A 41,558-nucleotide genomic window follows, 5' to 3' on the forward strand; every position below is an offset into this window, starting at 1 on the left:
AACCGCTTCAAGAACATGGAAACTTCTATCATCAGTCATAGGCGCAGACATAGAAACTGACACCGTAAGCTCCTCCGCTCCTTCAGTGTCACAACCTCTCGCCCATAACCTCATGCCGCGCTAGATGGGGTCGGCTTCGCGCTTACCGTGAAACTGATCGTCTGTTACTCCTTTTCCGGATGATAGTCAGATCCCGGGAGGAGCGACCGGTCCGGAGCCGAAGGCGACGGCCGGAGCGATCTCCCTGGTGTCTCTGTTTCATCACATCAAGCACCATTGGAGATGCCGGATGTGATTGACAGAAATCGCTCTTGTCTTCTTTCTTTCTTCCGGAACGATGTTTGATATCCCGGAGAGCTGAGGACCGTCGCGAAGCGACGGCCGCAGGCTCTCGGCGTGCCAAAGGCACGCCCCCTTGATAATCGTTATGATGTCTATGTCTTATTAGTGTCTAATGGCTTTCGCTTAGTCGAGAAACCGCGGAAATCTGCGCTGGCTAGCCATTTCAACTGTGTTCTCTACCATGTTCCGACCGTGTCCGGCGCTATGTTTCAACTGTGGACGCTTAACTTGTCCGGTCCAGGCTTCAAGCGACCGGATTACGCTCGCTGCCATATGCTTCCGGCGCCAACGAAGTTTTTCGACTGTGGCTTTCACTGTGGTTAGCGAGGAGCTCCGAGATACTTGCAGGCCTGATTGTAGTCTCGCTTCAACGAGTCGTTGCGTGGCAACTCCTGATGACCGAAGAGCAAAGACGAGGCTACCTTGAGCAATGGCCCGGATATTTTGGCGTTCAGGGCTATCAGAACCTTGCCTGCAGCATAGCGGTCAGCCCAGGCTGCATGGTTTGCGTTGTTGCTTGTCTTCGATGAGTTGAGCTGCGTGACAGTTCCCGGAATACCCTTGGTGATGCGTTCGAAGACCTTCTTGTCATTATCCGTCCGAAGCATCTGCGCTCCAAAGCGGCAGAAGCCTGGGCCCGCGTGTTCAAGGAGCCCCAGGGCATCAAGCTTGTCCTCCCTCGAACCACCGTATCGGGAGAATCTGAAGGCAGCATTGAAGTCGAAGCTTGTTCCAGCGAGTGCGTTCCAACCATCTTCGTGACTGCATGTGCGGTGACCACAGCACCAGAAGAAATGCAGATCGATTAACTGACGATCATTGAGAAAGTCAGATACCAGGCCGCTTATCTCGTTCCCGCGCGGAACGGTTGGCTGTGGGCGTAACATTGGCGCGACTGCGCCGATTTCGCCGGCAGCGTATTTCTCGTTCAGAAGGACATTGAGGGCGAGATGACGCCTGCGGAGTCCGTCCGAATATGTGGCTCCCAATCCCTTGTTTTTGTTCAGCTCGTCCTTGATGAAATCCAGGGCTTCCAGCAGCCGGGCGATTGAGCGTTTGCGTAGTTTGCCGAGCGCGCTTTCATTCCAGGCGTGCTCAAAATCAGGCTGCTGGATGTTTTCCTGATGCTCGATTTCGGGGGGTGTCATTTCCGGCTCTTCAAGCACTGCGTTTCGGTCCTCCGTCGCCTTCGTGTGTTTTCCTGGAGAGGGCACTGGGAAGCCATCTCACCGAGTTCATGCTGTGGTTATAGCGGCCGAGGCAGCGGCCTTACCGACTTTTTTCAGAAAAATTCGGCGCGGTAGAGCATTCTATGAAAATACGTGGCCTTGAGCTTTGAGCCATTCTTCAAGTTCTCTGATGAGATCGTCGTTCCGGATAGCGGTATCCCGGTAGATCGCGTAGGCAATTGACTGGTCGTAAGGGCTGAAACCCATTTCTTTCATCATGACGCCAGCCTTGATCTTGCGACTTGCCAGGACGGTTTCAATCGCCGTTTTCACATCTGCCAGCAGACGTCCATCGGGGTGGACAATGGAACCGGTCGCGCCCTTCGAAGCGGTCGTGACAGTGGACGGTCTGGCAGGAACCAAGGCCGGACTGGAGCCTGGCGCCGTCGTGCTAGCCACGCAGGTGACGGAATATTCCGAAGCTAGCCATTTGAGGAATTCGTCTCGCTCGGCCGCGGTCGCTTTCTTCCAATGCTGCTTCAGCCCGTTGATCGCTTTCGGCCGTGGCTTGAGGCCGGTTTGGTGTGCCGCTTCCCAGAGTGTCAACTTGCCGGCTGCCACATCCCTTGCGAGTGCCGGATGTTCTGCCTCCAGCCGTCGCTCATAGTAGGTCTTATTGCGCTTGATGCTCATGGCTGCCTTGTAGAGCATTCTACAAATTGCGTCCATCGAAAAATAGAAGATTCTACGCGCTGGCTTCTATCATTAAAGAAGCCGACCAATCATCAATTGCGTTGTGGCCAGGCACGATTGAGATCTTCCGGCATGAACAAAGGGGGCTTACCGGCGAATGGAAGCTGAATCGACAAGAAGCCCACCCAGGGCGCTGGATGGGCTTCTCACTGCCAGCCTGGCTGGTCATAGGCAAGCAGTTAGGCGCAGCATTCTCAAATTAGGAGTGTGATGCTGATCTGGTGAATATTACATGTGAGAATGAAGTCTTCAAGATTATTTTTGAGTCATAGATAAGTAAATATTGACTTATTACATGAAAATATTAGACTCAGAGAATAAAATCGCATCAATTAAATTTTCATTATTGCGATGAAGGAGGTGATGGAATGGGTTGATTTGAGCTTCAAAGTAGAGCGTGAATATAGGAAAGAAATTCGTCAATTGGCGGCAAGCCTTGATGTTACGCAGGTTGACGTAATAAAAGAAGCCATTGGCCTGTTAGCGAATGCCAATGTGCCGATGAAGATGTATCCGAACCTGAACCAGGAGGCTATGGAGAGCGCCGAGAAGCGCCGCAAAGCTGATGATCGAGGCCTATGCGCATCCGAGCTCAAGGTCGAAAGCCTGCCGCGAGATGATGATCCCGATCCGATGGAGCGCGAGCCCGGAAAACGGGGAAAGAAGAAGCGCAACCGGAAGAAAAAGAGCTAACCTCCCTCCGGAAGACATAATCGGCTAGGTTGCCAGACATGGAGACTTGATCTAGTCTCTATCGCGGAGTGGCCGGCCAGGGTTGCAGCCCTGACTGATCGTTTTGTTACGTGATGACGAAGACCCGGAGAGTGATTGACCAGCTGCTCCGGGTCTTTTCGCTTTCAAGTCCGTGGTTTTTACGGTTTGCAGCATAGTCGGATCAGGTAATCTCTCTTCAATTCAGTGTTGCTATATGCTTCCTGAACGCGACATTCATATTATGAAAAGCAAGTGATCTTTGCATTTCGTTGTTGATGCCATCGACTGAAGGAGCAGAAAAACCTCATAAATCCGGCAGCCCCTCGATTTATTTCTTTGTCGTAGCAATAAAAAGCAAACGGCGGGCCGCAGCCCGCCGCGCTTCTCAATGAAGAGAATTTTGTGCACTCTAAGGTGCTTGTTAACGGGCGGCCCACGATCTCCAAGCGGCTAAGCTTTTGGCTGCCCAATTACGATCTTACACATTCAATTTGGCATGGCAAGTTGAAGCTGTTTCTTGTCCGTTTAAAGGTTAGGCGCCTTTCGTCAACTTGCGGAGGAATATTTTTATCTCGACAACTGAGTTTTGGGAATTGCAGACTACCCAATGGGAGGTAGTCATGAACGCGCAAGATCATTCAGCACCTTACACATTAGGCCTCGATCTCGGTACGAATTCCATCGGCTGGTGCGCAGTCAGATTGGATTCAACGGGCCGGCCCAGCGGAGTTCTGGATTCCGGCGTACGCATCCTGACACCGAATGATGAGGCCGGGCGCGATCCGCAATCAAAGAACTCGCTTGCCGCCAACCGTCGCGCCGCACGATCCATGCGCCGACGTCGCGACCGCTTCCAGCGCCGCCAGAAGACGCTGATGAAGGCCCTTGTGGCGGCCGGGCTGATGCCCGGAGATGAAGCCGCGCGCAAGGACCTGGAAAGGCTCGACCCTTACTGGCTTCGTGCCAGGGCATTGGAGAACCCTCTGGGACTGCATGAGATCGGCCGGGCGATCTTTCACCTCAACCAGCGCCGGGGCTTTTCTTCCAACCGGATTACCGATGCGGAAGATGCGGAAGGAAGTGCCATGAAACAAGGCATGGCCAATCTCCGCCAGGCGCTGCAGGTGGCCGATGCCCGGACATTGGGCGAATTCCTGGCTCGCCGTCATGCACGCGATAAACACGGCAACCGCGTCGACGGCATGGGGCGGAGGATTGGCAAAACCAATGCCAACAGCGGGGCAAAGCCGAATGCGGATGGTGTGCGCTTCCGGCCGACCGCGGACGGGGCCAAGGTGCTTTATGATCTCTATCCGACGCGTGATATGGTCGAGCATGAGCTTGAGGAAATCTGGAAGGCGCAAAGCCGACATCATTCGGAATTGACGGATGGGCTGCTCGGGAAACTCAAGCGGATCGTCATCGCCCAGAGACCCTTGAAAAAACCCCTGGTCGGTCGCTGCACATTCCGGCCCGAGGAAGAGCGTGCTCCGCGTGCATTGCCGCTGTTTCAGCGCTTCCGCATTCTCTCGGAAACATCCGCGCTGGAAGTGGAGCGGCCCGGGCGTCCGGCCCGCAAGTTGTCGATGCAGGAACGCGACAGTCTTGCCAGCCTGTTGATGACGCAGGCCTCCACGGTGAAATTCGACAAGATGCACCGGGCGTTGAAACTGCCGGACGATGCCACCTTCAACCTGGAGCGTGGCGGGCGCAAAGGTCTCGATCCGGACAAGACTTCGGCCGTTCTGGCGAAAGGTTCCATCTTCGGCAAGTCCTGGCGCGGCCTCTCCCGTGTGCGTCAAACGGAGATCGTCGAGAAGCTGCTGACTGAGGCAGACGAGGATAAGCTTGTCGAATGGCTGGAGGGAGATTGCGGACTGGAGGAAGGTGCCGCAGCAGCCGCGAGCAAGGCGCGCCTGCCTCAGGGGCATGGCCATATCGGCCGGTCCATGCTGTCCGATCTGATCGATGTCATGGAGACCGAGAGCGAGGAGGCGACCGATCCGGAAACGGGCGAGATCTATCCGAGGCCGCTTACCTATGACGAGGCGGTCGGGCGTTTGGGGTTGCATCATTCGAGTTTTGAGTCCAACCGGCATGCGCGTCTGCCCTATTACGGTTCGGCGATGGCCCGTCATGTCATTTCCAATCCCGCTGCGCCCGAAGGCAGCCAGGAGCGTATCGGCCGGGTGCCGAACCCAACCGTTCATATCGCGCTCAACCAGATGCGTGCGGTCGTCAATGCGCTGATCGATGCCTACGGCATGCCCGCCGAAATCCACATCGAACTGGCGCGCGAGTTGAAGCAGAACCGCAAGCAGAAGGACGACGCAACGCGCCGGAATCGGGAAAATGAATCGGCGAACGAGCGGCGGCGGGACGAACTCGCCAAACTCAATCTCGCCGACACCCATGGCAATCGCCTGCTTCTGCGCCTTTACGAGGAATTGCCGGCGGACGAGCGTGTATGCGTCTATTCGGGCACGCCGATTTCCCGGGAAATGCTGTTTTCAGGAGCTGTCGACATCGACCATATCCTTCCGCGCTCGAAGACTCTGGACGACGGCTTCGCCAACAAGGTGCTGTGCACGCGCGACATGAACCGGTTTAAGGGCAACCGCCCGCCCGCGGAGGTCTGGTCTGGGGAAGAACTGCAGGAGATCGCCGAGCGCGCTCGGCGGCTTTTCCGGAACAAGGCCTGGCGGTTTGCGCCGGATGCGATGGAGAAATTCGCCCTCGGCAACGACTTTATCGCGCGCCATCTGACCGACAGCCAGCACATGGCCCGGCTCGCCAAGGACTACCTCGGCCATTTGTATGGCGACGACCGCAATCGCCGTGTCTTCGCCACTCCTGGCCGGCTGACCGCCATGCTGCGCGGCATGTGGGGGCTGAACGGGCTGATGAGCGATCACAATCGGGCGGAGGAGGGCGAGCCGGTCAAGAGCCGCGATGACCACCGACATCATGCCATCGATGCCTTCGTCATTGCCTGCACCGACCGCGGTTTGCTGCAAAGGGTGGCCACTGCTGCAGGGCGCGCCGAGACCCGGGAACTCGACCGCTGGTCGGTAAAGGGAGAGTTTCCGGAGCCATTCGACGGATATCGTGACGCCCTGCGTGCTCGGCTGGAGACCCTGGTTATCTCCCATAAGCCCGATCATGGACTATCCTCCGGTGCAAAGGGTAGTGCGCATGTCACGTCGGGCCAGTTGCATGAAGAAACCGCATACGGTGCGGTAAACGAGACAATCGGCGGCAAGGCTTTCAATCTGGTGACCCGAAAGCCGATTGCCGCTCTCAGCGAAAAGGAAATCGGTCAGGTGCGCGATGCGCGGTTGCGCGAAGCCCTGGAGGAAGTCGCCTATGAGGCGAAACGAGGTGAGGTGAAGCTGGCGGACGCGCTGGAAACATATGGCAAGGCGAATGGCATCGGTCGTGTACGTATCCTCAAGACCGAAAAATATACGACCACGGTTCGACACGGCAACGGCCGTTATAACAAGACTTACGTGCCTGGCTCCAATCATCGTATCGAAATCTACGCGACGCCGGATGGCAGGTGGCATGGCGAAGGCGTCTCGGTATTCGACGCCAACCAGCAGGATCACACCCCCGCCTGGCGCAAGGAGACGCCCGATGCGCGCCTGGTGATGCGATTGCACAAGGGCGATATGTTTGAAGCTGATCTCGGCGATGGACCTCAGTATTACGTGGTGCGTAAGCTGTCGCCGGCGAACAGTCGCATTGAATTCGTGCCGCACCGCTATGCCGGCAAGGCGGAGGTAAGTGCCTATATCCGTGCCGCCTATTCGAAACTGCAGAAGGCCGGCGCCCGCCCTGTTCGTGTTGATCCGATCGGGCGTGTCACACCTGTTGGAGGACCGGTTTCATGATCGGGCGTGTGGTCGAGATCGCCGAGGATGGGCGTCATCTCGCCCGCCTCCGCGGTTTTCTGACCGTTAACGCCGGTGGAACGGAAATCGGACGAATTCCGCTCGACGATATCGCCGCCGTCATCGCCTCCGCGCACGGCATCACCTATTCCAACAATCTGCTGGTGGCGCTTGCCGAGCGCGGTACGCCACTGGTCGTCTGCGGTTCCAACCACCGGCCCGCTGCATTTTTGTGGGCGGCGGACAGTCATCACGAACAATCCGGGCGGATGGCCGACCAGGCGGCGGCGTCCCTGCCGTTGAAAAAACGGCTGTGGGCGCAGCTGGTGGTTGCCAAGATCGAAGGCCAGAAGGCGACACTCGAAGCCGTTGGCGCGGTCCACGAAGGATTTGCGTTGTTGGCGCGTAAAGTCAGATCGGGAGACCCCGACAATGTGGAGGCGCAGGCGGCGCGCCGCTATTGGCCGCTTCTGTTCGGCAAGGATTTCAGGCGGGACCGGGCTGCCGGCGAAACGAATGCCATGCTCAACTATTGTTACACTGTGCTGCGGGCCGGTACAGCCCGGGCAATCATGGCCGCCGGCTTGCATCCCAGCCTGGGTCTTGCGCACCGCCAGCGCGGCAATGCATTCGCCCTGGCGGACGATTTCATGGAGCCTTTCCGTCCGATCGCCGATCTTTTGGTCCATGAACTGGTTGGGGACGGTGAAAGCGAACTGAACGGCGATACCAAGTCCCGGCTTGCGCGTATTCTCATCACCGACATGAGTACGGCGGAAGGAACCAGTCCGGTCGGCCTCTGCCTGGAGCGTTTAGCACTGTCGGCGGCGCGTTGTTTTGCCGGGGAGGCGCAAAAGCTGGACCTGCCGCGACGGACACTGCCTCTGGAGGCGTGACATGGGCACGCAGCTCCCGGCACTCAGCGGATATCGGATGATGTGGCTTTACGTGATGTTCGATCTTCCAGTGGTGACAAAGGCCGAACGCAAGTCCGCCTCGAAATTCCGTTTGTTCCTGCTTGATGAAGGTTTTGAGATGGCTCAGTTTTCGGTCTATCTTCGCTTTGCGGAAAGCAAGGAAGCCGCCGAGGTTTATATCGGCAAGGTGCGGGCCGCGTTACCGGGCAAGGGCAAAGTGCACATCGTCACAATCACCGACCGGCAATACGGAAATGCACAAATCTTCACGGGACGAAAACATGAACACAAGCCGAAAAATCCGGACCAACTTGTTCTTTTCTAATTCTGCGACGGCTGTTTTCACTGAGTTCCAGAAAAAAAAGCCCCGGAAAATCCGGGGCTTGGCAGAATATCGAGCTTAGCCGCTTGGAGATCGTGGGCCAACCGCAACTGTAAAAGAGGAGATGGACTAACCACCCATAGCTTAGCCGCTTGGAGATCGTGGGCCAACCGCAACAAGTCAATGTGTAGGTCGATGTCGTCTGCCAGCTTAGCCGCTTGGAGATCGTGGGCCAACCGCAACAAGTCGGGGTCGTGATCGCATTTTGAAAACAGCTTAGCCGCTTGGAGATCGTGGGCCAACCGCAACCAGGGCTTTGAACGCCGGAATTCGCCCCAAAAGCTTAGCCGCTTGGAGATCGTGGGCCAACCGCAACGACAGCTCTTGGTGCGGCATTGCAACAGCTAGCTTAGCCGCTTGGAGATCGTGGGCCAACCGCAACGCCAGGATGCCTTGGGCAATGACAGTGCCGAGCTTAGCCGCTTGGAGATCGTGGGCCAACCGCAACTCTTTGCATAGGATGGAAGTCTTTCTCTTTAGCTTAGCCGCTTGGAGATCGTGGGCCAACCGCAACAGGTCATGGTCATGCCCTGATCGTGTCTGAAGCTTAGCCGCTTGGAGATCGTGGGCCAACCGCAACCTCGTCGATATGGATTCGTATTGGGAAAAGAGCTTAGCCGCTTGGAGATCGTGGGCCAACCGCAACCGGGAAGCCGCGGACACGCATCCTGATTTGAGCTTAGCCGCTTGGAGATCGTGGGCCAACCGCAACGGCGCGCGGTCGGACACTTCGCCTCGCCTAAGCTTAGCCGCTTGGAGATCGTGGGCCAACCGCAACAGGATCTTTCCATCGGCGATCAGATTGCCGAGCTTAGCCGCTTGGAGATCGTGGGCCAACCGCAACGCAGGCGTCACACTTCCAGAACGGCAGGTCAGCTTAGCCGCTTGGAGATCGTGGGCCAACCGCAACCGACAGCATCGTCGCTTGACCTGAGCGTCAAGCTTAGCCGCTTGGAGATCGTGGGCCAACCGCAACCATGCGCCGCGACATGCTCATCCAGATGGGAGCTTAGCCGCTTGGAGATCGTGGGCCAACCGCAACGGGCGCCGGCGCCGTACCTGTCGCGTGCGCAGCTTAGCCGCTTGGAGATCGTGGGCCAACCGCAACCAGGGCTCTGAACGCCTGTATTTCCGCCGAAAGCTTAGCCGCTTGGAGATCGTGGGCCAACCGCAACTCACGGTTAGTGTGTATCCGATCGTGTTCAAGCTTAGCCGCTTGGAGATCGTGGGCCAACCGCAACTCCTCCGGCTTCGATTCCATTTCAGGCTCGAGCTTAGCCGCTTGGAGATCGTGGGCAACTACAATGGTGCGAGGTTACCCATCGGTACAAAGGCAAGAGAAACCAGTTTGAGATCGTCGAAAACCTCGAAGCGGCCCTGGAGCAGTTCAGGAGCGTGACGGCGGAGCTGGAGAGCTAGGCTTTACGCAATCGAGACATCAGGCAGTTTGTCGATCTCGCGTTTCCTGACGGCGATTGTAACATCGCCGTAGTCGTCGCCGGCCGTTCGTCCGGCGTGGCCTTGGATGGCGTCTGCGATGCGATCTGACAACCCATGAATCCTCGCGTTCGTCTTGAACGCGTGTCGGAAACCGTGGAGCGGCGCGACTTCCGCCGGAACCAGGCCGGCACCCTTGATCCACTTGGCGACGCGGTTCGAGATTGTTTCTGCGGATTTGACCGGGTCCTGCTTGCCTTCCCGCTTTGGGTAGAACAGGGGGCCTTGCTCGGTATCCTCCACGAATTTGAGGAAGCCTTGATCGATCAGCTGACGATGCAGCGGCACGTCCCGATAATGGCCGGTCTTGGTCGTGCCGGCATCCGGCGTGATGCGCAGATAAGGGATGCCGTCTTTCTGCAGGATATCCTGTTTGCGAAGCTGCGTGATCTCTCCGATCCGTGCGCCGGTGAAGTGCGCCAGCCAAGGCGCCCAGCGCTTTGCGGCAGACAGCTGTATGCTCTCACGCGTCTCTTTCGGCCGTTGATAATTAAATGCGAACTGCAGAACTTTCGCGGCTTCGTCGGCATTGTAGCCTTTTTCTCGATTGAGCCGCTTTTTCGGCACCGTCACCGAAGCGGTTATCGCGATCGGGTCGATATATCCATGATTGCCAGCCCATTTCAGGGTGGATTTCACGGCGCTGAGATAGCGGCTGTTGATCGTCTTCGGCGCCAGGCCTTGCTCGAATTGAAGATGCGACAGCCATTTGCTGATTTTTCTGTTCGTGATCGCTGTAACGTTGTCGCTCCCCAGGAACTCGATCAGGCTCTCGATCGGACGCGTGTAGGCTTCCGTTGTTCGACCATCGCCATCGCTCCCTGTCTTGGCTTTCCTGCAAAGCTTGAACAAGGCGCGAATCGATGTCTCTTCGGGCTGTTTTTCGGAGGTCGTCTGCTCTTGAAACTGCTTTGTCGGGTTGGGCAAATGGTCCAGTGCCCATTGTGGATGAGTGATCTCCAACTTCGCCTCATCACGTTCACAAGTCCGATGCAGCGCTTCGAGTTCAGCATGGGCAATGAATCGAGCTAATCGACGCCAACTCGGACTGCCGGCTGGGAAATCATGAAAGCCGTGGGTGCGATATCGCTCAATTGCGTTTCCCAATAGATTGGATATCAGATCATTATTAGCCTTTGCGGATGCTATCTCTTTAATTTTATTGATGTGCTGGTCATCAATGAGCGAGTTCGAATATTCGGACGACAGATCGCGAAATTCTTCGTCCAGCTCCAGTTGCTCTCGATAATGCCGTGCAGCGATTTCCTCGATGGTGAGAGGGCAGAATGCGGGCGGTTGCCGTGCGGGGGAACCGGTCTGAAGGCGTTCTCGTGCATCGTCAATCTGCCGGTTGAAGCCGGCGATCACCTCGGGCAAGGCACGAAGGGCGACCTGGCGGTCGCCGCCCAGCGCCTTGATCAATTCACGTTTGCCGATAAGATCGCGCAGCTCCTTGGGAACGCCCATGCGAGCATGAAAGCGACCGCGTCTGTCTTCGTGTAGATGTCTGACCTTGCCTGCCATTTCGAACCGATTTTGTATGCGTCTTTGTAGACGCAGTTTGTATAAAACCGGTTATAATGCAAGAGCTTATAAGGATATCAAGTGGTTAGCTGGTGCTGCCGGAGAGATTTGAACTCTCGACCTCTCCCTTACCAAGGGAGTGCTCTACCCCTGAGCTACGGCAGCATCTGGCGGGAAGGCGTTAAGGGGCTGGGCCCCGGTCCCGCGGGTTTCTCGTGGGGTCCTGACAGGTCCGGCGGTGGGCCGGGTTTTTTTCAGGATTTTGAGAAACCGATGCTTGTTCCGGTGGGCGAGCGCCTGCCGGAATGCGAGGGCTTTTGCCACAGTTGGCGTGTGGGCGCAAGCGCTATCGGAACGTTTTTTTGCAAAGCCTGTCAAAGATCTTCGGCCGAAGTCCCGCTGCCCCTTGGCGGGCGCGGTCCGACAGGATAAATCGGGGAGTGAGACCGCCTTGCAAGAAGGCTCAAGCCTGTGGAAAGACGGGCCGGAGAGGCGGCGGACCATGTCAAAGGACGGGATCACTTCGGCGATGACTAGCGGCAAGGACAACGAGGCCCCAGTCGGCAAAGCACAAGGCGGCAAGGCAGCGGACAACGCCGGCTCTTCCGCAAAGAAGGCTGCATCGGCGAGCGGGTCAAAGACCCAGTCCCGCGAGGAGCGGCTTGCCGAAGCCCTTCGCGCCAATCTGCGGCGCCGGAAATCGGCGGCCAAGGGCCGGAAGGCGGAGGACTGACCGGACGGCCGTGCCGGCGCGGAATTCACCGCTCGTCCGGTTGGCTTATCCGTTAAAATGGCGCGATTTGCCGCTGGACGGGCAAAAAATGGGCCCCTTGCCGCCTTGCATGGGCCACATGTAGCGTATAGACGACGGCATCACTTTTGAGATTGGTCAAGGATAGTCCGGCGGATTTCGGGGAAGCTCTCAGGATCAGCACGCTTTATTGTCGGGGTGGGAAGATGGACAGCATCAAGGTAGTCGGGGGCCGGGAGCTCAAGGGTGTGATCCCGATTTCGGGGGCGAAGAATGCCGCCCTGCCGCTGATGATCGCCTCCCTTTTGACCGAAGACACGCTGACGCTGTCCAATGTGCCGCGCCTGCGCGACGTCGCCCAGCTGACCCAGATCCTGATGAATCACGGCGTCGACTATTCGGTCAACGGCAAGCGCTCCGGCCAGGACGATCTGGACGGCCAGACGGTTCACCTGACCGCCCGCGAGATCGTCGACACCACCGCGCCCTATGAACTCGTCTCCAAGATGCGCGCAAGCTTCTGGGTCATCGGCCCTCTGGTGGCGCGCATGCACGAGGCCCGCGTCTCGCTGCCCGGCGGCTGCGCCATCGGCACCCGCCCGGTCGACTTCTTCATCGAGGGGCTGGAAAAACTCGGCGCCGACATCGACATCGACGCCGGCTATGTGGTCGTCAAGGCCCCCGGCGGACTCGTCGGCGACCGGGTGGAGTTTCCGAAAGTTTCGGTCGGCGCGACCCACACCATCATGATGGCCGCGACCCTTGCCAAGGGCGAGACGGAAATCGTCAATGCCGCCTGCGAACCGGAAGTGGCCGATCTCGCAGCCTGCCTGACCGCCATGGGCGCGAAGATCGAAGGCGCCGGTACCCCGGTGATCCGCATCCAGGGCGTCGACCGCCTGCATGGTGCCCATCACGCGGTGGTGCCCGACCGGATCGAAACCGGAACCTATGCCATGGCGGTCGCCATGACCGGCGGCGAGGTGCTCTTGCGTGGTACCCGGGCGAATCTCCTGGATACTGCGCTCGACACCCTGCGCGAGGCCGGAACCGAGATCACCGAGGTTCCGGAAGGCCTCAAGGTCTATCGCAACGGCAACGGCATCCAGCCGGTCGATGTCACCACCGAACCGTTCCCTGGCTTCCCGACCGACCTGCAGGCCCAGTTCATGGCGCTGATGACCATGGCCGGCGGCCAGAGCCGGATCACCGAGACCATCTTCGAAAACCGCTTCATGCACGTCCAGGAACTGGCCCGCCTCGGCGCCCAGATCCACATCGACGGCAACACGGCAATCGTCGACGGCGTCTCCACCCTGCGCGGCGCACCGGTGATGGCGACCGACCTGCGGGCCTCCGTGTCCCTGGTCATCGCCGGCCTTGCGGCCGAAGGCGAAACCACCGTCAATCGCGTCTATCACCTGGACCGCGGTTTCGAACGGCTGGAAGACAAGCTCACCCGCTGCGGCGCGCAGATCGAGCGAATCTCCGGATAACTCCGGCCAGAACGCCGGAGGATGCCATGTCCGCAATGACCATACGGTTTCTGGTTCAGGCGGGCTTCGGCACCGTCGGCGTGCTCGTCATTGTCTTCGGCGGCTGGCCCTGGGGCGCGGGTGTCGGCACGGCTCTGATCATCTTCGGCCTCTGGCTGGGTGGCCGTATTTTCAGGCGCATCGCGACGCTGGACGAGATCAAGGCGGATCTGCGTCAGCGGGTCGACGAGGGGCCTTGAGAACTGCATACCGTTTGCCGGATTGCCAAATTGTCCATTCCCGTTTAGGTCAACGGCTAAGAAGACCGGTCTGCAGGGCAAGGCCGGCTCCCATCGGATGAGACGGACGCGGGTGTGATTTGACAGCCATGGATCAGCTGAAACTTGCAGCACTGGACGCGGAAGACCTTGAGGTTCTTTCCGCCCATCTTCAGGACGCGGTTCTGACCGTCGGCGACATCCGCTATCTGCCGAAGGAGCGCAAGGCGATCTTCGTGGTGAACCGGTTCGTCTGGGACAAGGCCGCCGACAGGCGCTCCGGTGCGCACGAGCGACGCCGCGCCGCATTGGCAGTGACCCAGGTGTCCTCCATGAAGTCCAGCCGGATCCGCCAGGATGCCAAGGGCGCCGTTCTGGAACTTCTGGCGGTGACCTTCGAGGAAGGCGATGCACCGGCGGGCCGGATCAAGCTGGAGTTTGCCGGCGGCGGGACGGTGCTTCTGGACGTCGACTGCATCGAGGCCCAGCTTGCCGACCTGGGGGCTGCCTGGTCGACGCCGAACAGGCCTGCTCACGATCTGGACTGAATGGAAATTTTAAAGGGCGCAGGCAATTGCGCCCGCCTGGAAGGAGCTTGACGGGTGGCGATACGTCTGTCGAACAAGGACGCCGATTTTGAAACCCGCTTCGCCGAATTGCTTGCCGGCAAGCGCGAGGCATCGGAGGATGTCGACCAGATCGTGCGCGACATTCTGGAGGATGTGCGCAAGCGCGGCGATGCGGCGGTCGTGGACTACACGAAGCGTTTCGACCGTCTGGAGGCTTCAAGCCTTGCCGAACTCAAGGTAACGGAAGCCGAAATCGAGGAAGCGCTCTCGCAAGTGCCCGAGGCGACGATCGAGGCGCTGAAGCTGGCGCGCGAGCGGATCCACTCCCATCACGCCCGCCAGATGCCGAAGGACGACCGCTATACCGACCCGATCGGCGTTGAACTCGGCTCAAGATGGACCGCGGTTGAGGCGGCCGGGATCTATGTGCCCGGCGGCACCGCGTCTTACCCCAGTTCCGTCCTGATGAATGCCGTGCCCGCGCTGGTTGCCGGCGTGGAGCGCATCGCCATGGTGGTGCCGAGCCCGGACGGCATCCTCAATCCCCAGGTTCTGGCGGCCGCAAAGATCGCCGGTGTCACCGAGATCTACAAGATCGGCGGAGCCCAGGCCGTAGCGGCCCTTGCCTATGGCACGGAGACGATCGCCCCGGTCAGCAAGATCGTCGGTCCGGGCAATGCCTTTGTCGCCGCCGCCAAGCGGCGGGTGTTCGGCACGGTCGGCATCGATATGATCGCCGGTCCCTCCGAGGTGCTGGTGGTGGCCGATGCCGAGAACGATCCGGACTGGCTTGCCGCCGATCTCCTGGCCCAGGCCGAACACGATGCGGTCGCCCAGTCGATCCTGATCACCGACAGCGAGGACCTGGCCGCGGGCGTGGAGCAGGCGGTGGAACGCCAGCTCGCCACCCTGCCGCGGGCCGAGGTCGCCGGCGCCAGCTGGCGCGATTTCGGCGCGGTGATCGTCGTCGACACGCTTGAAAACGCCATGCCCCTGGTCAACCGGATCGCGGCGGAACACCTGGAACTGGCCGTCGCCGATCCGGATGCCATGCTGGACAAGGTCCGCAATGCCGGTGCGGTCTTCCTCGGGCGCCATACGCCGGAAGCGATCGGCGATTATGTCGGCGGATCCAACCACGTTTTGCCGACCGCCCGCTCCGCGCGGTTTTCGTCTGGTCTATCGGTGCTTGACTTCGTCAAGCGCACGTCGATCCTGAAATGTGACGCGGACAGTCTCCGGGCGCTCGGCCCGGCGGCCATCACGTTGGGCGAGGCGGAAGGCCTGAGCGGCCATGCCCGCTCGGTTGCAATCAGGCTTAATCTTTAACAGGAACAGGCTGTAAAAGGACAGGCACCGCATGGACGAGGCGCACGGCGAGACTACCGAACCGGCCGGCAGCAGGCTCGTCGACGTCGTACTCGACGAGGCCTCGATCGCCCGTTCCACGCCGGACGTGGAGCACGACCGGGCCGTCGCCATCTACGACCTGATCGAGGAAAACAGCTTTCAGCCGGTCGGCCAGCCGCCGGCGAACTACGTGCTCCGCCTGTCAGTTGTCGAAAAGAAGCTCGTGCTCCAGATCAGCCGGGAGGACGGCACCGAGGTCGTCACCCATGTCCTGTCGCTGACGCCGCTGAGGAAGATCGTCAAGGACTACGACCTGATCTGCCAGAGCTACTACGAAGCGATCCGCCATTCGACGCCGAGCCAGATCGAGGCCATCGACATGGGCCGGCGCGGCGTGCACAACGAGGGCTCCACGATCCTGATGGAGCGGCTGGAGGGCAAGATCGAGGTCGACATGAAGACCGCCCGCCGTCTCTTCACCCTTGTCTACGCCCTGCACTGGAAAGGATGACGCGGTGACCGGGCCGGGCGGCCGTCCGACTGCGGTTCTTTATGCCTGCGGCATGAATGCCGTACGCTCGCCCATGGCCGCGGCGATCACCCGCCACCTGTTTCCCAACCAGATCTACGTGCGTTCCGCCGGTGTCCGGCAGGGCGAACTCGATCCCTTCGTCGACGCGGTGATGGCGGAAATCGGCATCGATACCAGCCGGCATCAGCCCAAGACCTTCGAGGAACTGGACGAGTCCGGTTTCGATCTGATTGTGACCCTGGCGCCGGAAGCGCACCACAAGGCGCTGGACATGACCCGCACGGAGGCCGTCGACGTGGAATACTGGCCGACCATGGACCCGACGCTTGCCACAGGCAGCCGGGAGCAGATCCTGGATGCTTACCGGACCGTGCGCGATCAGCTTCTTGCCCGCATCAAGAAGCGGCTTGAGTGGGCGCCGCCGCCCAGCGGATAAGGTGCAGGACGCCCTTGCAGACCCGATTGTCCCGATATCGCACATCTTTATGCGAAATGCGGCAGAAAGAACGGTTCACTTTCGCGGCGCTATCCGTTAGGTTCGCCGCTCATCAGAAAGCCTAATCAGGATACCCTATGGCCAAGGAAGAAGCTCTCGAGTTTCCGGGCGTGGTTACGGAACTGCTGCCCAACGCGACTTTTCGCGTGAAACTGGAAAATGACCACGAAATTATCGCCCACACTGCCGGGCGCATGCGCAAGAACCGTATCCGTGTTCTCGCAGGCGACAAGGTTCTGGTCGAAATGACCCCTTACGATCTGACCAAGGGGCGGATCACCTACCGCTTCAAGTAGGATTTAAAGGCGTTTGACGCCGGCAAGAAGGCAAAAGGTGGCCATGACAACGGTTCCCTCTCTGATCCTGGCATCCGCCTCGCCGCGCCGCCTTGCGCTGTTGCAGCAGATCGGAATCGAGCCGGATCATCTGATACCGGCCGACATCGAGGAAACGCCTCACAAGCTTGAAACGCCGCGCGCCCATGCCGTGCGCCTCGCCAGGGAAAAGGCCGCAGCCGTGCGCGCCGTGGCGGATGCCTCGGAGGACTTGTGTCCGGCGCTGGTTCTGGCCGCCGACACGGTGGTCGCGGTCGGGCGCCGCATCCTGCCGAAGACCGAAATCACCGACCAGGCCTATGCCTGCCTGTCCCTTCTGTCGGGACGCGGTCACCGGGTGTTCACGGCCATTGCCGTTGCCGGGGAGGGCGGCAAGGTCCGGTCCAGGCTGGTCGAGACCCGGGTCCGTTTCAAGAAGCTGTCCCGCCAGGACATCGACGATTACGTCGCCTCGGGCGAGTGGCGCGGCAAGGCCGGCGGCTATGCCATCCAGGGCTTTGCGGGCAGTTTCGTCGTCAAGCTGGTCGGCTCCTATACCGCTGTTGTCGGCCTGCCGCTGGTCGAATCATCCGGCCTGCTTGCATCCGCCGGTTATCCGATCCACAAGAGCTGGACGACCGCCGTCACCGCTTGAGCCGCAATGGCCGGTGTGGCTGACCTTCAAAAACGGAGAGGCGACATGGCAAAGTCTCCCAAAAACGCGGACCGCCGCATGCGGCCCTGCCCGATCTGCTCCAAGCTGTCGACGCCCGAGCACTATCCCTTCTGCTCGGACCGCTGCGCCAAGGTGGACCTGAACCGCTGGTTCTCGGAAGGCTACACCATTCCGGTCGTGGAAACGGACGACCTGGAAGACCGGGAAGACTGATCTCAAATCGTTGCGCCGTTTTCTTGCCTGGGAACAAGCGGGGATCTCTGCGTTGTCATCCCGGTTTGACGCGGCAGCGGCAAGACCGGGATCCGGTACTCCGTGCGGTCTGCGATTGGAAAAGATAACAAGTTCAGTGATTTACTGGATCCCTGCCTGCGCAGGGATGACAACGAGTTGTGTGGTAAGGCAGATGGGTTTATTCGCACGATTCTAAAGCCGGACGGCAGTGGTCGGTCTTTGCCGATGCTGTATTTATGTGGGTTTGACGCCCCCGCCTGGAACATTTGCCGGCTCAATTGATTAAAAAATATTCTTGCCGTGAAAAAATTTTCACTGCCATAATGGCGCGTGACGTTGTCGCCCATGCAACTTCGGTTCTTCGTCCCGGGCTTCAGGTTGTGCGCTAGGATTTTGTCGGGCGGGTTTTGATCGCCGTGCCGACGTGAATCCACCGCAAAACCGGGCCGGAGGGAAGGCGAATGCCTGGGTTGCCGGCAGCCGGCAAACGTCCCACATCCAGAGGCGAGGCACATATGAACAAGTTTCTAATTGGCACTGCAGCGCTGGCCATGACCACCGCACTCTCCGGTGCGGCCCGGGCCGACTATTCCCTGACCATCCTGCATACGAACGATTTTCACAGCCGGGTCGAGCCGATCAACAAGTATGATTCCGGCTGCAAGGAGGAAGACAACGCCGAGGGCAAGTGCTTCGGCGGTTACGCCCGCCTCGATACGCTGATCAATGAGCGCCGGGCGGCGTCCAACAACTCCGTCCTGCTGGATGGCGGCGACCAGTTCCAGGGGTCGCTGTTCTATACCTATTACAAGGGCAAGGTCGCCGCCGAGATGATGAACCGGCTCGCCTATGACGCCATGACGGTCGGCAACCATGAGTTCGACGATGGCCCGGACGTGCTGCGCGGCTTCATGGACGCAGTCAAGTTCCCGGTGCTCATGTCGAATGCGGATGTGTCGAAGGAGCCGGAGCTCGCCGGCGTGCTGATGCCCTCCACCGTCATCGAACGCGGCGGGGAGAAGATCGGCCTGATCGGCCTGACGCCGGAAGATACCGGCGAACTGTCGAGCCCGGGCAAGAACATCGCCTTTTCCGATCCCGCCGGGGCGGTGAAGGCCCAGATCGCGAAACTGGAGGCAGAAGGCGTCAACAAGATCATCGTCCTGAGCCATTCCGGCTATGACGTCGACCAGAGGATCGCAGCAGAGGTGTCCGGCATCGACGTCATCGTCGGCGGCCATTCCCACACCTATCTCTCCAACATCTCCGACAAGGCGAAAGGCCCCTATCCGACCTGGGTGGAAAGCCCGGACGGCCACAAGACCGCGATCGTCCAGGCGGCTTCCTACGGCAAGTTCCTGGGCGAATTGCAGGTGACCTTCGATGACAACGGCGTCGTCACCGAGGCGGTCGGCGAACCGATCATCACCGATGGCAAGATTGCCGAAAACGCCGAGGTGAAGGCGCGCATCAAGGAACTGGCCGAACCGCTTGAGGAAATCCGCCAGGAAGTCGTCGCGGACGCGACGGCCGCCATCGACGGCGACCGCAACAGCTGCCGGTCGGGAGAGTGCCAGATGGGCAACCTTGTTGCCGATGCCATGCTTGACCGGGTCAAGGATCAGGGCATCCAGATCGCGATCCAGAACGGCGGCGGCCTGCGTGCGTCCATCGATGCCGGCCAGGTCACCATGGGCGAAGTTCTGACCGTTTTGCCGTTCCAGAACACGATTTCGACCTTCCAGCTTAAAGGTGCAGACGTTCTGGCCGCACTTGAAAACGGCGTCAGCCAGGTGGAGGAAGGGGCGGGGCGTTTCCCTCAGGTCTCCGGCCTGAAATTCACCTGGACGAAATCAAAGCCGGCGGGCGAGCGTGTCGTTTCCGCGGACGTCATGGAAAACGGCTCGTGGACGCCGATCGACCCGGACAAGGTCTATGGCGTCGTGTCCAACAACTACATGCGCAGCGGCGGTGACGGTTACAAGATCTTTGCCTCTGCGGGCATGAATGCCTACGATTTCGGCCCGGGTCTGGAAGATGTCGTCGCGGCGTATCTGGGTCAGGCCAGCGGCTATACGCCCTATACGGACGGCCGTATCACGGAAGAATAGGCCGCTCGGTCGAAGGCGGAAATACGCAGAGGCGCGCAGGATGAAAGGCGCGCCTCTTTTGCATGTTTTGCGGAATTACGAACGGAAATTGGCCAGTTTTTGTGCGGTGTTACCGCGCGGATCGATGACTGGACGGCAATTATTTCTCGACATTTCCACCCTGCATGCGTAGGAATCGGGAGATAGGTAATTTTTATTAACTTTTTGACGTTTCGGCGAAAGTCGACCGTGTGAATTCGGGTTTTTGGAGCGCGACTTTGGGTGTGAACCGTCTTTTTTCTGTGTTTCGACAGAAAGCGAGGTCAGTCGCCGGGGTATTGCTCTTCATCGCCGGCCTGGCCGCGACAGATGCGTTCGCTCAAACGCAGGCGCCAACTGACACCCGGACCATGACACAGCTCGCGGCGCGCCAGCAGGAGCTCCTGCAGGTCATGCTGCAGCGGCCGGACGATCTGGATACCGCATTCGAATACGCCACGATATCCGCCCAACTGGGCGACTATGAAGCCGCGATTTCCACCTTCGAGCGCATGCTCGTTTACGCTCCCGGCCTGCCGCGGGTGGAGCTTGAACTCGGTGTTCTTTATTTCCGGCTCGGTTCCTTTGACGCTGCCCGCTACTATTTCGAAGCGGCATTGAATACCCCGAACGTGCCGCCGGAAGTCGAGCAGAAGGTCAGCGTCTACCTGGCAGCCATCGACAGCCGGGAAGACCCGGCCAAATTTACGGCTTCGATCGCCTTGGGTGTGCGCTATCAGTCGAATGCCAATGCCGGCCCTGGCGGAAGACGGGTGATTCTGAACGGTACGCCGTTCCTGCTGAGCGAAACGTCGACAGGCCGATCCGACGTGAATGCCTTTATCGCCGGCCGTTTCCACGGAGCTTATGACCTCGGGTCCCAGGGGGACCTTCTGGAGGGCGACCTGCTGGTTTATGGGGCGCGCTATTACGATCAGGTCAGGCTGGATTCAGGCATCGGCGAACTCACGCTCGGTCCGTCGTTCAATATGGAACGGTTCAGCATCGACAACACGCGGGCGGGTATCTATGGGATTTTTTCCGGTGTCAGGCTCAACCACGACGGCTATCTGGGTGCCCTGGGCCTGGGGTCGCGCTTCGTCTCCGATATCTCGCCGAGGACAAGGCTGAACGGAAAGGCCGAATTCCGGCGGCGCTGGTACAACGACACCGCGGACTATCCCACCGTATCGGATCGCAGCGGCTACATTCTTCTGGCCGAGCTTGTCCTGCATCATCAGATATCCAGGTCTGTCCTTCTGCGGTCCCAGGTATTCGGCGATTTCGAAGAGGCAAAGAAAAACTGGAATCAAAGCTGGGAAGCGGGCTTTTCCCTGGGCGGGACCTACAAGTTTGCATCGATGATAAAATCGCTGCCGGACCCCTGGTCAATCGACATGGAAACCGGGTTCGCCTACCGGGATTTCGAAAGCCCCGATCCGCTGATCAGCACGACGGAATCGGAATATGATTACGAGGGCTGGGTGCGGGGTGTATTCTCGGTGCCCCTGCGGGAAAAATATACGGTTAACCTGGTGGGTGAGCTGCGGCGTCAGTTCTCCAATTACGATCTGAGCACCTACACCAACGCCTCCGCCATGGTGAACGTGGTCAGAAATTTTTGAGAAGCGGGAGGTTTCGATGAGAAAAGTCTCCAGTTCCACAACACGACGCAACCGGTTCGCCGGTTTCGGCGCGCTCCTTTCGGCCGTCTTCGTCTTGTGGGTGCCGGTAACGCCCGCATCAGCCGTTGAAGTGGGGGTTGCCGCCGCGGTCAACAAGGCCGCCTTTGGAACGCCGCCGGGCGGAAACAGGCGTACCAAGGTTCTCGGCGACAATGTGATCTACAACGAGCGTATCGAAACCAATCCCGGCGGACTGGTCCAGGTGTTGTTGCGCGACGGTTCGACGTTCACCGTCGGTGCCAATTCCGATCTGGTCATCGATGAGTTCGTCTACGATCCGAATGCAGGTACCGGAAAACTGGTCGCGTCCTTCAGCAAGGGCGTCGCACGGTTCGTCGGCGGCAAGCTTAGCAAGAACAGGGGCGGGGTGACGGTCAAGACGCCGGTCGGGACGATCGGGATCCGCGGCGGCATCGCAAACCTCAATCTTTCCGGCAACAACCAGAGCTTCTCCCTGCTTTTCGGCAAGGAGCTCAACTTCATCGGAACCAATGGCCAGCATCTGCGTGTCTACGAAAGCGGATACACCCTGAACGTCAATCAGCTTGGGGCTGCCAGTATCCGCCGCACGACCCAGGCGGACCTGGGGCAGGTGCAGGACGCCATGACCAGCCGCAACGGTCAGCACGGTGGCGCGAGCAACACGCCGACCGACGGCAGCGTCTCTTCCTCGGACTTTGTGAATTCCAATTCGGGGCTGGGCTTGATCAACACCTTGCCGCGGCCGAAGCCTGATGTCGTTTTGAGCACGAACCTCTCCGATGTGGACGACACCCTCGTTAAGGTAAACGAGGTGAATACGGAAAATGTGGTCACGACAGGGACGGAAACCGAACAGGTGCGTGCTCTGCGGGCCGGAACCACGTATTCCCCGTCCTTCAACAGCTCCCTTGTCATCAGCAATCCCGGAAATCAGGGATTGATCGGCGGGCCGTCCGGCACCGACATGTCGACCACGTTCAAAACCGGAATGATTATCAGCGGAAATGCGAAGGCCCTCTATGTCGGGTCGGTCGGTAATGATCCTGTCTATATTTTCGACCCGAACAATAATGGTCAGAAGTTCTTCTCCCAGACGACCACGGACAAGGGATACGCCTTCGAAAACGCCTCGTCCTCCAAGGTTCCGGCCGTACCCATTCTTGATGGCACCACCTACGGCAATGCCAAAACGAATGCGCAGGGCGTGCTGGTAACGGGGGAGAAATTCGCGGCCGCAGCGTATTTCCTGGCGACAGGGCAGATCGGGACCAGCAATCCGACCTTCAACTACGGCGGACAGGACGTGATTTACCTCCTCTACGGCGTCGGTACGGATTTCTCGTCATTCGGCAATGCCAGCGATCCGGTCAATGTAAGGTCCTACAAGCTTTATTCGGACCCGCTGACCATGTTCCAGCTTGGAACGAGCAATGGTGACGGCAGTTTCCAGCCGGTGTCGACCAACGCTTTGTTCGTCAATCCCCTGGTGGCGCAGGATCTCGGGGCGAGCTTCATGTCCAATGTGTCGTCCACGGGTCTTCTGATGATCGAAGACAGCTCGACGACACTCGACAAAGCCAAGTTCCTGGCCTCTTCCTTCCGGATCGAAGGAACCGGCTCGAGCCAGAAGTCCATGATTTCCTTGGGGGTAGCTTCCATTTTCCAGGACAACGGTCAGCTCACAACCAGCTTCGGCCGACGCGGCAGCCATCGGACGGGCACCACCCAGAGTTCGGCCAGCTATGGCGGATCTGTCGTGACCGAGGCCGGCACCGATGGCGGACATTTCTTCGGTCCCAATGCCCAGAATTTCCTCCTCTCGGGCGACGTGGAAAATGCCGACGCGTACAGCGATTCATATTTGAACCTGCCGAGCGGGACATCTACGGCCGATACGATCAGCAACACGGTTCACCCGGGTCAGCTTCAAAACGAATATACGGTCAGCAGTCTGTCCCGCACCACGCGAACGCTCTACGGCTACGGTGCGGGGATTGTTGAATCATCCGACAATACCAACCCGGTTGCCTTCAGCAGCTCGAAGCCGGACCAGATGATGCTGTCGTTCAACGCCGGCAACAACAGCCTGCTGTCGACATTGTCCGTCTCCGACCGACAGGGTCACGATTCGAATGCGGAGAGTTTTCTGGTCAAGTTCGGTACGGAAGCAGACGGGTCCGGTTATTCCCGCTCGGCGTTCATCGACGACGATAACTATGCCGCCCGCGACTCCAAGACGCCGACCGACACTTACATGGTCCTGAACGCAGACCTGGGTAACGCGACCGTGCCGCATGTGTCCGACAGCAACGTCAACAGCTATCTCGTTCCGAGCACGCTGGTGGGCGATGCGGACAATGCCATCATGTCCGGGGTCACCGAATGCACCTGTGCGTTTCTGGAATGGGGCTACTGGGGGACGAAGACGAAATACAAGAACGCGAATTTCTCCGGCGGCGAACGCACGGACTACGTGCACCTTGGAACCTGGGTTGCCGGCAACATCACGAATTCTGCCAGCCTGCCGTCAACCGGATCGGCGACCTACGCCGGTCACGCGGTCGGCAATGTGGCAAACGGCTCGGCCAAGTATCTGGCCGCCGGCAATTTCAGCATGTCGATGGATTTCGGCTCCCGCACCGGTTCGGCCTCCGTGTCGAACTTCGACGGCAAGAATTTCAGTGCCACCCTGTCCGAGACGACGGTCAGCAGCGGCAACCTGTTCAACGGGACCGTATCGGGAGCCTTGAACGGTGAAATCAATACCTCCATCGTGTCGGGTCCTTCGACCAATTACGACGGTGCCATCGGCAATTTCAACGTCACGGACGGAAGCACCTGGGCCGCTACGGGAATCGTTGCCGGCCAGAAACAGTAAGTTGTTCTGCCGCGCCTCGGTAAGGCGCTGAAAATAATGGTATATTAGCGTCTTCCACGACCCGGGGCGGACAGGTGGAACAAGCCTTTCGCCATTGTTGAAAAACTTTGCCGGGGCGCTGGACAAGGCCCGGTCGAGCCTCTATAAGACCCGAGCTTTCAGCGCTCGGGCGGCCTCGCCGCTTTGCGCAATAGGCCCGGATAGCTCAGTTGGTAGAGCAGCGGATTGAAAATCCGCGTGTCGGTGGTTCGAATCCGCCTCCGGGCACCATTTCCCTTTTTCATAGCTTCTCATAGCACAATCTACTTTCTTAAAAATCAATGCTTTAGCAGGCGTTGGGTGCTCATTGCGACACATGGCATACCCTTGCAGCTCCTCTGAAATTGGGTAACGATCTGGGTATTACCCATTACCCACGAGGAGCGTTACCCAATGGCCCTCTCTGATTTTGCCTGCAAGAATGCCAAAGCTAAAGACAAGCCGTACCGTCTCTCGGACGGGGACGGTCTCTATCTTCTGGTTCAGAAGACCGGCTCCAAGCTTTGGCAGCTTCGCTATCGGTTCAGGGAGAAGGAGAACATTCTCTCTTTCGGGAAATACCCGCTTGTGTCGCTACTGGACGCAAGACAGAAGCGGGATGATGCCAAAAAGCTCCTGCTTGAGGGCATCAATCCTGCCGAGAAGCGCAAGGCAGACAAAGTCGCGGCCGTCACGGAAGCCCGCACCACCTTCGGTCTCCTGGCCGAGGAATACATCAATCGGATGGAAGAGAACGACGCGGCCGCAGCTACCGTCGCCAAGACCAAATGGCTCCTTGAAGGCTTAACCAGTCCGCTCGCCAAGCGTCCCATCAAGGAGATCACATCGGCGGAAATCCTCGACCTGCTGCAAAAAATCGAGAAGAGTGGGAGAAAAGAGACGGCCAGACGCTTGCGCGGCGTGATCGGTAGCGTTTTCCGGTTGGCCATCGTCACGCTGCGCGCCGATACTGATCCCACTTTGGCGCTCCAAGGTGCTTTGCAAGCGCCCAAGGCAAAAGGTAGAGCCGCCATCACTGACGAGCGCAAGTTCGGACAACTTCTTTGTGATATCGATGAATATGATGGTTGGCCGACCCTGAGAGCCGCTTTGCAGTTCCTTGCGCTCACCTGTGTGCGACCCGGTGAAGTGCGGGGTGCCACCCGCGACGAGATCGACTTCAAGAAGGCCGTGTGGCGCATTCCGGCCGAACGAATGAAAATGAGGGTTCCGCACCATGTGCCGCTTTCGAAGCAAGCTCTGGCGGTGATCGAGGATATTTGGCCGCTCTCAGAGTATGGATCACTGGTCTTCCCGTCGATCCGTTCCATCAAACGTCCGCTCTCAGAGAACGCCCTAAACTCGGCCCTCCGGCGTATGGGTTACACCAAGGAGGAGGTGACCGCACACGGCTTCCGGGTAACCGCTAGCACCATTCTCAACCAGCGAGGTTACGATCCTGACGTAATCGAGGCGGTGTTGGCGCATCAGGATCGGAATAAGATCCGGCGGACATACAACCGAGCTACCTACTTCGAGCAGCGAACCAATCTGATGCAAGAGTGGGCGGATATTCTGGATGGCCTGCGAGCTGATAAATAGTCCTCATTGGCCACTCTATCCAAGCTTATGATTGTTCGCTCTTTCAGGATTTTTGGGCTACCTTTGAAGTGGTTCTGGTTTTCTAGACAACGCAGCGGCTGAGTTAAGGTGTGTCCGAATTTGTTTTCATGTCGCTATTTGTTGCGTCTTGGCCGTCCCAGTATGCCTCCGTCGGACAGGCTCACGGCTCAGGCCAAGATCGATTTCGCGATGAAACGTGTCAATGGAACGGCGCAGGCGGAGCCGCGCGACAGCTGTTCGCCAAGTAGAAACGATATATCTAAGAGCCCCACAGGAGTGCATCCGGCGGCGCCATTCTTAAGCCTTGTCGAACAGCTTGGCTATAGGCCGACTTCAGGACCGACTTTACTAAGGGCTTTCATATACCGTCCGTTTTCCGGTCGTTCCGCCGCGCGACAGTTGCGTGTGGAGATTCTGAAATCAGCTTGGCCAGATAAATAATATTGCCTGTCGGAGGGTTTTTGTGATTGGTATCGGTGCTGTGGACCGTCTCAATTTTTACGTCAAATAGGAGCTGCGCGAGAGCGAAAAAGCTTGCTGTCGCAACCGATCCCAATGCTCTGTATGCGGCGCTTGCAGACCATGCTGACGGCCTCGTGCGGGCCGGTGTGGAAGCTTCGTCGCTCGGGGTCTGGGTGCACCGGGAATTGCAGAGCCGCGGCCTTCCAATGATCACTGTGGAAGCTCGTCACATGCGTCATTCGCTGAGCGCCATGCGCAATAAAACCGACCGCAATGATGCCCGTGGCATCGGCCAGATGATGCGTCTCGGCTGGTTCCGGGCGGTCCATGTGAAGTGCGTTGAGAACCAGAAACTGAAGACGCTTCTGGCCAATCGGCGGCTGTTGAAACGCAAGTTGATCGACCTGGAAAACCACATTCGCGGCGCGCTGAGAACCTCTGCCTGCGGGTCGGAACGGTCAGCCGGAACCGGTTCGAAACGCGCGTGCGCGAGCTTCTGGAGGGCTCCGACCTCATACTAGAGACCATGATCGGCACCATGCTGGAGGCGCGCGCGGCAACCATGGAGAGCTACGCCAAGCTGCACAGGATCGTGCTGCAGGTGGTCAAGCATGACCCGCTGTGCCGGCGCTTCATGGCCGTGCCTGGCGTCGGTCCGATTGCCGCCCTGATGTTCAAGGTGGCGGTCGACGATCCGCACCGGTTCAGCCGGTCGCGCACGGTTGGCGCCCACTTCGGGCTGACCCCGCGCCGTTTCCAGTCGGGCACCTCGATCGACTATGCCGGGCGCATCAGCAAGCAGGGGGACGTCAATGTCAGAGGGGCTTTGTGCGAGGCAGCCGCCGGGCTTTTGATGCGCTCCCGGCGCTGGTCCGCGCTCAAGGCCTGGGGGCTGAGGATCGTCAAACGGACGTCCATGTTGTGCGCCATCGTGGCGGTTGCGCGCAAGCTGGCAACCATTCTGCACCGCATGTGGATCGACGGCTCCGAGTTCAAATGGAGCGGCGGCGCTGCGATCACACAGAAGGTCAAACTGATGCCTCGCACTGCATGACACAGGCGATGAAAGGAAGCTAATTTAGAGTTCCGTCGCGCGCGGAACGCGCCCTTGGCGGGGCCGCGAGAACGGGGCAAAGTCCGCCATCTTGCCTGCACCCATCCTTCGGAAATGAGAGCGCTGGAAACGCTTGGACTGTCCTGTTCCGGATCATGATTGAGAGCATGTGACGGCCGCTGTGCCGAGCACGGAGCAACGCATTGGATCCCGCCGGAGAGAGCTTCTGTCAGCGCGGCAGGCGGCCATGAACATGCGCCCGGCAAGACGGATCGGAGGACCGAAATGCGACGAAAATGACAACAGGGACTTGACGATAGGGACCCGATTAGCAAGGCAAGGCAAGATAAAGAACCGGCACCATTCGCAAAGTCTCGAATGATAAGCCTTTGTCTGCACATCGGATCTTTGGATGACGGTTGGTGCCAACCAGCGCCATGGTAGGGGCAGATGGTGCCAGACGGTACGCAAGTCCCTGATTTTTCGAAGTTTGATATGGTGCCACTCCGGCAGCGACGAAGGTGCTTGAATGCATCTCTATTGCATCCGCCAGCGTACCACTCTTTCGTCTGCTCTCTTGAGCCGTGCGACCTATCTGTCACCACCATCACGGTTGATGTTTTTGACGATCTTTTTTTTGTCCGACAGGGACCGCGAAGCGGCGGCACATAGGGTCGAACTCCTTTTGCGATCGCGTAAAAATGGTGGCGCTTAAATTGGGCATCGATCCGGGTCGGATCTCGTGGCATGCAATGCAAGGGGGAGGGGCTGTCGACGTTCTTGGCCACGGGGTCAGACTGGTAGCCTCATTTTGAAGGACGTGGGAGCTGGCAGAGTGCCGAAGGCGGCGTGCGGTGCTTTTGCTGGAGCCGCAGTGCGAGGAGCTGACACTCCTTGCGGTCTTACGGATAAGGGGCCGTGGAACGAACCCGCTTCGCGGGAGGGTGCGTGCGGCGAGTGAGGCGCTTGAACGGTAGACAGCGGGCGGATTGAAGGACGTTTGCCGCGGACAGAACATGGGAGGTTTCTTCAACAAGGAGCCTAACCATGCATGACCATTCGAACACGCCCGCGATCAGCCCGCTGCGCCAACGCCTGATCGACGACATGAACCTGCGCCATTTCGGACACGAGACGCAGCGCAACTACCTGCGCGATGTCGGTCGCCTCGCCAGCTTTCTCGGCCGCCCGCCCGACATGGCGACCGCGGATGATCTGCGCCGCTTCCAGCTCTGGCAGCAAAGCGAGGGCGTCCCGGTGCCGACGATGAACAGTGTCGTTTCGGCGCTGAGATTCTTCTTCAACACCACGGTCGATCGTCCGGACCTTGCCCGCCGTCTCGTGCGGCTGGCGCAACCACGCAAATTGCCGGTGGTGCTGAGCCGCGAGGAAGTAACCCGTCTGCTCGACGCCACGACCTGCCTCAAGCATCAGGCAGCGTTGGCTGTTGCCTATGGTTCGGGCTTGCGCGTTTCGGAAGTCGCTTCGCTCAAGGTCGCCGACGTCGACAGCAAACGTATGATCCTGCGGGTGGAACGCGGCAAGGGTGGGCGCGGGCGTAACGCGATGCTGTCAGAAGATCTGCTGACGCTTCTGCGCCAGTGGTGGCAGGCCGGATACCGGCAGGGCGTCATGCGGCGGGACGGCTGGCTCTTTCCGGGTATCAACACGCTGAGGCCCCTCAGCACGCGACAACTCCACCGCGTCGTCGTCGAAGCCGCAAGGAAGGCCGATATTGACAAGCGGGTTGGGCTGCACACACTCCGTCATTCCTTCGCCACCCACCTTCTGGAAGACGGCGTGGATATCCGCATCATCCAGGTGCTGCTCGGTCACGCCAAGCTGAACAACACGGCTCTCTACACCAAGGTCGCGACACGCACCGTGCGCTCGGTGACCAGTCCGCTCGACCGGCTTGGCTTGTTCAAAATGGAAGGATCGCCGCCCGAAGACTGACGCCGTGCGGACCTCGATCGAGGTCGCCGACATCTTCCGCAGCGCCGGGCCAACCTATCGGGCCGCCCATGCCGGGCATCTGAGCCTTGCGCAGTTGAAGGTGATGTCGGCCATCGAGATCTGCCGGACATCGGCGCTGGGTGGACATGTCGAAGCCTGCGAGGATTGCGGACAGTGGCGCGTCGCCTACAACTCCTGCCGCAATAGGCACTGCCCGAAGTGTCAGGGGGCGGCGGCAAGGACATGGCTCGCCGAACGGGAGGCCGACCTGCTTCCCGTCGGATACTTCCATGTCGTGTTCACGCTGCCCGCCGAGGTCGCCGACATCGCCTACCAGAACAAGGCGCTGGTCTACGATCTCCTGTTCCGGGCGGCATCGGAGACCATGCTGACGATCGCCGCCGACCCGAAGCATCTCGGCGCCCGCATCGGCATCACCGCGGTGCTGCATACCTGGGGATCGGCGATGACGCACCATCCCCATGTGCACATGATCGTGCCGGGCGGCGGCATTGCACGCGATGGAAGCCGGTGGGTTCGGTCCCGGCCTGCCTTCCTGCTTCCGGTCCGCGTGCTGGGCAGGTTGTTCCGGCGACTGTTCCTGACCAGGTTGAACGCCCTGCACGGTGCTGGCCGGCTCGCCTGCTTCGGGTCGCTCGCCCAACTCGCCGACCGCCGCGCTTTCCTGCGGCATCTCGCTCCGGTTCGTCAGAAGCGCTGGGTCGTCTATGCCAAGGCGCCGTTCGCGGGGCCGGAGGCCGTGCTCGCGTATCTCTCGCGCTACACCCACCGGGTCGCCATCTCCAACAGCCGGTTGATCGGCTTCGACAGCGCAGACGTCACCTTCCGCTACAAGGATTACCGTCGCAACGACGGCGACCGCCAACAGGTCATGAGGCTTGCCGTCGACGAGTTCATCCGCCGCTTTCTTCTTCACGTCCTGCCGCGCGGCTTCCACCGCATCCGCCACTATGGGTTGCTTGCAAGCGGCACCCGCAGAGCGAACGTCACCCTTGCACGTAAACTTCTGAACGTCGCAGTTGCGCCCAACCCGGACACGGACGACAAGCCGGATGAGGCCGTCACCTCGGACAAGACGACCGACTTCCGCCCGCCATGCCGCTGCTGTGGCGGACGCATGATCGTCATCGAAGTCTTCGAGCGCATGCGCCAGCCACGTGGACCACCGTTCACCGCGACCACGACGAACCGGGAGGATCGGCCATGACCCGGCATGGCATCGCGCAGCCTCCAGCCGAAGGCACACCGCCAGCGGAGACAATCCCGCTTGCGTCGGGCGCGGAGATCGACGCCATCGCGTTTGTAAATCCCTCGGATCCACCTGGGGGGACGTGTCCGAAACGATCGTTTGTGACCCAGATGGCATCAACGCGATCAACTCGCGGGCAACAACGCGACGTCGCCGACATCAGCATCAAAACGAAATCCCCATAGCCCACAACTTGTGGACCGTGGGTTCTTTCCTCGGGGGCTTTCGTACGCCTGACGGCATCCGAAACCCTTCACGGGAGGAGATGGTCGACTTACGGTCGTCGATCGGTGAAAGCGGACATTCCTCCGTGCTCATCACGTTGACGCTACCGGCCCAAAGCCGACATCAAAAACCTATTCGTTCAATGGCTGCTTCGCGCCCCCAAGTTGGACGTTCGCGGTCGACGCAAGGCATCCTGGGAGCGGACCGACAGCTTTCCCGGTTCGACGAGCGAAATGGGGCGACCGGCGCTGGCTGTGGCGTGGCAGGTGTGGGGGCTTCGCATTCGCAGGTTTGGAACCGGGCGCAGCGTGGCTTGACGGCAGCTTGCCGTGGAAGAGGACCGTCAATGAGTGGTCGTTTCCCGTGGCGCGACGCTTTCCGGTCCCGTCAGCCCTGGTCTAGCTTATACAACTCGCGGCGCATGATCTTTCCGGTGCTGGTCTTGGGGACATCCTTCACAAATTGAACCGTGCGCGGGCATTTGTAGGCGGCCAGCGTCTCGCGGCAGAAGGCGATGATCTCGTCTTCGGTGCAGGCAGCGCCTTCCTTGAGCACGACATAGGCCTTCGCGATCTCGCCCTTCACTGCGTCGGGCAGTTTGCCGACCGCGGACAGCGCGACGGCCGGATGGGCGGCCAGGGCCCGCTCGATTTCGGCAGGATAGACATTGTAGCCGCCAGTCAGGATCATGTCCTTCTTGCGGTCGACGATATTGACGCAGTTGTCCACATCCATCGTGCCCAGATCGCCGGTGTGCATCCAGCCGTCGGGCTCCAGCGTCTCGCGCGTCTTCTCGGGGTCGCCGAAATAACCCATCATCACGATCGGGCCGCGCACCATCAATTCGCCCACCTCGCCGCGTGGCATCGTTCGCCCGGCGTTCTCGGCGTCGGCGATGCGCAGCTCGCAATAGGGCATCGCGCAGCCGATCGAGCCGTGCTTGTTGCGGCCCAGGAGCGGATGCGTCGCGCCAAGTCCCGCGATTTCGGTCATTCCCCAGAGTTCGATCAGCGGGGCGCCGAAGGCGGCCTCGACCGCTTCCATGACGGTGACCGGCATGGTCTGGCCGCCAACGTAACAGCGGCGGAGGCTGGAAAGGTCGCTCTGCTTCAGGTCCGGGTTGTTGAGGATATACATGTACATCGCCGGCACACCGTCAAAGATGGTGGCGCTGTGGCGTTCGATATCGGCCAGCACCGCGGCCGAGTCGAAGCGTTCGTGCAAGACAAGCTTGGTGCCGCACATCATCATCCCGGTCATTAACACGTTGGCATAGACATGCGGGCACGGCAGGGCGCTGACCACGATGTCGTCCGCGCCGCGCATGTGCATCTGGCTGGTCATTGCACCGTTCAGGATCACCGCTCGGTGCGACTGCATCGCGCCCTTCGGCTGCCCGGTCGTGCCCGAGGTATAGGCGATGGAGCCGAGGCTGTCGGCTGCGACATCGGGCGGAGGCGGGGCCGGATGGCGGGCCGCGATCAACCCGTCGAACGAGATGGCGCCGGCGACCGGCGCGTCGCCGATGGCGATGATGGATTGCACCGAAGAGACTTCGGTCACTCCCAAGATTCCGGCGATCTTGTCGGGCGAGGCGATGATCGCCTTCGCCCCGCAATCCTTCACGACATATTCGACCTCGGCGGGGGTCAGCATCGTGTTCACGGGATTAATCACCGCGCCAAGCCGCGCGACGGCGAAATAGCTCACGATCCATTCCCAGGAATTGGCGGCGTAGAGCGTGACGATGTCGCCCTGGCCTAGCCCGAGCCGACTCAGCCCGCCTGCGACGGCCTCGATCAAGCCATTGAGTTCGGCGAAGGTAAACCTTCTGCCGCCTGCAATGAGCGCTTCCCTGTTGGCGAACCGCTGGGCGGCATTCGCCGGAATTTGTCCGATGTGATCGAGCATATATCCCCCTGTCAGAGCGTGCAGCCGCTTAGGCCGCTGTTGTCATTCGGCGGCGGCTGTGCGCCGAACCTCGCGGCTGGTCGGAAACCCGTGTAGACCGTTGCTGCCGAATACGATCGCGTTCGACCGGAAGGGATCGCCAGAGACGACCAGCAGGATCTGATCGGGGCTTTCAACGATCGGCACCAGCCGCTCAGGATCCTCCGACAGCGCGTACTGGGCCGAGGCCAGCCCTTCGGCATGGAGCGCATTCAACGTCCGGCGGCCGGGCACCAGATTGGTGAAGGCGCCGATGAATTCCTCCATCTTCCTCGCGGGCATCCTCGCGTATTTGAACAACAGCTCCTGCAGCCCGGCGCGGCCGACGCCGGCCTTGGCCAGCGTCTTCGCGATCATCGGGCTGATCACCACCAGGGGCCGGTGGGTGCCCGCCGCGAGGCCCACGGTGAAGATCAACTCCCACCCCGACTGGCGGATCAGCCCGTCGGCAAGGTAACGGGCGATCCCCTCCGGATTGCGGCCGTAGACTGAGCCCACCACCGTATCGCCGGTGAAGCGTCCGACGGTGACAAGGTTGCTGCCCGCGGCGAACCCGCGCTGTTCGGCGAAGGTCGGCCAGCCGAGTTTCGCCAGTTCCACCTCGTGCTCGGTCAGTGCGATCCGGGTCGGGTGGCCAAATGTGCATTTGTCGCCGGCGCCGGGGCGCAGACCGCCGACGTTGCGCAGAAGAAGCCGCAGGAAGCGCCCGACCGTGTTGTTGGCGCGGGCACCATCCCGCATCGCGCCGTTCTCGCAGTTGAACCCCAGCTCACGTAGGATCGGACCGTTGAGGATGATCAGCGCGTCGCCGCCAGTGGTGTCGCCGCTGTGCTCGACCCCATATGCGGGATCGCAGAGAACTTCGGCGATGGCGACGAGGATCGGCATGGTCTCGGGCCGGCATCCGGCAATGACGCCGTTGACCGCCACGTTCCAGGTGGTCACCGCCGCGCCCGAGGGCTGCAGCACGCCGATCTGCCTGTCCGGCGCGTCGGGGGTGTGGGCGAGGAAGTCCGCGACCGCCGCGCGCGTCGGCGGGACGATCGGCAGCCCGTCCGACCAGCCCTTCGCGTCATAGAGATGGTTGATCGCCTCGAACGAGCCGCGCGCAACGATCTCGGTTGCGGTGAAGCTTTCGGCGCCCGCGCCCTGCGCTACCGGTGTCTCGGTAAGACAGCGGATCACCTCGGGCAGGGTGTGCTGGATCACCGAGGCGCGCAGCTCCTCCTTCGAGAGGCTGTCGACATGACCGCGCAGGGTGGCTACCGGCAGCGCGGCGCATCCCTGGCCGGGCGAGATCGCGTGAGCCTGACCGACGAAGCCCTGGCAGACGAGCGAGGCAGTCGGGATACCGGCGCGTTCGATCGCGGCGCTGGCGCGCATCACCGCCGGCGTGCAGGCGCCGCAACAGCCCACGCCGGAGACCGCGACATCAATGCCACGCGCCGCCAGCAACTTCGGCATCCGCTCCAGAACGCCGTGTTCGTCGCCACCGAAGGTATTGCCAAAGGTGTCGTAGTTGACGAAGGTCATCGTCGGATAGGCCTCCGCCAACGCCTCCTGCAGGATCGGAAAAATCTCGTCGCCACGGAAGACATAGTCCCAGACAAAGGCGACGACCAACCCGTCGAGACGGGCCGGCCGCGCCGCCGAAGGAAACGTCTGCACAGCCGTTTGTCCACCCGGCCAGAGGGTTTCGTAGCTGGTCGCGAGAGGGGCGGCGATGTCCATCAGAATGCTCCGAGTTGTTTGTTTGAGTTCGAGGATGGCGCATGTCCGGACCCATTTCTTGAACGTTCTTGGCATTTCTCGTGCCCGAGAAAATAAACCCGGTCCGAGTGCAAAAACCGCTTGATTGTGGCCCGCCCCCCCACACAATAGGCCCATGCAGCTGACCAACGACATACCGATTGGCCTGCGTCTCGACGATCTGGGAGGCGCCGAGATCGTCTGCGGCCGCTTCCGCAACCACCGTTTCCCCAAGCACAGCCACGACGGGCTGATGCTGTCGCTGATCAGCGAGGGCACCCAGCGCATCCGCTACCGGGGCGAGACCTATCTGGGCAGGCGCGGTGTGCTGATCGCGGTGCCCCCGAACGAGGTGCACGCGGGCGAGCCGGAGGACGACCGGGGCTGGCGCTACCGCACGATCACCATTCCGACCGATCTGATCGGCGCGCTCTCGGGGGCGGTCAACACGCATTTCCTCTGCGATACGGTAATCCGCGACGGCGTGCTCTGCGAGGCTCTGGCGCGTGTCTTCGCCCTATTCGGCGAGGCGGCGCTCCTGGAGCAGGAAGAGGCGCTGATGGCGGTGCTCTCCCGCTTCCTGGCCGCCCATACGAGCGAGGCCCCGCCCGAGGTCCCGACCGGGACCGAGCGGCGCGTCGTCGCTCTCTGCAAGGAGTATCTCGCCGCGCGGCTGGATCGCAATGTCGGGCTGGCCGATCTCGAAGCCGCGGCGGGGATCGACCGCTTCCGCTTGGTACGCAGCTTCACTCGCCACGAGGGGCTGTCGCCGCACGCCTGGCACCTGCAGTGCCGGCTGCGCACCGCGCAGGCCATGCTGTCGCGCGGCGAGGCGATCGCCGACGTCACCTACGCGACGGGCTTCGCCGACCAGGCCCACCTGACGCGGGCGTTCAAGCGGCTGACCGGGCTCACGCCGGGATACTACCGGCGCACCCATCTTGCCCTTTCGGGAAAATAGCCGTGCTTCCGCGCAATGTGTCGATGGCTGCTTTGCAGTGGCGTAGCGCTGCCCGCAGTTCCACTCCAGGTCGCTTGTGTTACCCTCTCTCTTTTTCAGCCCCGACCTGAACTGGCCATGAAAGCGGGCAAAGCCGGAAGCGAAGGTTCGCCCAGGAATTGGGAACAACCGTTTTCGACGGTCAGCTCCCGGAACCAGCCAGCCCCCTTACGGCCCCATTTCAGTCATTTGTTCACCCCGCACGAAATGACCACTTCCCCCCCCAACGGCACACTCACACCACCCGCAACCTGCCGCGATAACGCACGACCCGGCAGGTCAAACGGAACGTCGAAACAGAAATCCTCACCCTCCGCCCATTCCCAGGCGGTGCTTTTCGGGGCGAGGGCGAGCGGCAGCGGTAGGGAAAAGACCGTCCACTTGCGTATGACCATGGTCAGGCCGCAGCCGTCGGCCGGCAGGTCGAAATACAACCGCATCGGGCCGAAGCGTTCGACCAGATGGCAGCCGGACTGGCTGAGGCTGCAAAAAAAACATGGCCGCGTCGAGAAAGTCGCCACGCTAGATAAGCGGTCCCTCTGTCAACCGGCTGACGGACTTGACCAATGCGGTTCGGTCTATGCGGAAGTGTCGGTAGAGGTCTCCTATCGATCCTGTCTGGCCGAAATGCTCCACGCCATGGGCGATCGTTCTATGGCCCGCGACCGAGCCGAGCCAGGCGAGCGTTGCGGGGTGGCCGTCCAGAACGGTCACGAGGCTGCAGCCCGGCGGAAGGTCCGCGAAGAGGCGCTCGATATGGCTGCGCGCCTCGCCGTTGCCGCGCGCCCGTTCACGTTGCGCGGCGGTCCATCCGGCGTTCAGCCTGTCCGCCGAGGTCACGGCAAGAACGCCGATGTCCCGCCGGTGTTCGCCGACCATGCCCGCCGCGGCGATGGCCTCATCGGCGACGGCCCCCTGGTACGCGATCACAACGCTGCAATTCGGCCCCGGCTTTCTGAGCCAGTAGGCTCCGTCGATGGCACCTTGCCTGAAGGCATCATCGACGCGCTTGACGGGCTGCTCCAATGGTTTCGTGGTCAGCCGCAAATAAACCGAACCGCCGGTTTCGTCCCTCAACCATGTGCGCTCGTCCGGGTCGCCTTCGCCGTCGCGCTGCATGTAGTCGAAGGCCCACTCCATGATAACGGCAAGCTCGTCGGAGAAGGCCGGCTCGAATGCTGCGAGCCCGTCTTGCGCCATTCCGGTCAAGGGCGTGCCGATGGATTGATGCGCGCCGCCCTCGGGGGCAAGCGTGACGCCGGACGGCGTTCCCACGATCATGAACCGGGCATCCTGGTAGCAGGCATAATTCAGCGCATCGAGACCGCGATGCACGAACGGGTCATAGACCGTTCCGATCGGGATCAGGCGCTTGCCCCACAGGCTGTGCGACAGGCCCGCCGCACCCAGGAGCAGGAACAGGTTCATCTCGGCGATGCCGAGCTCGATATGCTGGCCGGTGGGGGAAAACTCCCATTTCGCGGTCGAGGGAATGCGGTGCTCGATGAAAGCATCGGCCAGCTCGTGCCGGGCGAACAGCTTGCGTCTGTTGACCCACGGCCCGAGGCTTGTCGTGCCGGTCACGTCGGGCGAGGTGGTGACGATGCGCGCCGCCAGATCGCTGCCGCCTTTGGCCAGGTCGTCCAAAATCTTGCCGAAGGCCGTCTGCGTCGAGATTTCCCGGTCGCTGCTGAACCCGATCCGGGGCACATCGATCCGCGCGTCCCTGAACCGCCGGGGATAGCGGGCGAAGAATGGAGCGCACGAGAGGAAGCTTTGCAATGCGGCTCGATCCTCGACCCCGGCGAAGGGGTCCCATTCCTGTCCCTCCGGCACCCCCATATGCGCCTGCCATTCGGCCATCTGGGCCTTTGTCATCAGGCCGCCGTGATTGTCCTTGTGGCCGGCAATGGGCGTGCCCCAGCCCTTGATCGTGTAGGCCAGAAAGCAGGTCGGGCGATCATGATCGATGCGCGCGAATGCCTCGGCCATCGTCGCCACGCAATTGCCGCCGAGATTTTCCATCAGATCGGCAAGTTCCTCGTCCGAGCGCCGCTCGATCAGCGCGGTCACGTCGCCCTGATCGCCCATGTCGTCCAGCAGCCGCTTGCGCCAGACCGCGCCGCCCATGTAGGTCAGCGCCGAATATTCCGCATTGGGGCAGCGATCGATCCAGTCGCGCAGGCGCTCGCCGCCCGGTTCCTTGAAGGCGGCCCGCTGCAGGGCGCCGTGTTTGACGCGCACCACGTCCCAGCCGAAGGCGTCGAAGATCTTCTCGACCCGTTCGAAAAGCCCCTCGCGCACGATCCCGTCCAGGGATTGGCGGTTATAGTCGATGATCCACCAGCAATTGCGCAGGTCGTTCTTCCAGCCTTCCTGCAAAGCCTCGTAGACATTGCCTTCGTCCAGTTCCGCGTCGCCCACAAGCGCCACCATCCGCCCCGCCGGCGCGTCGCTGCCCCACGGTTTGGCCGTGATGTAATCCTGAATGAGTGACGCGAACGAGGTGATGGCGACGCCGAGCCCGACCGAACCGGTCGAAAAATCCACGTCATCGATGTCCTTGGTCCGGCTCGGATAGCTTTGAACGCCTCCGTATCCGCGGAAATTCTCCATCCGTTCGCGGGTCTGGTTGCCCATGAGATACTGGATCGCGTGGAAGACGGGGGAGGCGTGCGGCTTGACCGCAACCCGGTCCTCGGGGCGCAGCGCGGAAAAATAGAGCGCGGTCATGATCGACACCATCGAGGCGGAAGAGGCCTGGTGTCCGCCCACCTTGATCGCATCCTCTTTGGGGCGCAGGTGGTTGGCATTATGGATCATCCAGTGCGACAGCCAAAGCAGGCGTTGTTCGAGTGTCTTGAGATGATGTGTGCTGGTGGTCATGGCGTTCTCCTGATCGCCGCAGAATACACCGGATTGGACGCGGATTTTCGCCGTTTTGCTTGCGGTATCGCCGATTTTGCGCTGATATCTCGCGCGGGGACAACTTTTGTTGATGGAAATCAGCTTGAATGGATGAAAATCTGGATGAAATCGACCTCAGGATTCTTCGCGAGCTTCAGCTTGATGCGCGCCTGACCCACCAGGACCTGAGCGAACGGATCGGGCTGTCTCCGTCCCCGTGCGCACGCCGGATACGCAAGCTCGAGGCGAATGGCTACATCACCGGATACAGCGCGCGGATCGACGAGGCGAAACTGGGTTTTGCCTTCAACGTCTTCATCTCGGTTCGGCTCGATCGTCAGATTGACGACCGGCTGGTCGCCTTCGAGCGGGAAGTCCGGCGGTGTCCGGAGATTGTCGATTGCTGGCTCATGACCGGCAGTTTCGATTACCTCCTGCGTGTCGCGGTGCGTGATCTGGTGGAATTCGAGCATTTCCTCACCGGGCGGCTGACGAAACTCCCCGGCGTGGCCTCGCTGGAATCGTCGATCCCGATCCGGCGGGTCAAGTATCAACACGCGCGGCTGGATTAACAGCTGAGAGGGTGGCCGGGTGTTAGAGCCCGTTTCGACCCGAGGCCTTCATTCGCCGAGTTGCCTCCTGATCTAGGAAACTTCCGTCGCGCCGGCTGAAAGGAGTGACAAGGCATGCCTGAGTGCCTTATCCGCGGCGGCACGCTCTTCGGGCGACATCTGGTCGACATTGAAATACAGCGCAAAGTTCTGACTGTTTGCATCAGGGGGTGCAGGCTTCGGATCGTTTGGTGCCTTCTCGACAACGATTGAATAGGTAGACACCGGATGGCCAATGCCGCGAACCTCGATCTGCCCGCGCTCCTCGCAGTCGAATTCATCCTTTATGAGTGCGTATGTTTCGTAGGGGATGAGGATCTCGCCAGGTCTGGCTGCCGTTTCCAACCGCGACGCGAGATTCACACCGCTCCCGATAATCGTGTATTCCATACGGTTCTCGCTACCGAAGTTACCTACGGTGCAGAAGCCGGTGCTGATCCCCATTCTGCATTCCAGTGGATAGTCGATACCGGTATCTCGCCACATCTCACGCAAATCGGCCATGCGCCTTTGCATCGAAGTCGCCATGCGCGCGCATTGCAGCGCATCTTGTTTCACGCCCCTGCTTTCCGGATCGCCAAAGAAAATGACGATCGCGTCGCCCACATATTTGTCGATCGTCGCTCCATGCTTGAGCGCGATGTCGGACATTTCCGACAGATAGTGATTGAGAAGTTGGGTTACTTCCTCCGACTCGAGACGGTCGGCCATCTCGGTAAAGCCGACGATGTCGGAAAAAAACACGGTGAGTTTCCGCCTGCGGCTCGCCAGCTTGACTTCCTGCCTTCCGGAAAAGATGGATTCGTAGATTTGAGGGGAGAGATACTTGGCGAACTGGTTGGAAAGCCGTTCCATGTCGCGTGATTTTTCCGCCAGTTCCAGCTCCCGTCGCTTGATTTCGGAGATGTCCGAATAGATTGCCACTGTCCCACCATCAGTGGTCCTGTGCTCGCTCACCAGGATCCACCGTCCTTCGTCGCGTTGCTGGATGTGCGGCTCGCTCAGTTCACGATGGCGCGCGAGGCGTTCCTTGATCCATTCTTCCCTCCGGCCCTCCGCTTCGGGAATTCTTCCTGTTTGAGCCCCGTTGCGAATAATTGTCTCGAAGGTCATGCCTGGCGCGATCTCGACACCAATATCCCCGAAGAGCAGCGAATGGTATTTGCTGTTGAAGATCACGAGGCGATCCTCGCGGTCAAAAAGCGCAAATGCCTCGGGGATCGTTTCGATGGAATCCGCAAGTAATTGCTGGGTACGCCTGAGCGCGTTCTCCATCTCCAATTGTTCCGTGAAATCATAGCCGGTGCCGCGATAGCCGGCAAACTCGCCCTGGGCGTCGAAGATCGGCTTTCCGCTGGCGCACACATTGCGGATCTCGCCATCGCCGTTCCGTATCCTGTATGAAAAATCGCGAAACGGAAGCCGGGCTAAAAGCTTGGCCTGGTGATCTCGAAAGTCCTGGCTGTCCGTATCGCTTGCGGCCCACTCGGTTCTGGTCTTGCCGATGATCGCCTCCGGCTGCACCCTGAAGGCTTCATAGAACCGCGGAGACAGATAGGTGAACCGAAGATCGGCGCCCATTTCCCAGATCCAGTCGCCCGCGCTTTCCGCCACATCGCGAAAACGTGCCTCGCTTTCAAACAGCGCCTGTTCGCGAAGCAGTGCGACAACCCAGTGCTGGACCAGGCGACAATAGGTGCAGGCAATCTCCACCGGCGCGCAGACGCTCACGCAGAGCAAACGCTTGCCGTCAATTTCGATCGGTAGCGCGACCCCTTCCAATATGTCCGGATGCAAGGCTGCGTCTTCGGCGGAAGCTTCATAGTGATTGACCTCGCCGGTCAATATTTTGGCGACTCCGGTGTGAAGAAAGCCGATACGGCTCCTCTGGGATGAGCAGATTATTTCGCCTCTCTCTGCGAAAATCGACACGATCGCATTAATCTCCATGGAGATTTGATCGCAAACCTGCTGCAACTGTACATGGTCCAGAAGCATTATTTGGCCAACCTGTAGTAGGCCCCCAGTAAACTGTACAATCGAATTCTTTTGTGAACTTGATATTATACCACCTTACAGAGACAGGCACGACCGAATGTCGCACTGAATAAGGTGAAAGGGGCCATGGGAGGCTGCCGGATTCCCGGTGGAGATGGATTTTCGGGTGGGCGGTCTGGCGGGGCGGTGAGG

The 41,558-nt window shown here is 60.2% G+C and carries 33 protein-coding genes, 2 tRNA genes and 1 CRISPR repeat array; of the genes, 25 read left to right on the forward strand and 10 right to left on the reverse strand.

Features of this window, described 5'->3' with window-relative positions; all coding sequences use genetic code 11:
• Positions 1–662: 662 nt before the first annotated feature.
• The gene (locus HK439_RS23905) at positions 663–1,490 is read right to left on the reverse strand and encodes a hypothetical protein (protein ID WP_190294011.1); all 828 of its coding nucleotides are present in this window, start codon (positions 1,488–1,490) and stop codon (positions 663–665) included.
• Positions 1,491–1,652: 162 nt separating this feature from the next.
• A complete protein-coding gene (locus tag HK439_RS23910; RefSeq protein WP_190294012.1) occupies positions 1,653–2,222 on the reverse strand; it encodes a hypothetical protein in 570 nt (189 codons plus the stop codon).
• 405 nt (positions 2,223–2,627) lie between these two features.
• On the opposite strand from HK439_RS23910, the gene HK439_RS23915 reads away from it, so the two are divergent.
• The 4 genes from HK439_RS23915 (at position 2,628) to cas2 (ending at position 8,116) form a co-directional block, all read left to right on the forward strand.
• A complete protein-coding gene (locus HK439_RS23915) occupies positions 2,628–2,957 on the forward strand; it encodes a hypothetical protein (protein ID WP_190294013.1) in 330 nt (109 codons plus the stop codon).
• A gap of 641 nt (positions 2,958–3,598) precedes the next feature.
• Entirely contained in the window at positions 3,599–6,874 is a 3,276-nt protein-coding gene (gene cas9, locus HK439_RS23920) for a type II CRISPR RNA-guided endonuclease Cas9 (RefSeq protein ID WP_190294014.1), read from the forward strand.
• A gap of 8 nt (positions 6,875–6,882) precedes the next feature.
• On the forward strand, positions 6,883–7,770 hold the full coding sequence (cas1, locus tag HK439_RS23925) for a type II CRISPR-associated endonuclease Cas1 (protein ID WP_328804234.1): 888 nt from the start codon (positions 6,883–6,885) through the stop codon (positions 7,768–7,770).
• A gap of 1 nt (position 7,771) precedes the next feature.
• Positions 7,772–8,116, forward strand: coding sequence for a CRISPR-associated endonuclease Cas2 (cas2, locus tag HK439_RS23930; RefSeq protein WP_235988089.1), 345 nt, complete (start codon positions 7,772–7,774; stop codon positions 8,114–8,116).
• Positions 8,117–8,188: 72 nt separating this feature from the next.
• Positions 8,189–9,414: a CRISPR direct-repeat array (repeat unit 36 nt; unit sequence AGCTTAGCCGCTTGGAGATCGTGGGCCAACCGCAAC).
• 181 nt (positions 9,415–9,595) lie between these two features.
• Here cas2 and HK439_RS23935 read toward each other — a convergent pair.
• Positions 9,596–11,194: a tyrosine-type recombinase/integrase gene (locus HK439_RS23935; protein ID WP_328804235.1), complete on the reverse strand. Its 1,599-nt coding sequence runs from the start codon at positions 11,192–11,194 to the stop codon at positions 9,596–9,598.
• 90 nt (positions 11,195–11,284) lie between these two features.
• Positions 11,285–11,359, reverse strand: a tRNA-Thr gene (locus HK439_RS23940).
• Positions 11,360–11,723: 364 nt separating this feature from the next.
• Between HK439_RS23940 and HK439_RS23945 the strand changes: the two genes are divergently transcribed.
• The 10 genes from HK439_RS23945 to yacG all read left to right on the forward strand — a co-directional run bounded on the left by HK439_RS23945 (position 11,724) and on the right by yacG (position 17,848).
• On the forward strand, positions 11,724–11,927 hold the full coding sequence (locus HK439_RS23945; RefSeq protein ID WP_190294042.1) for a hypothetical protein: 204 nt from the start codon (positions 11,724–11,726) through the stop codon (positions 11,925–11,927).
• A 224-nt stretch (positions 11,928–12,151) separates the two neighbouring features.
• Positions 12,152–13,441, forward strand: a complete 1,290-nt coding sequence (gene murA, locus HK439_RS23950) for a UDP-N-acetylglucosamine 1-carboxyvinyltransferase (protein WP_190294017.1) — start codon at positions 12,152–12,154, stop codon at positions 13,439–13,441.
• A 26-nt stretch (positions 13,442–13,467) separates the two neighbouring features.
• Positions 13,468–13,680 carry a hypothetical protein gene (locus HK439_RS23955; protein WP_190294018.1) on the forward strand — a complete coding sequence of 71 codons (213 nt, stop codon included), beginning with the start codon at positions 13,468–13,470 and terminating at the stop codon, positions 13,678–13,680.
• Between the two features lie 128 nt (positions 13,681–13,808).
• On the forward strand, positions 13,809–14,246 hold the full coding sequence (locus tag HK439_RS23960; RefSeq protein WP_190294019.1) for a DUF2948 family protein: 438 nt from the start codon (positions 13,809–13,811) through the stop codon (positions 14,244–14,246).
• A gap of 54 nt (positions 14,247–14,300) precedes the next feature.
• Positions 14,301–15,596: a histidinol dehydrogenase gene (gene hisD, locus HK439_RS23965; RefSeq protein ID WP_190294020.1), complete on the forward strand. Its 1,296-nt coding sequence runs from the start codon at positions 14,301–14,303 to the stop codon at positions 15,594–15,596.
• A gap of 31 nt (positions 15,597–15,627) precedes the next feature.
• Positions 15,628–16,128 (forward strand): UPF0262 family protein, encoded by a 501-nt coding sequence (locus tag HK439_RS23970; RefSeq protein WP_190294021.1) that lies wholly within the window; start codon positions 15,628–15,630, stop codon positions 16,126–16,128.
• A gap of 4 nt (positions 16,129–16,132) precedes the next feature.
• On the forward strand, positions 16,133–16,585 hold the full coding sequence (locus HK439_RS23975; RefSeq protein ID WP_190294022.1) for a low molecular weight phosphatase family protein: 453 nt from the start codon (positions 16,133–16,135) through the stop codon (positions 16,583–16,585).
• Positions 16,586–16,722: 137 nt separating this feature from the next.
• Positions 16,723–16,941 (forward strand): translation initiation factor IF-1, encoded by a 219-nt coding sequence (infA, locus tag HK439_RS23980; protein ID WP_006939340.1) that lies wholly within the window; start codon positions 16,723–16,725, stop codon positions 16,939–16,941.
• 43 nt (positions 16,942–16,984) lie between these two features.
• Positions 16,985–17,614 (forward strand): Maf family nucleotide pyrophosphatase, encoded by a 630-nt coding sequence (locus tag HK439_RS23985; protein ID WP_190294023.1) that lies wholly within the window; start codon positions 16,985–16,987, stop codon positions 17,612–17,614.
• Between the two features lie 45 nt (positions 17,615–17,659).
• Positions 17,660–17,848 carry a DNA gyrase inhibitor YacG gene (gene yacG / locus HK439_RS23990; RefSeq protein WP_190294024.1) on the forward strand — a complete coding sequence of 63 codons (189 nt, stop codon included), beginning with the start codon at positions 17,660–17,662 and terminating at the stop codon, positions 17,846–17,848.
• A gap of 2 nt (positions 17,849–17,850) precedes the next feature.
• Here yacG and HK439_RS23995 read toward each other — a convergent pair whose 3' ends face one another.
• Entirely contained in the window at positions 17,851–18,216 is a 366-nt protein-coding gene (locus HK439_RS23995) for a hypothetical protein (protein ID WP_190294025.1), read from the reverse strand.
• Positions 18,217–18,384: 168 nt separating this feature from the next.
• Here HK439_RS23995 and HK439_RS24000 point away from each other — a divergent pair, with 168 nt between their 5' ends.
• The 9 genes from HK439_RS24000 to HK439_RS24040 all read left to right on the forward strand — a co-directional run bounded on the left by HK439_RS24000 (position 18,385) and on the right by HK439_RS24040 (position 30,884).
• Positions 18,385–19,980, forward strand: a complete 1,596-nt coding sequence (locus tag HK439_RS24000; protein ID WP_190294026.1) for a bifunctional metallophosphatase/5'-nucleotidase — start codon at positions 18,385–18,387, stop codon at positions 19,978–19,980.
• Between the two features lie 389 nt (positions 19,981–20,369).
• Positions 20,370–21,623: a tetratricopeptide repeat protein gene (locus tag HK439_RS24005; protein WP_190294027.1), complete on the forward strand. Its 1,254-nt coding sequence runs from the start codon at positions 20,370–20,372 to the stop codon at positions 21,621–21,623.
• 16 nt (positions 21,624–21,639) lie between these two features.
• A complete protein-coding gene (locus HK439_RS24010; protein ID WP_190294028.1) occupies positions 21,640–24,543 on the forward strand; it encodes a FecR domain-containing protein in 2,904 nt (967 codons plus the stop codon).
• A 194-nt stretch (positions 24,544–24,737) separates the two neighbouring features.
• A tRNA-Phe gene (locus HK439_RS24015) sits at positions 24,738–24,813 on the forward strand.
• A gap of 162 nt (positions 24,814–24,975) precedes the next feature.
• The gene (locus HK439_RS24020) at positions 24,976–26,163 is read left to right on the forward strand and encodes a tyrosine-type recombinase/integrase (RefSeq protein ID WP_190294029.1); all 1,188 of its coding nucleotides are present in this window, start codon (positions 24,976–24,978) and stop codon (positions 26,161–26,163) included.
• Positions 26,164–26,660: 497 nt separating this feature from the next.
• Positions 26,661–27,167 (forward strand): IS110 family transposase, encoded by a 507-nt coding sequence (locus HK439_RS24025; protein WP_328804236.1) that lies wholly within the window; start codon positions 26,661–26,663, stop codon positions 27,165–27,167.
• Positions 27,131–27,700, forward strand: coding sequence for a transposase (locus HK439_RS24030; protein ID WP_190294031.1), 570 nt, complete (start codon positions 27,131–27,133; stop codon positions 27,698–27,700). The genes HK439_RS24025 and HK439_RS24030 overlap by 37 nt, the downstream gene beginning before the upstream one ends.
• 1,047 nt (positions 27,701–28,747) lie before the next feature.
• Complete coding sequence (locus HK439_RS24035; RefSeq protein ID WP_190294032.1) at positions 28,748–29,656, forward strand: tyrosine-type recombinase/integrase; 909 nt, start codon at positions 28,748–28,750, stop codon at positions 29,654–29,656.
• Between the two features lie 4 nt (positions 29,657–29,660).
• A complete protein-coding gene (locus HK439_RS24040) occupies positions 29,661–30,884 on the forward strand; it encodes an IS91 family transposase (RefSeq protein ID WP_190294041.1) in 1,224 nt (407 codons plus the stop codon).
• A 654-nt stretch (positions 30,885–31,538) separates the two neighbouring features.
• Here the strand turns inward: HK439_RS24040 and HK439_RS24045 are convergent.
• Positions 31,539–33,062, reverse strand: coding sequence for a class I adenylate-forming enzyme family protein (locus HK439_RS24045; protein WP_190294033.1), 1,524 nt, complete (start codon positions 33,060–33,062; stop codon positions 31,539–31,541).
• 42 nt (positions 33,063–33,104) lie between these two features.
• Positions 33,105–34,832: a hypothetical protein gene (locus HK439_RS24050; RefSeq protein WP_190294034.1), complete on the reverse strand. Its 1,728-nt coding sequence runs from the start codon at positions 34,830–34,832 to the stop codon at positions 33,105–33,107.
• Between the two features lie 154 nt (positions 34,833–34,986).
• Here HK439_RS24050 and HK439_RS24055 point away from each other — a divergent pair, with 154 nt between their 5' ends.
• Complete coding sequence (locus HK439_RS24055) at positions 34,987–35,811, forward strand: helix-turn-helix domain-containing protein (RefSeq protein WP_190294035.1); 825 nt, start codon at positions 34,987–34,989, stop codon at positions 35,809–35,811.
• Between the two features lie 224 nt (positions 35,812–36,035).
• On the opposite strand, the gene HK439_RS24060 is transcribed toward HK439_RS24055, so the two are convergent.
• Both HK439_RS24060 and HK439_RS24065 read right to left on the reverse strand, forming a co-directional pair.
• On the reverse strand, positions 36,036–36,371 hold the full coding sequence (locus HK439_RS24060) for a DUF4166 domain-containing protein (RefSeq protein ID WP_190294036.1): 336 nt from the start codon (positions 36,369–36,371) through the stop codon (positions 36,036–36,038).
• A gap of 1 nt (position 36,372) precedes the next feature.
• Positions 36,373–38,736, reverse strand: a complete 2,364-nt coding sequence (locus HK439_RS24065; protein WP_190294037.1) for a 1-deoxy-D-xylulose-5-phosphate synthase N-terminal domain-containing protein — start codon at positions 38,734–38,736, stop codon at positions 36,373–36,375.
• Between the two features lie 128 nt (positions 38,737–38,864).
• On the opposite strand from HK439_RS24065, the gene HK439_RS24070 reads away from it, so the two are divergent.
• A complete protein-coding gene (locus HK439_RS24070) occupies positions 38,865–39,329 on the forward strand; it encodes an Lrp/AsnC family transcriptional regulator (protein ID WP_190294038.1) in 465 nt (154 codons plus the stop codon).
• A 72-nt stretch (positions 39,330–39,401) separates the two neighbouring features.
• Here HK439_RS24070 and HK439_RS24075 read toward each other — a convergent pair whose 3' ends face one another.
• Positions 39,402–41,366: an adenylate/guanylate cyclase domain-containing protein gene (locus HK439_RS24075; RefSeq protein WP_190294039.1), complete on the reverse strand. Its 1,965-nt coding sequence runs from the start codon at positions 41,364–41,366 to the stop codon at positions 39,402–39,404.
• Between the last annotated feature and the right edge of the window lie 192 nt (positions 41,367–41,558).

It is taken from the genome of Roseibium aggregatum (genome assembly GCF_014692675.1).
Taxonomy (GTDB): domain Bacteria; phylum Pseudomonadota; class Alphaproteobacteria; order Rhizobiales; family Stappiaceae; genus Roseibium; species Roseibium aggregatum_C.

Bases quoted from the DNA above. Each gene is read 5' to 3' on its own strand.
- HK439_RS23905 (WP_190294011.1), bottom strand. From the start codon at position 1,490: ATGACACCCCCCGAAATCGAGCATCAGGAAAACATCCAGCAGCCTGAT.
- HK439_RS23910 (WP_190294012.1), bottom strand. From the start codon at position 2,222: ATGCTCTACAAGGCAGCCATGAGCATCAAGCGCAATAAGACCTACTAT.
- HK439_RS23915 (WP_190294013.1), top strand. From the start codon at position 2,628: ATGGAATGGGTTGATTTGAGCTTCAAAGTAGAGCGTGAATATAGGAAA.
- cas9 (WP_190294014.1), top strand. From the start codon at position 3,599: ATGAACGCGCAAGATCATTCAGCACCTTACACATTAGGCCTCGATCTC.
- cas2 (WP_235988089.1), top strand. From the start codon at position 7,772: ATGGGCACGCAGCTCCCGGCACTCAGCGGATATCGGATGATGTGGCTT.
- HK439_RS23935 (WP_328804235.1), bottom strand. From the start codon at position 11,194: ATGGCAGGCAAGGTCAGACATCTACACGAAGACAGACGCGGTCGCTTT.
- HK439_RS23945 (WP_190294042.1), top strand. From the start codon at position 11,724: ATGACTAGCGGCAAGGACAACGAGGCCCCAGTCGGCAAAGCACAAGGC.
- murA (WP_190294017.1), top strand. From the start codon at position 12,152: ATGGACAGCATCAAGGTAGTCGGGGGCCGGGAGCTCAAGGGTGTGATC.
- HK439_RS23955 (WP_190294018.1), top strand. From the start codon at position 13,468: ATGTCCGCAATGACCATACGGTTTCTGGTTCAGGCGGGCTTCGGCACC.
- HK439_RS23960 (WP_190294019.1), top strand. From the start codon at position 13,809: ATGGATCAGCTGAAACTTGCAGCACTGGACGCGGAAGACCTTGAGGTT.
- HK439_RS23970 (WP_190294021.1), top strand. From the start codon at position 15,628: ATGGACGAGGCGCACGGCGAGACTACCGAACCGGCCGGCAGCAGGCTC.
- infA (WP_006939340.1), top strand. From the start codon at position 16,723: ATGGCCAAGGAAGAAGCTCTCGAGTTTCCGGGCGTGGTTACGGAACTG.
- HK439_RS23985 (WP_190294023.1), top strand. From the start codon at position 16,985: ATGACAACGGTTCCCTCTCTGATCCTGGCATCCGCCTCGCCGCGCCGC.
- yacG (WP_190294024.1), top strand. From the start codon at position 17,660: ATGGCAAAGTCTCCCAAAAACGCGGACCGCCGCATGCGGCCCTGCCCG.
- HK439_RS23995 (WP_190294025.1), bottom strand. From the start codon at position 18,216: ATGGGCGACAACGTCACGCGCCATTATGGCAGTGAAAATTTTTTCACG.
- HK439_RS24000 (WP_190294026.1), top strand. From the start codon at position 18,385: ATGAACAAGTTTCTAATTGGCACTGCAGCGCTGGCCATGACCACCGCA.
- HK439_RS24005 (WP_190294027.1), top strand. From the start codon at position 20,370: ATGACACAGCTCGCGGCGCGCCAGCAGGAGCTCCTGCAGGTCATGCTG.
- HK439_RS24010 (WP_190294028.1), top strand. From the start codon at position 21,640: ATGAGAAAAGTCTCCAGTTCCACAACACGACGCAACCGGTTCGCCGGT.
- HK439_RS24020 (WP_190294029.1), top strand. From the start codon at position 24,976: ATGGCCCTCTCTGATTTTGCCTGCAAGAATGCCAAAGCTAAAGACAAG.
- HK439_RS24035 (WP_190294032.1), top strand. From the start codon at position 28,748: ATGCATGACCATTCGAACACGCCCGCGATCAGCCCGCTGCGCCAACGC.
- HK439_RS24045 (WP_190294033.1), bottom strand. From the start codon at position 33,062: ATGCTCGATCACATCGGACAAATTCCGGCGAATGCCGCCCAGCGGTTC.
- HK439_RS24050 (WP_190294034.1), bottom strand. From the start codon at position 34,832: ATGGACATCGCCGCCCCTCTCGCGACCAGCTACGAAACCCTCTGGCCG.
- HK439_RS24055 (WP_190294035.1), top strand. From the start codon at position 34,987: ATGCAGCTGACCAACGACATACCGATTGGCCTGCGTCTCGACGATCTG.
- HK439_RS24065 (WP_190294037.1), bottom strand. From the start codon at position 38,736: ATGACCACCAGCACACATCATCTCAAGACACTCGAACAACGCCTGCTT.
- HK439_RS24070 (WP_190294038.1), top strand. From the start codon at position 38,865: ATGGATGAAAATCTGGATGAAATCGACCTCAGGATTCTTCGCGAGCTT.
- HK439_RS24075 (WP_190294039.1), bottom strand. From the start codon at position 41,366: ATGCTTCTGGACCATGTACAGTTGCAGCAGGTTTGCGATCAAATCTCC.